The sequence below is a fragment of the Aeromonas sp. PI_26 genome, assembly GCF_027854445.1.
Lineage (GTDB): Bacteria > Pseudomonadota > Gammaproteobacteria > Enterobacterales > Aeromonadaceae > Aeromonas > Aeromonas veronii.
The window spans coordinates 55727-111694 of record NZ_JAJNOE010000012.1 but is presented as its reverse complement, the minus strand read 5'-3'; the positions used below and the strand labels follow the sequence as shown (position 1 = coordinate 111694).

The 55968-nt window shown below is 59.3% G+C and carries 55 protein-coding genes and 1 pseudogene (2 of these 56 only partly in view); 21 read left to right on the top strand and 35 right to left on the bottom strand.

All coding sequences use genetic code 11. From position 1 onward, the window contains the following. Nucleotides 1–193, top strand: the final stretch of a protein-coding gene (locus LRL22_RS13930) for an SLC13 family permease (protein WP_204385062.1). 1532 nt of this gene lie to the left of the window's left edge; 193 of the gene's 1725 nt are visible here — the last part of the coding sequence; the start codon falls outside the window, past its left edge; it ends in the stop codon at nt 191–193. Nucleotides 194–323: 130 nt separating this feature from the next. Continuing rightward, entirely contained in the window at nt 324–914 is a 591-nt protein-coding gene (gene cysC / locus LRL22_RS13925; protein WP_270905618.1) for an adenylyl-sulfate kinase, read from the top strand. Nucleotides 915–1167: 253 nt separating this feature from the next. Here the strand turns inward: cysC and LRL22_RS13920 are convergent, their stop codons facing one another. From LRL22_RS13920 to LRL22_RS13865, 12 genes are all read right to left on the bottom strand, one after another. Next, nucleotides 1168–2091 (bottom strand): hypothetical protein, encoded by a 924-nt coding sequence (locus LRL22_RS13920; protein ID WP_270905617.1) that lies wholly within the window; start codon nt 2089–2091, stop codon nt 1168–1170. A 109-nt stretch (nt 2092–2200) separates the two neighbouring features. Then, the gene (locus LRL22_RS13915) at nt 2201–2689 is read right to left on the bottom strand and encodes a hypothetical protein (protein WP_270905616.1); all 489 of its coding nucleotides are present in this window, start codon (nt 2687–2689) and stop codon (nt 2201–2203) included. 84 nt (nt 2690–2773) lie between these two features. Beyond that, nucleotides 2774–3511 carry a hypothetical protein gene (locus LRL22_RS13910; RefSeq protein WP_270905615.1) on the bottom strand — a complete coding sequence of 246 codons (738 nt, stop codon included), beginning with the start codon at nt 3509–3511 and terminating at the stop codon, nt 2774–2776. A 596-nt stretch (nt 3512–4107) separates the two neighbouring features. Continuing rightward, nucleotides 4108–5745 (bottom strand): methyl-accepting chemotaxis protein, encoded by a 1638-nt coding sequence (locus tag LRL22_RS13905; protein ID WP_270905614.1) that lies wholly within the window; start codon nt 5743–5745, stop codon nt 4108–4110. Nucleotides 5746–6021: 276 nt separating this feature from the next. Next, nucleotides 6022–6882 carry a TIGR03899 family protein gene (locus LRL22_RS13900; protein WP_270905613.1) on the bottom strand — a complete coding sequence of 287 codons (861 nt, stop codon included), beginning with the start codon at nt 6880–6882 and terminating at the stop codon, nt 6022–6024. A 104-nt stretch (nt 6883–6986) separates the two neighbouring features. Then, entirely contained in the window at nt 6987–7460 is a 474-nt protein-coding gene (locus LRL22_RS13895; RefSeq protein ID WP_026034852.1) for a DUF3299 domain-containing protein, read from the bottom strand. A 30-nt stretch (nt 7461–7490) separates the two neighbouring features. Continuing rightward, complete coding sequence (locus LRL22_RS13890; protein ID WP_043821722.1) at nt 7491–8738, bottom strand: ABC transporter permease; 1248 nt, start codon at nt 8736–8738, stop codon at nt 7491–7493. After that, nucleotides 8732–9421 carry an ABC transporter ATP-binding protein gene (locus LRL22_RS13885; protein ID WP_270905612.1) on the bottom strand — a complete coding sequence of 230 codons (690 nt, stop codon included), beginning with the start codon at nt 9419–9421 and terminating at the stop codon, nt 8732–8734. Before LRL22_RS13885 ends, LRL22_RS13890 begins: the two co-directional genes overlap by 7 nt. Before the next feature lie 4 nt (nt 9422–9425). After that, on the bottom strand, nt 9426–10022 hold the full coding sequence (locus LRL22_RS13880) for a DUF2796 domain-containing protein (protein WP_270905611.1): 597 nt from the start codon (nt 10020–10022) through the stop codon (nt 9426–9428). A gap of 32 nt (nt 10023–10054) precedes the next feature. After that, the gene (locus tag LRL22_RS13875; protein WP_204478166.1) at nt 10055–10354 is read right to left on the bottom strand and encodes a DUF2607 family protein; all 300 of its coding nucleotides are present in this window, start codon (nt 10352–10354) and stop codon (nt 10055–10057) included. A gap of 44 nt (nt 10355–10398) precedes the next feature. After that, nucleotides 10399–10941, bottom strand: a complete 543-nt coding sequence (locus LRL22_RS13870) for a YtfJ family protein (protein ID WP_270905610.1) — start codon at nt 10939–10941, stop codon at nt 10399–10401. Between the two features lie 220 nt (nt 10942–11161). Beyond that, entirely contained in the window at nt 11162–12052 is an 891-nt protein-coding gene (locus LRL22_RS13865) for a hypothetical protein (protein WP_270905609.1), read from the bottom strand. Nucleotides 12053–12191: 139 nt separating this feature from the next. Here LRL22_RS13865 and LRL22_RS13860 point away from each other — a divergent pair, with 139 nt between their 5' ends. Further along, nucleotides 12192–12539, top strand: coding sequence for a hypothetical protein (locus tag LRL22_RS13860; protein WP_270905608.1), 348 nt, complete (start codon nt 12192–12194; stop codon nt 12537–12539). A 26-nt stretch (nt 12540–12565) separates the two neighbouring features. Here LRL22_RS13860 and ppa read toward each other — a convergent pair whose 3' ends face one another. From ppa to LRL22_RS13845, 3 genes are all read right to left on the bottom strand, one after another. Further along, nucleotides 12566–13096 carry an inorganic diphosphatase gene (ppa, locus tag LRL22_RS13855; RefSeq protein ID WP_270905607.1) on the bottom strand — a complete coding sequence of 177 codons (531 nt, stop codon included), beginning with the start codon at nt 13094–13096 and terminating at the stop codon, nt 12566–12568. A gap of 216 nt (nt 13097–13312) precedes the next feature. Further along, nucleotides 13313–14893, bottom strand: coding sequence for a DUF3369 domain-containing protein (locus tag LRL22_RS13850; protein ID WP_270905606.1), 1581 nt, complete (start codon nt 14891–14893; stop codon nt 13313–13315). Nucleotides 14894–15002: 109 nt separating this feature from the next. Beyond that, complete coding sequence (locus LRL22_RS13845; protein ID WP_064335475.1) at nt 15003–15884, bottom strand: LysR family transcriptional regulator; 882 nt, start codon at nt 15882–15884, stop codon at nt 15003–15005. Nucleotides 15885–16042: 158 nt separating this feature from the next. Here LRL22_RS13845 and LRL22_RS13840 point away from each other — a divergent pair, with 158 nt between their 5' ends. Together LRL22_RS13840 and LRL22_RS13835 are read left to right on the top strand one after the other, a co-directional pair. Next, on the top strand, nt 16043–16429 hold the full coding sequence (locus LRL22_RS13840) for a DMT family transporter (RefSeq protein WP_005335660.1): 387 nt from the start codon (nt 16043–16045) through the stop codon (nt 16427–16429). Continuing rightward, entirely contained in the window at nt 16426–16746 is a 321-nt protein-coding gene (locus LRL22_RS13835; protein WP_005335659.1) for an SMR family transporter, read from the top strand. The genes LRL22_RS13840 and LRL22_RS13835 overlap by 4 nt, the downstream gene beginning before the upstream one ends. A 78-nt stretch (nt 16747–16824) precedes the next feature. Here LRL22_RS13835 and gloA2 read toward each other — a convergent pair whose 3' ends face one another. The 3 genes from gloA2 to hrpB all read right to left on the bottom strand — a co-directional run bounded on the left by gloA2 (nt 16825) and on the right by hrpB (nt 22124). Continuing rightward, a complete protein-coding gene (gene gloA2, locus LRL22_RS13830) occupies nt 16825–17226 on the bottom strand; it encodes an SMU1112c/YaeR family gloxylase I-like metalloprotein (protein WP_270905605.1) in 402 nt (133 codons plus the stop codon). Between the two features lie 58 nt (nt 17227–17284). Next, complete coding sequence (gene mrcB / locus LRL22_RS13825) at nt 17285–19603, bottom strand: penicillin-binding protein 1B (RefSeq protein ID WP_270905604.1); 2319 nt, start codon at nt 19601–19603, stop codon at nt 17285–17287. A 73-nt stretch (nt 19604–19676) separates the two neighbouring features. Continuing rightward, complete coding sequence (gene hrpB / locus LRL22_RS13820; protein ID WP_270905603.1) at nt 19677–22124, bottom strand: ATP-dependent helicase HrpB; 2448 nt, start codon at nt 22122–22124, stop codon at nt 19677–19679. Between the two features lie 178 nt (nt 22125–22302). Here hrpB and thpR point away from each other — a divergent pair, with 178 nt between their 5' ends. From thpR to LRL22_RS13770, 10 genes are all read left to right on the top strand, one after another. Then, entirely contained in the window at nt 22303–22845 is a 543-nt protein-coding gene (gene thpR, locus LRL22_RS13815) for an RNA 2',3'-cyclic phosphodiesterase (RefSeq protein ID WP_270905602.1), read from the top strand. Further along, nucleotides 22842–23585, top strand: coding sequence for a DNA/RNA nuclease SfsA (gene sfsA, locus LRL22_RS13810; protein WP_139406696.1), 744 nt, complete (start codon nt 22842–22844; stop codon nt 23583–23585). The genes thpR and sfsA overlap by 4 nt, the downstream gene beginning before the upstream one ends. Before the next feature lie 119 nt (nt 23586–23704). Then, nucleotides 23705–24154, top strand: a complete 450-nt coding sequence (gene dksA / locus LRL22_RS13805; protein ID WP_005335644.1) for an RNA polymerase-binding protein DksA — start codon at nt 23705–23707, stop codon at nt 24152–24154. Between the two features lie 111 nt (nt 24155–24265). Then, nucleotides 24266–25174, top strand: a complete 909-nt coding sequence (gluQRS, locus tag LRL22_RS13800; protein ID WP_270905601.1) for a tRNA glutamyl-Q(34) synthetase GluQRS — start codon at nt 24266–24268, stop codon at nt 25172–25174. A gap of 344 nt (nt 25175–25518) precedes the next feature. Then, the gene (pcnB, locus tag LRL22_RS13795) at nt 25519–26985 is read left to right on the top strand and encodes a polynucleotide adenylyltransferase PcnB (protein ID WP_069554926.1); all 1467 of its coding nucleotides are present in this window, start codon (nt 25519–25521) and stop codon (nt 26983–26985) included. An 11-nt stretch (nt 26986–26996) separates the two neighbouring features. After that, nucleotides 26997–27506: a 2-amino-4-hydroxy-6-hydroxymethyldihydropteridine diphosphokinase gene (gene folK, locus LRL22_RS13790; RefSeq protein ID WP_270905632.1), complete on the top strand. Its 510-nt coding sequence runs from the start codon at nt 26997–26999 to the stop codon at nt 27504–27506. Further along, nucleotides 27503–28297: a 3-methyl-2-oxobutanoate hydroxymethyltransferase gene (gene panB / locus LRL22_RS13785; protein WP_042063124.1), complete on the top strand. Its 795-nt coding sequence runs from the start codon at nt 27503–27505 to the stop codon at nt 28295–28297. The genes folK and panB overlap by 4 nt, the downstream gene beginning before the upstream one ends. A 201-nt stretch (nt 28298–28498) precedes the next feature. Further along, nucleotides 28499–29356: a pantoate--beta-alanine ligase gene (panC, locus tag LRL22_RS13780; RefSeq protein WP_149152218.1), complete on the top strand. Its 858-nt coding sequence runs from the start codon at nt 28499–28501 to the stop codon at nt 29354–29356. Nucleotides 29357–29380: 24 nt separating this feature from the next. Continuing rightward, a complete protein-coding gene (locus tag LRL22_RS13775; protein WP_041210222.1) occupies nt 29381–29731 on the top strand; it encodes a putative quinol monooxygenase in 351 nt (116 codons plus the stop codon). A gap of 149 nt (nt 29732–29880) precedes the next feature. Further along, entirely contained in the window at nt 29881–31248 is a 1368-nt protein-coding gene (locus LRL22_RS13770) for a cation:dicarboxylate symporter family transporter (protein ID WP_270905600.1), read from the top strand. Between the two features lie 78 nt (nt 31249–31326). Here the strand turns inward: LRL22_RS13770 and LRL22_RS13765 are convergent. From LRL22_RS13765 to hpt, 8 genes and pseudogenes are all read right to left on the bottom strand, one after another. Then, a pseudogene (locus LRL22_RS13765) lies at nt 31327–31853 on the bottom strand (rhodanese-like domain-containing protein). Nucleotides 31854–31857: 4 nt separating this feature from the next. Continuing rightward, nucleotides 31858–32310, bottom strand: a complete 453-nt coding sequence (locus LRL22_RS13760) for a MauE/DoxX family redox-associated membrane protein (RefSeq protein WP_270905599.1) — start codon at nt 32308–32310, stop codon at nt 31858–31860. Further along, nucleotides 32307–32615 (bottom strand): DUF3343 domain-containing protein, encoded by a 309-nt coding sequence (locus LRL22_RS13755; RefSeq protein ID WP_204385075.1) that lies wholly within the window; start codon nt 32613–32615, stop codon nt 32307–32309. The genes LRL22_RS13760 and LRL22_RS13755 overlap by 4 nt, the downstream gene beginning before the upstream one ends. Then, the gene (locus tag LRL22_RS13750; protein ID WP_270905598.1) at nt 32612–33394 is read right to left on the bottom strand and encodes an acyl-CoA dehydratase activase; all 783 of its coding nucleotides are present in this window, start codon (nt 33392–33394) and stop codon (nt 32612–32614) included. Before LRL22_RS13750 ends, LRL22_RS13755 begins: the two co-directional genes overlap by 4 nt. Before the next feature lie 9 nt (nt 33395–33403). Then, the gene (locus LRL22_RS13745; protein ID WP_236373793.1) at nt 33404–34555 is read right to left on the bottom strand and encodes a double-cubane-cluster-containing anaerobic reductase; all 1152 of its coding nucleotides are present in this window, start codon (nt 34553–34555) and stop codon (nt 33404–33406) included. A 226-nt stretch (nt 34556–34781) separates the two neighbouring features. Continuing rightward, on the bottom strand, nt 34782–35555 hold the full coding sequence (locus tag LRL22_RS13740; protein WP_005362866.1) for an ABC transporter permease: 774 nt from the start codon (nt 35553–35555) through the stop codon (nt 34782–34784). Then, the gene (locus LRL22_RS13735; protein ID WP_100652864.1) at nt 35552–36469 is read right to left on the bottom strand and encodes an ABC transporter ATP-binding protein; all 918 of its coding nucleotides are present in this window, start codon (nt 36467–36469) and stop codon (nt 35552–35554) included. Before LRL22_RS13735 ends, LRL22_RS13740 begins: the two co-directional genes overlap by 4 nt. Before the next feature lie 111 nt (nt 36470–36580). Continuing rightward, nucleotides 36581–37111 (bottom strand): hypoxanthine phosphoribosyltransferase, encoded by a 531-nt coding sequence (gene hpt / locus LRL22_RS13730; protein ID WP_005335618.1) that lies wholly within the window; start codon nt 37109–37111, stop codon nt 36581–36583. Nucleotides 37112–37312: 201 nt separating this feature from the next. Here hpt and LRL22_RS13725 point away from each other — a divergent pair, with 201 nt between their 5' ends. Next, entirely contained in the window at nt 37313–37927 is a 615-nt protein-coding gene (locus LRL22_RS13725) for a TetR/AcrR family transcriptional regulator (RefSeq protein ID WP_005362858.1), read from the top strand. A 72-nt stretch (nt 37928–37999) separates the two neighbouring features. On the opposite strand, the gene LRL22_RS13720 is transcribed toward LRL22_RS13725, so the two are convergent. Continuing rightward, nucleotides 38000–38611, bottom strand: coding sequence for a flavin prenyltransferase UbiX (locus LRL22_RS13720; protein ID WP_270905597.1), 612 nt, complete (start codon nt 38609–38611; stop codon nt 38000–38002). Next, nucleotides 38608–39978 (bottom strand): UDP-N-acetylmuramate:L-alanyl-gamma-D-glutamyl-meso-diaminopimelate ligase, encoded by a 1371-nt coding sequence (gene mpl / locus LRL22_RS13715; RefSeq protein WP_042063094.1) that lies wholly within the window; start codon nt 39976–39978, stop codon nt 38608–38610. Before mpl ends, LRL22_RS13720 begins: the two co-directional genes overlap by 4 nt. Before the next feature lie 258 nt (nt 39979–40236). Here mpl and LRL22_RS13710 point away from each other — a divergent pair, with 258 nt between their 5' ends. Then, on the top strand, nt 40237–40938 hold the full coding sequence (locus LRL22_RS13710) for a phosphatase PAP2 family protein (RefSeq protein ID WP_270905596.1): 702 nt from the start codon (nt 40237–40239) through the stop codon (nt 40936–40938). Between the two features lie 69 nt (nt 40939–41007). Here LRL22_RS13710 and galE read toward each other — a convergent pair whose 3' ends face one another. From galE to barA, 7 genes are all read right to left on the bottom strand, one after another. Continuing rightward, complete coding sequence (galE, locus tag LRL22_RS13705) at nt 41008–42021, bottom strand: UDP-glucose 4-epimerase GalE (protein WP_005335608.1); 1014 nt, start codon at nt 42019–42021, stop codon at nt 41008–41010. A 94-nt stretch (nt 42022–42115) separates the two neighbouring features. After that, on the bottom strand, nt 42116–43105 hold the full coding sequence (locus LRL22_RS13700; RefSeq protein WP_270905595.1) for a hybrid-cluster NAD(P)-dependent oxidoreductase: 990 nt from the start codon (nt 43103–43105) through the stop codon (nt 42116–42118). 111 nt (nt 43106–43216) lie between these two features. Next, on the bottom strand, nt 43217–44866 hold the full coding sequence (gene hcp, locus LRL22_RS13695; RefSeq protein WP_270905631.1) for a hydroxylamine reductase: 1650 nt from the start codon (nt 44864–44866) through the stop codon (nt 43217–43219). 289 nt (nt 44867–45155) lie between these two features. After that, nucleotides 45156–45623 (bottom strand): Dps family protein, encoded by a 468-nt coding sequence (locus tag LRL22_RS13690; RefSeq protein ID WP_021229540.1) that lies wholly within the window; start codon nt 45621–45623, stop codon nt 45156–45158. A 155-nt stretch (nt 45624–45778) separates the two neighbouring features. Next, complete coding sequence (locus tag LRL22_RS13685; RefSeq protein ID WP_270905594.1) at nt 45779–46666, bottom strand: N-acetylmuramoyl-L-alanine amidase; 888 nt, start codon at nt 46664–46666, stop codon at nt 45779–45781. A gap of 34 nt (nt 46667–46700) precedes the next feature. Beyond that, entirely contained in the window at nt 46701–47180 is a 480-nt protein-coding gene (locus LRL22_RS13680) for a DUF1456 family protein (RefSeq protein ID WP_270905593.1), read from the bottom strand. A gap of 89 nt (nt 47181–47269) precedes the next feature. Further along, on the bottom strand, nt 47270–49987 hold the full coding sequence (barA, locus tag LRL22_RS13675) for a two-component sensor histidine kinase BarA (protein ID WP_270905592.1): 2718 nt from the start codon (nt 49985–49987) through the stop codon (nt 47270–47272). A 153-nt stretch (nt 49988–50140) separates the two neighbouring features. Here barA and rlmD point away from each other — a divergent pair, with 153 nt between their 5' ends. The 4 genes from rlmD to pyrG all read left to right on the top strand — a co-directional run. Then, the gene (gene rlmD / locus LRL22_RS13670) at nt 50141–51463 is read left to right on the top strand and encodes a 23S rRNA (uracil(1939)-C(5))-methyltransferase RlmD (RefSeq protein WP_270905591.1); all 1323 of its coding nucleotides are present in this window, start codon (nt 50141–50143) and stop codon (nt 51461–51463) included. Nucleotides 51464–51854: 391 nt separating this feature from the next. Further along, nucleotides 51855–54068, top strand: coding sequence for a GTP diphosphokinase (relA, locus tag LRL22_RS13665; protein ID WP_005335588.1), 2214 nt, complete (start codon nt 51855–51857; stop codon nt 54066–54068). Between the two features lie 73 nt (nt 54069–54141). After that, the gene (gene mazG, locus LRL22_RS13660) at nt 54142–54939 is read left to right on the top strand and encodes a nucleoside triphosphate pyrophosphohydrolase (protein ID WP_270905590.1); all 798 of its coding nucleotides are present in this window, start codon (nt 54142–54144) and stop codon (nt 54937–54939) included. A gap of 141 nt (nt 54940–55080) precedes the next feature. Beyond that, nucleotides 55081–55968 carry the 5' portion of a glutamine hydrolyzing CTP synthase gene (gene pyrG, locus LRL22_RS13655; RefSeq protein ID WP_005335584.1) on the top strand. Its footprint extends 750 nt past the window's final position, so the window shows 888 of its 1638 coding nt (coding positions 1–888); it begins with the start codon at nt 55081–55083; its stop codon lies beyond the right edge, outside the window.

Genomic DNA, 55968 nt, shown 5'->3' with positions numbered 1-55968 from the left:
CATGCCGTTTATTCTGGCGGTGCTGTTCGGGGCGAGCTCCAGCTTTATCCTGCCCTATGGCTACCAGACCAACCTGATGGTCTATGCCGCGGGCAACTACAGGATGCCGGACTACCTCAAGCTGGCCCTGCCGGTCTCGCTGGCCTATAGCCTCGGGGTGATTGTGATGGTGCCCCTGCTGTTTCCGTTTTAAGGCGTATCAAGGAGTGCAGGATAAGCAATGCCATGGCACCAGCACGTTGTCGGCTGATAGTCCGAGGCGGCTCCCCGTGGTGCCGGACAGTTTAAGTTTTGAGGCGTGAGCGCCAATCAAGGAGTGTGGGATGAGCAATATCGTGTGGCACAAGCATGCCGTGGACAAACAGAGCCGGGCTGAATTGAAAGGGCAAAAGCCGCTGGTGATCTGGTTTACCGGGCTGTCGGGGGCGGGTAAATCGACCCTGGCGGGGGCGCTGGAGCAGGCGCTGGCGGCACAAGGCAAGCACACCTATCTGCTGGATGGGGACAATGTGCGCCACGGCCTCTGTGGCGATCTCGGTTTCGATGATGCCGCGCGGCAGGAGAATATCCGCCGGGTCGGCGAGGTGGCAAAACTGATGGTGGATGCGGGCCTGATCGTGCTTACTGCCTTTATCTCGCCATTTCGTGCCGAGCGCGAGCTGGTGCGCAGCCTCTTGGGGGAAGGGGAGTTTGTCGAGGTCTTTGTCGATGCGCCGCTTAGCGTGTGCGAAGAGCGCGACCCGAAAGGGCTCTACAAGAAGGCGCGGGCGGGGGAAATTCGCAACTTTACCGGTATCGACTCCGCCTACGAGGCACCGGAGCAGCCGGAGATCCATCTGCTTAACGCCGGGAAACCGGTCGCCGCGCTGGTAGATGAGCTGCTGACCGCCCTGCGGCAGGGGAACTACCTGTAATTGGTTCGGAAGAACCTATAACAAGCGCCCGGTAGCCGGCCAGTTGGCCATCACAGGCGCTGCTGGGCTGGCGGTAGCCACTATAAGCAAAGGTTGGGTCATAATCGGAAAACCCATAAATCCAGCTTATAGTGGCACCGGCGAACCTTGAGCCACTCCAACGTGGTTGATAGCAACCCCGCAAGAGGATCTTCCGATCCTTGCTTATATCGCGGCGGGGTTATTCGAGATTGTCTGAATACGCTGCGTTATTCTAACCCTCGGGCTTATATTTGACTACTTCAGATGTTGATGGGAACAATGAACCGCTTATTTCCATGGTGCCAACAAAATTTCCAGAGCCTGTATCTATTACTATATGAGCGGCTTCGCCATTTTTGCCGTCGTAAAAGCCTCCAGCAACCAATTCTTTCCCATCATATGATATCTCACCGATATTAAGGTCTCTATATTTTGAACGATAGCCAAAGACAGCGATTAACTCTTGAGGGTGTATAGTCCGACCAGCGGTATCTTTGAATGCAACTTTATTATCAAGATTGAATCCAACTTTTAACCAAGGATTATTACTATTCTCTTCATTTTCTTTTAGTTCTTTAAATGCAAGTTCACTAACATTGCTTAATTTAAAGAGCATTCCTGCATATTCAGCAACAGGGATCCAATCATCCTCAAGTCTTACTAATACAGATGTACTCATTTGGAAGTTTGGATCTGTTTTATTAGTGTCTGCATTTAGTGAGATAGAGCGTAGGAAATATGTCCGACCATACATTGAGAGCCCTTTTAGTCGCTCGTATATAGACGTCCATTGTTCTTTTCTTGCTGCGTCAAATGTTAATAGTTTTATGTTGTTCTTGGCTGCATATTTTTTTGCAGTACCAGTGAAGCCATTTTTCGATACAACTATTGTTTGTTGAATTCCTATTTTTCGATGTTTTTCCTTAAGTCCCTCAATGATTTTTATGTCTGCTGGACGAACTATTTCAGTGCATTCAATCCCGATCTTTATTGGGCAATTTAGGTATTCAACTTCAACAAGAATATCGACTTCTCTATTCGTTTCTGCTTCTAAATCATACAGCATAGCTGATTCAGTAATTTTTGCCCCAGAGGGGGAAAGATGCATGTTTATTATTTTAACAAGCTTCTGAAAATCATTTGTTCGTTTAGGCATAAAACACCAATATATACTCACAGGGTATACGATAATTTATTTTTAGGCTAATGCCACATTAAGGTATTAGCGACACATAGTAAAAATCACACGTGTTATGCATCACTTTTTAAACTGTTTGTGAGCCGTTTACACGCTCGAAGCTGAGTTCTTCATGACGGACGGTTTCTTGACGGCTTCTATAAGCCCAAGAACCTGTTAACTTTTTGCCACGTTCTTCAATTTTAAATAGTCCTGATACAAACGATAAAGATGCATTAGATGTACTTCTCATTTTTATAATCAAGAACCCTTCCCAAGTTTCGCCATCAATGGTTAAGTGTTGAATATAATCGTTATCGCTATGTTCCACTCGCATAGAGCCCAAACCATAAATTCTATGAGCACTCTGGTTTAGGTCTAGCTGACATGAATATGTGACTCCATTATAATATTGGATATTATATTTCCACGTTCCTTTTAAATCTATGCCTTTGTAAATACGCTCTTGATACCAAGGGATAAATGCCTTTTTTACCATTAAGCTAAATAGCCATAAAATGACAGTTGTTAGGATGCCAGAGATAGCACCCCAAAATACTGTTTCAATAACACTCATAACTATACGATGCTCTCTTATTTATCTGACGGCTAATGTTTGCAGCAGGAGCACGATGCTAGAAGCGTTCCTTGTCCGCACTTGTTAAGAGTTTCCACTTTCGTGAGCAATTATTATTTCGCTGTAGAATTTATCAGCAGTAAAGGCGGAGTCATTGACCATGCTTAAAGCCTCGCCGATTGGTACACTATGAGTCTCATAATTTGTAACCCAAGATCCTATAAGAATCATATTCGTGTACTCATCTGGCTTTTCTTCATCAGCAGCGTAATCAATGTGTGCAATACTTGTTCGACTCAATGCTTGGATTAGCGTTTTAATTTGCTCATCAGAGAAACCACGACCAAGGGATGCTGTAAGGCCTGGAGTCTTAAAGCCAGAGGGTCCACCAAGGTATGAGGTTATCGGAATACCATGAGATTTTAGAATATCCTCAATATTTTTTGCTCCTTTGATACCTTGGTTAAGCATAATGCTATAGCCATCCCAGATACCGCCCTCTTCCTTAGGTGTGCTTTCGGCTTCTTCGTGAGGCCGCCTTTTGTCTCGTCCATCTTTTGCAATCAAGTACTCGTGATAATACGAGTCCTCTTGCATTTCTGGTCGGAACCTTGTCTGAAGAAGGAAGATACAAATTAGAAAAACTGGCACGTTGGCTATAGCAGCAATGACGAGCGTGCTTTTCAACCAAATTGGTGTATCGATTGTTATAGCCGCACCTAAGAAGCTTCCGTTTACGATGATCAGCCCGACAAGCCACGCCCCCAATAGTTGTATTGGTTTGGTGATTCGATGAGGTTCGATCTTTGGTTGCTGAGGCATAATTATTTCCGCTTAATGCTCAAAGCTGGTGTACACCTTTTGGCGTCGCCCTGCCTTTACTTGTTAAATTTTGACCATCTCGTATGTTGGGCTAAAAATCGTAAGTTGGTGCTAAATGAAGTGAAGCCCAACGTTTACCGCGAAACGTATCTGCAAATTTGTTTTACCGATCGGCCCGCTCCATGTTTATCCCGCTCTGGTTGAGGTGAGCATGCTCGTCTATCAGGCTTCGCTACGCTCTGCACCAACTTACAAAAACCACGCTACCGCCCCTGAATTACAGCCTCCAGTCTGCTGCTTTTTACCTGCGTTTTGGCACTGACTTGGCTCATGGCTGACTCCTGCGAGAGGTTGCCAAGCGGCTATGTTACCGAACGGGACTTGGGTGAAAAGCGCAAGCGGGCCGTTTCCTGAGCAAGATCAATAAATTAATCATTAATGGGTTTAAATGTGGTCACTCAACCGCTTGGGCCCATTAGCGCAGAGGGAAATCGGACAGTGAAGCGGGAGTGTCGCCCTCTTGCTGGCGGGCATTAAAAAACCCTATGGGCCTGCTGGCCCATAGGGTTTTTCTGCGGTGATTGTTTGTGTAGTGGTTATCTCGCTTGGCGAACCGGCACGGCGCGGGTGGTGGCAACTTCGTAGCGGCTTTGGCTTGTCGGAGCCCCTTTCTGGAACTGGCGTACCAGCCGGTCGAGATCGCTCAACTGGTTTACCAGCTGGGTGATGCCGTGTACGGCGTGCTGGCTGCCAACGCTGGAGTCATCGGCCAGGGTCTTGATGCTGAGCACGTTGCGGTTGATCTCGGCGGTGACGTGGGACTGCTCTTGCACCGCCTGGGCAATCTGGCTACTGCCGGAGGCGACCTGCTGCAGCATATTGTTGATTTGCTGGAGTATGGTGCCGGTCGCGGTGGCCTTCTGCTGGCAACTGTCGGCAAGTTGGCAGCCCTTCTCCATCGCTTGCTCAGCCTCGCCAGAGCTGTTTTGCAGCTCGGTGATCATCTTCTGGATCTCGCTGGTCGAGGATTGGGTCTTGATGGCGAGGGTGCGGATCTCGTCGGCCACTACCGAGAAGCCGCGACCCGCTTCGCCAGCCCGGGCCGCTTCGATGGCGGCGTTGAGGGCCAGCAGGTTGGTCTGGTTGGCGATGTTGTTGATCACATCGAGGATGCCGTCGATATCGCGGCAGTGGCCGACCAGCGCACTGATCACGCTCTTGGAGGTGATAAGTTCACTGTTCATGCCCGCCACGGCAGCCACGGTTTCGGCCACGCTACTGTTGCCGCTCTTGAACAGCACGGCCGTTTCATCCAGCAGGCTGGAGGAGTCAGTCGAGCTTTGTGACACCTCGCGAATGGACTCCGACATTTCGGTCACGGCGGTCGCTACCTGATTGGTTTCGGCCTGCTGCTGTTGCAGGTTGTCGGTGATGGATTCGGCGTTGCGCAGATCCCCCTCGGCGGCTTGCAGGATCTTGCTGCAGGTCTGCTGGGTGCGGGCCAGCACGGCGTTGAACTCGGCCTGATTCATCACCATCGAGAGTTCGATGGCGGCGATATTGTCCACCTTGTTGGTGTAGAGCAGCTGCATCAGCGGATTGTCAAAGCTGCTGCGGGCCATCTTGTTGAGCTTGCCGAGGCGGCGGGAGAGGGCATTCAGGGTGATGGCCGCTATCGCCAGCGGCAGGGCGGCCAGCGCCAGTTGCCAGTTCATGTCGTGGCTGTAGCCCAGGGCAAACATGGCGAGCAGGCTCAGCAGCAGACAGAGGTTGATGGCCAGAGTATGGGAGAAGGTGGGCAACTTGAGCGCCAGCGGCAGCTTGTTGTTGCGAAGGTCGGCATAGACCTTCTCGGCCCGCTGTTTGATCTCCTCGCTCGGGGCGGTGCGCACCGACTGATACTCCACCACCCGGCCGCTGGCATCCTTGATGGGGGTGACAAAGGCGCTGACCCAGTAGTGATCGCCATTCTTGCAGCGATTTTTCACCGGCCCCATCCAGCTCTTGCCATCCCTGATGTGACCCCACAGATCGGCAAAGGCCTGTTTCGGCATGTCAGGATGACGCACCAGATTGTGGTGCTCCCCCTTCAGCTCGTCGAGCGAGAAGCCTGCAATATCGCAGAACTCATCGTTGGCGTAGGTGATGCGGCTCTCCAGATCCGTGGTGGAGATCAGGCTCTGGTGGTCTGGATAGAGACGTTCTCTTTGGGTAACCGGTTGATTGATTCTCATGGCCTTGCTCCCGAGCTGTGGTGGTTAAATTTTGTTCTTCATCAAGACATGTGCAAAGGGCGGGCCAGCTGGCAAAAACTAATGATTGATGTGTTATTAGCGAGGTTTGGAGAGGAAAAACGCGTGGTTGTTTGCAATATGCAACGGGTCTGACGGGGTGTGCCTCTGCGGCATCTGCAATTTGCAACCTATTCTGGTCAAGCCCATAAGCTTGGAGTCAGCAGCTGGATGCGAAGGAGCCACGAACCGACGGGGCATCCGCTGCCCCGCCAGAGATCAGGGGAGAGGGTCGGGAGCGGGTGAGGAGGGGGCGCTGACGAGCTGCATCACTTCAATCTGGATCCCCTGCACCAGCACGGTTTTCAGATCCTGTAGGTACTCCTCCAGCGGCGACTCTTGCAGCAGCTGGGCAAGCTCGTTGCCCACCGGGGTGAGGCGGTAGTAGAGCAGGGTGATGTTGTTCTGCTTGCACTGCAGCCGCCAGCGCTGGTTGCCGAACTCCAGCTCGACCCCATCGGCGGGCAGCGGGCCGGACTCCAGCTCGGCGCGATGCAGCAGCCCCAGCTCAAACAGTTGCAGCAGGGCGTTGTAGGGCAGTCGGTATTTGCCAAGGCCAAGGCGCGTCGCTTTGGCGCGACTCAGCAGGGTGGCCCCCTTGTGCAGCCCCAGCAGCAGCCGCTGCTCGTCGCTGCCGGTGTAGTGGCAGGTCAGTGAACAGACGCGCTGAAACAGCTGGGCCTCGCGCTGGGTCATCTCTTTGAGGGTGGCGAGCGCCCGAATGGAGAAGCGGCCCGGCGTGGCGACTTCCAGTGCGAAGATCCGCCCCCACAGCTGTTGCATCGGCACCATGCTGATATCTTCCGCCAGTTGCAGGAAGCGGGTCAGCCAGTCGCTGTCCATCTCGCCACCGGCCGCGGTCTCTTCGCAGTGGCGGGAGGCCATCACCATGATGGCTTCCAGATTGCGCTGGCGAGCGGCCTGATCCGCCAGATGGCGAAAGGTGGCGCGCTGTTCGAAGGTGCTGTCGCTGTTGCGGGTGAGCATGCCGTCGATACCGCGACTGCGTGCCAGACGCAGGGTCTGCTCCTGGCTGCTCAGGATCGAACTCTCTTTTTTCGGGGGGGGGAGGTCTGCCATGCTGACTCCATTCGCACAGGTTCTGGAGCTGAATGTTACTCCAACCGGGATGCCAAGATAACAAAGCGGCCTCCGTGGAGGCCGCTTTTTTTGCAACGGGAGAATTACTCCTCGTAGACGCTCACCTCGACCGCTTCCATCGAATAGGAGGCGGTGGCCATCTCGTGGCTGGAGCTGACAGTGCGCATCTTGCCCTTCACCCAGATGGCATCCCACAGATCATCCACCGGCGCACCCTTGGGGTAGCTCACATAGATCACCTGATTGGTGGGGGGCGGCGGCACATGGATGCAGGCGCCGAAGTAGGGCACCAGCAGGAAGGCGGTGATCTTCTTGGCATCCCCTTCCAGCGGCACCACAAAGCCCGGAATGCGCACATCCTGGTTGTCCAGCTTCTTGTTCACCCCGCCCACCGGTTGCGGCACCGACATGGGATCTTCGTGATTGACCTGGGGCGGTGGCAGCAGTTTCTCCCCTTCCGGGATGAGCACATCCCAGTCGATGGTCTTGTAATCGGCGGCCAGGGCGGGCAACACCAGCAGGCTGGCGAGCAGCGCCACAATTTTCCACTTCATCATCTGTCCTTCTTTTCTATTTTGGGCGTCTCGCTAGACGCGAATGCTCATGCCATCGCTCAGGCTGTAGCGGTAAGCGCGTGCAGCAGGGAGCAGGCCGATCACCATGCCTGCCAGCCACACGACCCCCAGCAGCTGCCACTCGTAGGTGCTCGGCAGCCCCAGACTCAGTTGCAGGCCATAGTGGCTGAGCAGCCAGGGCGAGGCAAGCCCCTGCCCCAGATAGAGCACTGCGACCCCGAGAGCGATGCCGACCGTGGTCAGCGCCATCGCTTCCAGCGCCAGCAGCAGGAACAGATGGGCAGGGCCCGCACCGAGGGATCGCAATATGGCGAGCTCCCGGCGTCGCTCGTTAAGCCCCGCCAGCAGGGTAGTCAGCATGCCGATAAGGCCCGCTACCACCACAAACCCGGCGATGACCGAGAGGGCCGTTTCCGCCACGCTCATCAGGCTCCACAGCTCCTGCAGGGCGGCCCCCGGCAGGATCGCCATCAGCGGCTCTTTGGGATAGGTGTTGACGCTGCGTTGCAGTTGGAACGCCAGGATCCGGTTGCTCAGTCCCACCATAAAGGCGGTGATGGTTTTCGGGGTGAGATCCTGCGCCAGCGCCTGCTCCGGCGTCACGTTCTTGCTGTGGCGGCCGGTATCCCAGCCCAGATGGATCGCCTCTATCCCCGCCAGCGGCACATGGATGGTGCGATCAATGGGCGTGCCGGTCGGCGCCAGAATACCCACCACCTTGAACGGCAGATTGTCGTGCTGGCTGAACGAGGTGTTGCCAGCACCGTGGGCGATGACGATGGATTGGTCGAGGTGATAGCCGAGCTTCTCGGCCACCTGGGCACCGAGTACCGCTTCAAACGGCGTGTCGAATGGCCTCCCTTCCCGCAATTGCAGCGACTGTTGCTGACCGTACTTCAGGTGGGTGAAGTAGTCGCCATTGGTGCCGAGCACCCGAAATCCCTTGTGGGAGTCACCAAGGGAAAGCGGGATGGTCCAGGCGACGCCCGGTTTCTGTTTGATGGCCTGATAGGAGTCCCACCCCACATTGTTGGTGGGGTTGCCGATGCGAAACACCGAGTAGAGCAGCAGGTTCACCTGGCCGGAGCGGGCACCGACGATGAGATCGGTTCCCGAGACGGTGTTGGAGAAGCTTTCGCGGGCCTGAGTACGCACCCGCTCCACACCGAGCAGCAGGGTGACGCTGATGGCGACGGCCAGCAGGGTGAGCCCGGCGGTAAGGCGGCGGGCCCAGAGACTTTGCAGGGCGAGCTTTAGCATGATGCCCTCCGGTTGAGCTGTCGCAGGTTTTCTACCCGCGGGAACAGGGGTTCGAGATAAGGGTCGTGACTGACGAAGATCAGAGTCGAGCCCTGCTTGTCGCACTCCTCGAACAACAGCTTGATAAAGGCCGCCCGGTTGTCGGTATCGAGGGCCGAGGTGGGCTCGTCGGCGATCACCAGTGGCGGCGAGCCAATCAGCGCCCGTGCGGCAGCAACCCGCTGCTGCTGGCCGATGCTGAGAGCGTGCACTGGGCGATGCAGTGCGTCATCCGGCAGTTGCAGCTCCGCCAGCAGACGGCGCGCCTCCTGCTCCGGACTCCCTTGCAGGCGGGCCCGTTTGGCGGGCGAAAAGGTGAGGGCAGCAGTCACGTTGTCCTGCACCGAGAGAAAGGGCAGCAGATTGAACTGCTGGAAGATATAACCCAGATTGGCCGCCCGGAAGTGGTCACGTGCACGGCCAGAGAGCCGGGCCAATGGTTGGCCCAGCACCTCCAGGGTGCCGTGGTTGGCGGTCTGGATCCCGGCCAGCAACCCGAGCAGGGTCGATTTGCCGGAGCCCGACGGGCCCTTGATAAAGACCCGCTCACCCTTGCGGATGGTGAGGGCGGGCAGATCGAGTACAGCGTCGCCACCTGGCCAGGCAAAGGCCAGATCGCGGATCTCAACCACGGCTTTTTTCATGGCGTTACCAGCTCAGCTTGTTGGCGGACGGGGTCAGCTCGCCAGCGGTCTGGCCAGTGGGCAGGATCCCCTGCACGCTCAGCTTCTCAAGGCTCGGATAGACGCTGAACAGGGTCGCCTCGAGGCCGGTCAGTTTGGTCGGCGTGGCGCAGGTGTAGGTGTACATGGCGCCCAGATCGGCGTGCCCCGTTTCGTCATGATCATGGTGGTCTTCATGTTTGTCGCTGGCAGCCTTGTCATGGTCATGGTCATGGTCATGGTCATGGTCGTGATCATGCTCTTCTTTGGCGGCCTGCAGCTCCTGCTGGGTCAGTTTGCAGCCAGCCGCCGGGTCGAAGCGGAACAGGGCATCAGGCTGCTGGAGGCGGGCGATGGCTTTGGCGTATTGCGCCTTCTCTTCATCGCTCTTGGCGGCGTGCTCGAAGCCCACCAGATCGGCTGCGGGTGCCTGCAGCTCGATCATCAATTGGTCGCCATCGACCACCAGATTGAGGTGGCCGTGGCCATGCTCGTGGGCGCCGTGGCTGTGGCTCTCGTGTTCGTCGTGATTTGCGTGTGCGCCAAAGGCCGCTGCGGCCAGCAACAGAGTAACTGCTTTCATCTTTAATCCTTTTTTCAAAACAAATAGTGAACTTAAACAAAGGGATAGATAAAAACAGAGGCGGGCGGCGCACGGATGGCATAGCTGTGAAGCGTGGTTGTATCCGCCGAGCGTTGCATGGTTGCAACAGCGGGCAGGACAGAGGTCGAACCGGGGAAACAATAGGGGGTAGCGGTGATGACCTGTTTGCCATCAAGATGGAGGGCGCAGACCAGGCAGTGATGGTCGTCGTGGCCGGGCAGGGCAGATTCAAACTGGTGCCGGGCAAGGGCAGGTTGCAGCCATAACCAGCCCAGCAGCAAGATCCAGATTTTCAGCTTGATACGACCCATAGACCCTTATGGAAAGGGCGCCATCAGCGCCCTTTCTCTCTGACTTAGAGATGGGACTTGATGAGCCCCATCACGGTAGCAATGTTGTTGGCATCGAGCTGGCCATCTTTGGCAAACAGCACTTTGCCCTCTTTATTCAGCAGGATGATCGCCGAGCTTTCCGGCGTCAGATCCCAGGCGTTGCGCGCCATACCCTTGGCATCCAGCACCATGGCGGACCAGGGGAACTCTTTCTTGCTGTCCTCGGCACTGCTCTTCACGAAGCCGGAGGTGCCCCAGATGGCGTCATTGCTGTTGATGACGGTAACGGTCTGGTACTTGTCTTGCGGCAGTTTGGCGGCCTTGATCGCCTCGATCATCGGGGCATTCAGCTCCTTGGCACTGGAGCGACCGGCAATATGCTGGATCAGAAACACCTTGCCGGTGAGCGAGGTGCTCTGCCACGGCTGGTAACCGATATCCTTGCCATTCAGTACCAGCTCACCCTTGTCGCTGACATTGACCAGCGGCACCGGGTTGCCATCCTTGAAGTTGTGAGCAAAGACCAGAGATGGCAGCAGCGCCAAAGTAAGTACGAGATGTTTCATCCTGATGACACTCCATTTGTTATGTTATAACGAGTTTCGGATTGAGGGAATGGGCGAGCTTCATCCTAAACTGATCGGATCTGTTTAAAAAGTGTTAAATAAGATCGCAATTCAGAAGCGTCGGCGCCCCGCCAGCCAGGTGGTTGGCTGGCAAGGGCGGCTAGGATGGCATGACATCGATAAAAATCAATGAATTGGCTGCTGGTCTGAGCTGTCTGCGTCAGTAGAGCGACTCACTGATGAGGGGGATCTTGGCCATGGTCATCTGCTGGGCCAGCAGGGACGAGCCGGTCAGCAGCACATGGCGCTGATTGTTGATCACCACAACATCACCGGGTACGCCACTGTCTGCCGTAATGGCCAGCCAGGCAGGGGAGACGCTGCCGATGCTGATATCCGGATAGATGATGCTGAGCACATATTGCGGCGCCAGCTCCGCAAGCAGACTGGCCATCAGCAGCGCCTTCTCATCGCTGTCGGCCTTGTTATCCTGCAACGCCTGCAGCGGCGGCGCGAAGTGATCCAGCTGCTCCGGCTGGGTGGGGATGGCGTTTAGCCACTCCTGCATCAAGCTGACGCTGGTAGCGAGATCCTTGGCCGCAAACTGCTGTGCCAGCGGCTTGAGCTGACCCTTGAAGTGGTAGAAGAGCTGGGAGTAATCGGGGCGTACACAAGGCAGTTTGCGATTGGCCGGATGGACGCAGGGTACCACTCTCATCTGGTAGAAGGCATCCTCCTGATACTGCTGGTAGGCTTGCCAGAACAGCATCGACTCCATGCTGTCGTCCCGCAGGGTGAAGGCCTGCTCCAGATTGCGAAACTTGGTAGCGGTTTCTGGGCTGCTCTGATTGATCAGGTTGATGCTGTTGTAGAGCCGTGGGCTGATGTAGGCGTAGAGGGTCTCCAGCGGATTGGTGAGGGAAGCCTTTAGCAGGCTCATCTCGTGGCGACTGGCGGCCATCACCTGATCGTCGGTGGTCAGCTGGAAGTGCTTGCGCTGGCCATCGGTGGATTGCCACTGCCAGCTCATGTTGATTTCGCTGGCGTTGCTTGTAGCACCAAGAGTGGTGCAGAGAGTGAGGCTGAGCAACAGCGCGGGGGTCAGCTTCATGGTGGTACTTCCTGCCGTGGACGATAATTAACAACTAGGTGAGCCGGCACCACTTTGGTGATGTTTCGTTTTGTGATCTGGATAACAGATTGATGTGACTTTTAATTTAATTGTGAAATTAAGTCACTCTGGAGGGGTTATGAAGCCTTGGATCATAGTGCTGTTTGGGCTGCTCAGCCTGCCAGCCATGGCGGGTCAGGTGATCGTCAACAAGGGGATGTCCATTGCGGATACCTTTGCCCTACGCGATCAGTTGGCGCGCGAACACGAATGGCAGGAGTGGCTGCGCTACCAGCAGGCCATCAAGTGGCTGGAGGTGTTGCCGGTCAACTGTGAACTGATGAGCCAGCCGGGCGGTGGCTATCGCTGTGGCGATGATTACTATCGTCCCTACCAGAAAGATGGTCGTGAAATATACATTCAGGGCAATCCTAGCGGAGATGCGGCCGGTAAGCTGCCGCAAACACCGACAAAAAAGGCGCCATAAGGCGCCTTTCTCATTCCGGGGGACGCTTACTTGGCAGCGTAACGCTCGGCAGAGGTCTTGATCTCGGCTTCGGCAGCAGCCTTGTCGCCCCAGCCTTCCACCTTGACCCATTTGCCCGCTTCCAGCTCTTTGTAGCGCTCGAAGAAGTGCTGGATCTGGGCTTTCAGCAGTTCCGGCAGATCGTGCACATCCTGGATGTGGTCGTACTGCTTGGTCAGCTTGGAGTGCGGTACAGCAACGATCTTGGCATCTTCGCCAGATTCGTCGGTCATCTTCAGCACGCCAACCGGACGGCAGCGAATGACGGAACCGGCCAGCAGCGGGTAGGGGGTCGGAACCAGTACGTCGACGGGGTCACCATCCAGAGAGAGGGTCGCGTTCACGTAGCCGTAGTTGCACGGATAGAACATCGGGGTAGACATGAAGCGATCGACGAAAATAGCGCCGCTGTCTTTGTCGACTTCGTATTTGATCGGGTCGGCATTCTGCGGGATTTCGATGATGACATAGATATCGTCGGGCAGGCTCTTGCCGGCCGGTACCAGGTTCAGGCTCATGATATTTCCTTCGTTGTTAGTATCAGGATTGCAGGCCGATATTATAGCGATGTGATGTTAAATGACCATATTTCAGCGGATATCGCAGCCAAAGAAGGGTGATGTTTCCGGTTTGCGGCGCGTTGATGCGTGCAGGATGCAACAAAACAGCTGTTTTGATGCCTTGCCGGTGACCTTGGTCATCGGCAAGGGATGTTGAGTTGCAAGTGCAGAGAGTCAGAGCGAGTAGGGGAGTCTCGACTCGTTGACCAGTCGCGACAGTGCTGTTACGACATGAGGATCAAACTGGGTGCCGGAGCGGGACTGGATATACTCCATGGTCTGCGCCAGCGTCCAGGGCTCCTTGTAGGGGCGTTTGCTGAGCAGGGCATCGAATACATCGACCACCGCCACTATCCTCGCCGACAGCGGGATCTGCTGGCCAGTCAGCTGCAGCGGGTAGCCCTTGCCATCGAAGTGCTCGTGGTGGCCCCGAGCGATTTCGGCGCCGAGAGAGAGGTAGCTGGTGCCCTCCACCATCTCGCCCGCCTTGTGCAAGATATTGGCGCCGATTCCTGCGTGCTGCTCCATGATGGCCCGCTCTTCCGGGTCGAAACGGCCGGGCTTGTGCAGGATATGATCCGGGGTGCCCACTTTGCCCACATCGTGCAGGATGGAGGCCATGCCGATCATCTCGACAAACTCCGGGGTCAGCTGTTCGGGATAGGCTGTCATCTGCTTCAATTCGGCCACGATGGCATCCGAGAGTTTCTGCACCCGCAAGACATGCTCGCCGGTGTCGGAGTCGCGAAACTCCGCCAGCGCCGCCAGCGCCACCACGGTGGCCTCCTGGGCGCGCAGCAACTGGTTGTAGAGATAGAGATTGTCATAGGCCGCCGAGATGCGCTGACAGAAGACATCCAGCAGATCGCATTCGAGGGGATCGAGGGGCTGGGTCGGGGTAAAACTCAGCACGAACTCGCGACCATTCTGGGCGGCGATATAGAGGGAGTCCTGTGGGTGTTCAAAGCGGTTGCAGCGCGCCTCCAGTGCCTTCATTACCGAGTCATTGAGGGGGGGAAAGTCGGTGATCTTGCCATCATCCAGCAGAGTCTCGTAGTCGCCGGTGGCGGCGAGGATCTCCAGCCCCTGTTCGCCGGGACGGCGCTCGGCGCAGATAGCCCCTTCGGTGCCCACATCGAGAATGGCGCTGATCTGTTTCAGCACGCCGGAGGCAAACTCCTTGAGTGAATGAAGATGGTAGAGATCGCCTGCCCCTTCGAGAATTTTGCCGAGCCCCTGACGGCTCTTGTCGATGGCACTGAGGGTTTCGTATGAACGCAAGGATGCGATGACGGTGGTATAGAGCTTTTGTACCGTCAGCTCGGTCTTGGTCTTGTAGTCATTGATGTCGTAATCGAGGATCACCCGCTGCTCTGGGGCCTGACCGGGCTGGCCGGTACGCAGCACGATCCGCACCAGCGAGTTGTGCATTTCGTTGCGAATCCGGTGCACCAGCCGCAGACCTGCATCTTCGGTCTCCATCACAACATCGAGCAGGATCAGGGCAATCCTGGGATTGGCCTCCAGCATGCGGCTAGCTTCGGCGCCGCTGTAGGCATTGAGCAGCTCCAGCGGGCGGGATTTGTAGTGAATGTTGGAGAGGGCCAGGCGGGTGGCATGATGGATATCCGGCTCATCATCCACGATCAGCACTTGCCATGGGTTGAGTGCCTTGGTGACCACGACCTCCTCATCATCGAGTTCGATGATGTCGTCGTCCAGCAAGATATCGTCCTTGTCTTGGGCACTGCTCATATCGGTTACGCCTCCGGCGCTCAATGAGTATGTGAACAGTATGCACGATCACATCCGCTCGGATCATCAGGATAAGCAGATATCGTGAGCTGGCTCCGCCTCTTTATCGCTACTCGAAAGGTTCCAGATATCCCTGGATCGACTTCTTCAACCAGGCCAACACCTTGCCGTGATAGGCGTTTTCCGCCAGATAGACCCCGTAATCCCGCCACTGCAGGCTGAACTTGTGTTTCAGGGTCAGCAGGGAGCCTTGTCGCAGCTGGCTCTGGATCAGTGGCGAGGGGAGCACCGCCCAGCCCAGTCCGTCCAGCACCGCATTGCGCATCAACTCGAAGCTGGAGAGGCCGATATGCTGGCCTCCCACAGGTAGCAGGCTTTTTACTGAAAATTCATCTACATACGAGAGGGTAACCTGGGTGTGATCGGTCAGATCCTGCTGTTTGACCCGCTTCAGTCCGGCCAGCGGATGGCTGGGGGCCACCACCATCAGGGTGCGGATCGGGTTGAGCACGTCGATATTGAGGCCGCTGCGCTCCTGATCTTCGGTAATAAGGCCAAAAGCGGCATCGACGAATCCCTCTTCCACCAGCGCTGGCAGTTCGGGTGGGGAGGCGAGCACCAGCGAGATACTGGTGCCGGGAAACTGGCTGTGCAAGGCGGTCAGCATCTCGCGCCATACCGGTTCGGGAATCGCGTCATCGCGGGCGACCCGTAGCGCTACTTCGGCCCCCGAGGCGTAATGTTTACACTTCTGCTGCAGGCTGTTGGCTGCCTGCAGCAGGCGAGTGCAATCATCAAGCACCAGCTCGCCTATTTCGGTCAGCCGACTCTGATTGGCACCTCGTTCAAAAAGTTCGACGCCAAGCTCAACTTCCAGCGCCGCGATGGCGGTGCTGACGGCGCTGCGGCTTTTGCCGAGGCGACGGGCGGTGTTGGCAATAGAGCCGCTATTGGCTGACTCTACAAAGAGTTCTATCTGATATAGCTTCATCTTTTACAGGCCATGGCAGAGTTTTTCACCATCACCTTAGCGTGCCAAACCAAGGCAAGGCAAACCTATGGCGTCGGAATAATCGACGCTGAGCGATTGTCGCGAGTTGCTTCTCCCTGTTTACCATCTCTCCCGTCGAAGCAACAAAGGCACCTTATATGTTATTAAGTCGTATGTTTCTGGCCCGGCTGTTTTTGACCGGCGCCATCGTGACCGAGGTCGCCGGTACCTCCAGCATGGCCATGATCCCCGAGCAGGGAGCTGGCTGGATGAATTACATCCCTATGTGGCTGTTGATCGGTTTCTCGTACTGGTTGCTGGCGAAAGCCGCCAAAACAATCTCCATTGGTATTGCGTTTGCGCTCTGGGAGGGGCTCGGGATCACCTTGATCACCATAGTGTCGGTCATGTTCCTTGGTTACGATGTGACCGTTCAGGAGCTGATTGGCCTGGCTCTCGCGATAGTGGGGATTGTTATGGTGACCATGGGGGAGACCCATGATGAGCCCGCAGACAAGTCAGTAGAAGCGGAGGCCACAGCATGAGTCCGTTTGTGATTGTACTGGGTGCCGCACTGATCGATATCGGCGCCAACATGGCCATCAACCGCTCCAAGGGTTTTCGTTACAAGGGGTGGGGATTCCTGGGGATCATGCTGGTACTCGGCGCCTTTACCCTGCTCTCGGAAGCGGTAAGTGGCGGCCAGATTGACCTGGCTGTTGCCTACGCCACCTGGGGGGCTATCGGCATCGTCGGTACGGCGCTGGGCGGTTTGCTCTTCTTCGGTGAGCGGCTCAAGCCCATCGGTTGGGCTGGCATGATGGTGATGGCGCTGGCTGTCGTTATGCTGACTACCGCTTGATGACCTGAAGCAATAAGAAAAGCCGCCCGGTAGCAACCGGGCGGCTTTTGTTTGGCTGATTGCTTGGTCGATGCAGGCTCAGCGCGGCGCTTCGTAGAGCTCCAGCGGCAGGCCGTCTGGGTCGGCGAAGAAGGTAAAGCGCTTGTCGGTCAGCTCGTCCACCCGCACCGGCTCTACCTCGACCCGATGGGCTCGCAGGTGGGCGATGACCCGGTCAAGGTCGCTGACCCGAAAGGCGAGATGGCGCAGGCCGCACGCCTCGGGGCGGGAGGGGCGCTCGGGAGGCGAGGGGAAGCTGAACAGCTCCAGCTGGCTGCCGTCCGGCAGGGCCAGATCCAGTTTCCACGACTGGCGTGCCTCGCGCAGGGTCTCGGCGATAATGGGTAGCCCCAGCACCTCGTGGTAGAAGTGGCGCGAGCGTGGGTAATCGCTGGCGATGATGGCCACATGGTGGATGGCGTCAAACAGCGGAAAGGTCATGGTGTTTCCTTCTCTGCAGCATAATGAACGGGCAGCCTGCGCTGCCCGTGTCGTTGATCTAGTTAAAGAAACCGCCGAACCAGTCATCCAGCGCACTGCGCGGCGATGCACTGCTGGCACAACCGGCTGGGGAGCCCATGGTGGAGGCTTTGGCCGGTACCTGCAGGCTGCCCGGGCAGTCGCTGGCGACGCGGGTGCCGCTGGCGCGGGAGAAGTTGGCCCAGGTGACCCCTTCCGGCATCTTCAGTCCCAGACTGTTGACGCCGCGCTGGCTCATGTAGCCGCTAAAGAGCTGCAGGGCACCGCTGGCACCGGTCAAGCCCGCCGGGGTGTTGTCGTCGCGACCGACCCAGATACTGACCAGCTCGTTGTTGTCCATCCCGGCAAACCAGGAGTCGCGCAGCTCGTTGGTGGTGCCTGTCTTGGCCGCCATGGTGGCGCCCGGGAACTTGGTACTGAGGGCGCGGGCCGTGCCCTGACTCACCGTCTTGGTCATGGCGAACAGGGTCAGCCAGCTTGCTTGCTGGTCGGTGACCCGCTTGGCGGTCTGATCATGCTGATAGAGCAGACTGCCATCTCCGTTCACCACGGCGCGAATGGCAGACAGCGGCTGGGTCAGTCCCTGATTGGCGATGGGCAGATACATCTGGTTCACCTCCATCGGCGAGAGCGCCACCGCCCCCAGCACCAGCGACGGATAGGGCTGGATCTCCTGCTGCACCCCCAGCTTGTGCAGGGTATCGACCACCTTCTCCAGCCCCACCTGCAGACCGAGATTGACGGTCGGCACGTTGAGGGAGCTGGCCAGCGCATCCATCAGCGGCACGCTCTGGCGGAACTTGCGATCGTAGTTCTGCGGCGTCCAGACCTGACCATCCTGACCGCGAATGCGGATCGGTTGATCTTTGAGCGGGGTCGCCAGGGTCAGGCCGTTGGAGAGGCCGGTCAGGTAGACCGCAGGTTTCACCAGCGAACCGATCTGGCGGCGGGCATCAAGCGCCCGGTTGAAACCGGCGTAGCGGGGATCGCGACCACCGACCAGCGCCACCACTTCGCCCTTGTGCCAGTCGGAGACCACCATGGCGGCCTCCAGCTTCTTCTTGCCGCGCAGTTTTTCGATGTCGGCGAGGCCAGAAGCGACCGCCTGCTCGGCGGCATGCTGGGCGATGGGGTCGAGGCTGGTGAAGATCTTGAGGCCGGACTGCTTGAGCAGATCCGGGCCGAAGCGGCTCTGGATCTCGCGCTTGAGCAGCCCCATGAAGGCCGGTGTGCGGCCGTAGCTCATCTGGCCGCGGGCGATGATGCCGAGCGGCTGCTTGCTGGCCAGATCATATTCGGCCTGGGTCAGGCTGCCGTGATCCATCAGCAGTTTCAGTACCAGATCGCGGCGTACCTTGGCTCGATCGGGGAAGCGCCAGGGATCGTAATAGGAGGGGCCTTTTACCAGACCGACCAGCAGGGCGACCTGATCGATGTCCAGCTCGTTGACCGGAATGCCGAAGTAGAAGTAGGAGGCGAGGCCGAAGCCATAGACCCCTTGCGAGAAGTTCTGCCCCAGATAGACCTCGTTGAGGTAGGACTCCAGGATCTCGTCCTTGCTGTAGCGATAGTCGATCAGCACCGCCATATAGGCTTCCTGCAGTTTTCGCCACAGACTGCGTTCACGGGTCAGGAAGAAGTTTTTGGCCAGCTGCTGGGTCAGGGTACTGCCCCCCTGCACGGTGCGACCCGCGATCAGGTTGGCGAACATGGCGCGCATGATGGCCACTGGCGAGACGCCGCCATGCTGGTAGAAGTCGCGATCTTCGGTGGTGAGCAGGGTCACCAGCAGGCTGTCGGGCACTTCGGCGATACGCACCAGCAGGCGATCTTCCCGATCTTCGGTATTGAGGCGATCGAGCAGTACCGGGTCCATCTGGGCGTAACCGAGCTGGCGCTGGTTCTCCAGCGACTGGATCCCCTCAAGGCGCGGGCCGTTGAAGGTGAGGCGCAGGCCGCGGGCTCCATCGGCGCCATCATAGAACTCGAACGGACGGCGAATCAGCTCGATGCGGTTGCCGTTGATGGTGTATTCACCCGGCGTGTGAGGCTGGCGCACCTGCTTGTAGCTCAGCATGTTGAGCTCGCGCAGCATCTGGTCCCGCGACAGGCGCTGGCTGGGGTAGAGCTCCAGCGGGCGGCTGTAGACCATCACCGGCAGCTGCCACTTCTCGCCATCGAAGCGCTCGCGCACCTTGGTATCGAGGTAGATGCCAAACACCACCATAAAGGCTGCCACCACCAGGGAGAGCTTGAAGCCAAGCCAGAACAGCTTGCGCCAGATGGTGCGTTTGGGCGCAGCCTTCTTGGGGGCACGCTTGCGTCGTTGGGTTGCCATAAATCCTCTTTGCTTTCCTTTCTACTTGTTATGTCGCATTCGCGAACGTTCGAGCGGGATTAACCCATCGAACCTAGATGCCCATCTTCTTTTTGGTGACTTTGGTCGGCATCGCTTCCAGCGGATTATCCGGCCAGTAGTGGCGGGGATAGCGCCCCTTCATCTCTTTTTTCACCTGCTCGTAGGATCCAGCCCAGAAGGCAGCCAGATCGGCGGTGATCTGCAGCGGTCGCTGGGCGGGGGAGAGCAGCTCCACTACCAGCGGCACCCGGCCATCGGCCACGCAGGGGGTCGAACCTTGCCCGAACATCTCCTGAATGCGCACCGGGATCACCGGTGCCTGCCCCGGCTGATAGCGGATCCGCACCCGGCTGCCGGTGGGCGCTGCAAAGTAACTCGGCAGCGCCTCGTCCAGCCGTTTGGGCAGCGGCCAGGGCAGGGATTGGCGCAGGATGTCGCCGAGGTTGAGCTTTTTCAACTGCTCCAACCGGGTCATGCCGCTCACCGCTGGCAGCAGCCACTGTTCTAGGTCGGCCAGCAGGCTGTCGTCATCCATGGCTGGCCACCCCTCATCGGGCAGCCACTCACGGGCGCAGCGCAGACGGGCCAGCAGCCCTTCGCTGCTCTCGTCCCAAGGCAGCACGTGCAGCCCCTTGCGGCGAATGCCTTGCAGCAGGCAGCGCCCTTTCTGCTCGTCAGAGAGTTCGGTCAGCGGTCGTTGGCTCAGCACCAGCTCGCCGATCACCTGCTGGCGTTCGGCGCGCACCCGCTCTTCCCGTTCATCCCAGTCGAACCACTGGCGTTCGCTCACCAGTTCCGGCAGCAGGCGTACCAGCTCGTCCAGATCGACCGGTTCGGCGATAAAGATGCGGCTGCCGCGATCATTCTGCCCCATCTCGATGGCGATGAGGGCCCCTTGTCCCTGACAGGGATGACCTTCTACCAGATCGCAGCTCACCCCACCACTGAGTTGATAGCGACTGCCGCTACGCAGTTTGCCAATGCGATCCGGCCAGGCGAGGGCACAGAGCAGCCCCAGCCACTGGCCCTGTGCATTGGCAGGGCGGGCGCCAAGCCGTTCAAACCAGCGGGCAGCGTTCTGGCGCAGGGCGTTTTGACGGCGGTGGAACAGCACAGAGAGGCGCTCCGATCCTCGCAGATCTTCTTCCTGCAACGCCACCAGATAAGCGGCATCGGCGACAATCCCTGTCAGACCCTCTGACTCCAGCTCGCGGGCGCGCAGCAGCATGCGGGCGAGACGAGGGTGGGTACCGAAGGCCGCCATGGCACGACCAGCGGGAGTGAGTTGTTGCTCACCCTCCGGCTTCATGGCGCCAAGAGCCACCAGCAGCCGCTGGGCGCTGGCCACCGCAGCGGCGGGAGGCATATCGAGAAGCGGCAGATCTTCCACCTTTGCCCCCCACTGGGCGGCGTCCAGCAACAGGCTGGTCAACTCCTGAGTGAGAATGTCTGGCGGGCTCTGCTCGGCGAGCCGCTCCTGCACTTCGTTGCTCCAGAGCCGGTAGCAGACACCGGGGCCGAGACGGCCAGCGCGGCCTGCCCGCTGGGTGGCGGAGGATTTGGCTATCTGGCGGGTCTCCAGTCGGGTGACACCGCTTTTCAGATCATAGGAGGCCCGTCGTTCCAGCCCGCTATCGATCACCACCGAAATCCCCTCAATAGTGAGGGAGGTCTCCGCCACATTGGTGGTGAGCACCAGCTTACGGCGGCCGGCAGGCGCTGGTTCGATGGCTGCCTGCTGCGCCGCCATGTCGAGGCGGCCGTAGAGGGGGGCGAGGGTCACGTCGTCCGGCAGTTTGTCTGCCAACCATTGCGCCAGTCGCTCGATCTCACCCTGTCCCGGCAGAAAGACCAGCAGGCTGCCATCTTGCTCGGCCAGCGCTTCGAGTACCACGGCGCCGACCTGCGGCTCCAGCCATTGCTGGCGATTGGCGGGGCGGTAGTGGTAATCGATAGGGAAACCACGCCCCTCGGAGCGAACCACAGGGGCATCCGGCAACAAGGTCTCGAGTGCCATGCCATCCAGGGTTGCGGACATCACCAGCAGCTTGAGGTCATCGCGCAATCCCTGCTGGCTCTCGATGGCGAAGGCCAGCGCGGTATCGGCGTGCAGACTGCGTTCGTGGAACTCATCGAAGATCACCAGCGAGACGCCATTCAGCTCAGGGTCTTGCTGCAACATCCGGGTCAGCACCCCTTCGGTGACGATCTCGAGCCGGGTCGAGGAGCTAGTGCGGCTCTCGCCGCGCACTCGCAGGCCGATGCGCTCGCCCACCTTCTCCCCGAGCTGGCGCGCCAGAAAGCTGGCGATATTGCGCGCAGCCAGGCGCCTTGGTTCCAGCATGATGATGCGGCCGGGTAGCCGGTTCTGACGCACCAGCTCCAGCGGCAGCAGGGTCGATTTGCCCGCGCCGGGTGGCGCCTGCAGGATCACGCTGGTGTGGCTGTCGAGGGCGGCAAAGAGTTCGGGCAATACCGAAACGATGGGGAGCTGGGACAAAGCGATGAGCACCTTCTGTGGCAACCGGTAAAACGGCGCCTATTCTGCCACAGCCACCCGTGTCACCGTGAGTGGATGTGCGCAGATGGTCACTCGGGCGGGAGGGTGGCGAGACATGGCCGGATGGCTGCCATAGAATGGGCCCATCCAATGAGCGTGAAAAAGGCATTATCACCACATGGCCAAACTCTTCTTTGCCCTGCCCGTCAAGGAGCTCGCCCCCGAGCTCATGGCCTGGCGCGATCAGCAGCCCTGGCCCGGTCAGCCGGTGCCGCAAGCCAACCTCCACCTGACCCTGGCCTTTCTGGGTGAGGCTGACGAGTTGACCACCCGCCGCCTGATCGCCGCAGTGGAGCGTCAGCACTGTCCGCCGCTCACCATCAGGCTGGATGAGACCGGCTGGTTCAGCCGGGCCAAGGCAGCCTGGATTGGCCCGAAGGAGTGGCCCAACGAGCTGAACGTGCTGGCGAAGGCGCTGCGCCGCCACGGCGAGAAGCTGCGCCTTGGCAATGGCGAGCAGGGTTATCGCCCCCACGTCACCCTGTCGCGCAAGGCGGGTGAGGCTCCGGCCATCCTGCCGGCCCCAAATTTTCTGCTGCAGGCCGATGAGTTCTGCCTCTATCAATCCATCTCGACCCCGGACGGGGTGCGCTACGAGCCGCTTGCCTGCTGGCCGCTGCGCGCCCGGGTAAAAGAAGACGCGCGGAGGACTAACCCGTGATCTTTGATCCCCCCCTGCAATCGGGCCAGCTGGTGGCCCGCTACAAGCGCTTTCTGACCGATGTGCAACTCGATAACGGCGAGGTCATTACCATCCATTGCGCCAATACCGGTGCCATGACCGGTTGTGCCGATCCGGGCACCCGGGTCTGGTACTCCACCTCCGATAACCCCAAGCGCAAGCTGCCCAACAGCTGGGAGATCGCCGAGAGCCCGGCGGGCCACTTTATCTGCGTCAACACGGCGCGCGCCAACCAGATCGCCCGGGAGTTGATCGAGCAGGAGGCTATCGCTCCGCTGGCGGGTTACAGCCGATTGCGCACCGAGGTGAAGTATGGCGAAGAGAACAGTCGCATCGATCTGTTGCTGGAAGATGACGAGAAGGGCAATTGTTACATCGAGGTAAAATCGGTCACCCTGCTCGACGAACGTGAAGATCCGGGTATGGGCTACTTCCCCGATGCGGTCACCGCCCGTGGTGCCAAGCATTTGCGCGAGTTGATGGCGATGAAAGCGGCGGGCCACAGGGCAGTGCTGCTCTTTATGGTGTTGCACTCCGGAATAAGCCGGATGCGCCCTGCAACCCATATAGATCCGCACTATAGTCTGCTAATTGAGCAGGCAATCGCGGCGGGGGTTGAAATTTTATGCTATCGGCCCCATGTTGGGGTGCAAGGCATGGTGGCTCAAGGGTTTATCCCGTTTGAATCTGGTCACCTGTTACCCGAGGGGAGTGCATAAATATTGGAGTGGGTAACATTATTGGTACGGCTCGTTTGCTTACCCGTTACCCTTCTGCTATAGATGTCGCCCTCAATTTATGGATGGCACGGGTAGCGTGCTGAATTAGGAGACAGGGCATGCCAACAGGCGAAAACAGGAAATCTCTGGGCCCCCTGGCCATTGCGGGTGTCGCGCCTTACCAGGAAAAGCCGGGTGAGGAGTACATGAATGACCAACAAAAGGCGCATTTTCGCAAGATCCTGGGTGCCTGGCGCAACCAACTGATGCAGGAAGTTGATCGTACCGTCGACCATATGAAAGACGAGGCTGCCAACTTCCCGGATCCCGTGGATCGTGCCGCGCAAGAAGAAGAGTTCGCTCTTGAACTGCGTACCCGCGACCGTGAACGCAAGCTGATCAAGAAGATCGAGAAGACCTTGCAGCTGCTTGAAGACGATGATTTCGGTTACTGCGAACACTGCGGTATCGAGATCGGTATCCGTCGTCTGGAAGCCCGTCCGACTGCCGACCTCTGTGTCGATTGCAAGACGCTGGCCGAGATCAAGGAAAAACAGATGGCCGGTTGATCCCGACCCTCTGGTATATGAAAAAGGGAGCTCGCGGGCTCCCTTTTTTATTGAGCTTTTGGACGGGTCGTCCCAGAATGCAGCCTCAATGAATCGCTTACCCGAATAGTCATGCCAGTGAATTCCCCATCCTCACCCCTTGTGCGTCCCTATGTCGGCCGCTTTGCCCCTTCACCGTCAGGCCCGCTCCACTTCGGTTCGCTGATCGCCGCCCTCGGCAGCTTTTTGCAGGCCAGAGCGCAGCAGGGACGTTGGTTGGTACGCATCGAGGATATCGATCCGCCGCGGGAGATGGCGGGGGCTGCGACCCTGATCCTCAAGACCCTTGAGGCATATGGTCTCGAGTGGGATGGGGAGGTGATGTTCCAGAGCGCGCGCCACGGCCGCTATGACGAGATCATCGACCAGCTCTATCGGGCGGGGGATCTCTACTGGTGCCGCTGCACCCGGCGCGAAATAATGGCCGCGGGCGGTCTCTACAGCGGCCACTGCCGCACGCTGGGGCTTGCGGCCGAAGGTTGCGCCGCCCGGCTGCGCCAGCACCATCCGGTCTACCACTTCGACGATCGCTTGCAGGGCCATATCGCGGTACCGGCGGCGCTCGCCGAGGAGGATTTCATTATCCGTCGCCGTGACGGGCTCTACGCCTACAACCTGGCAGTAGTGGTGGATGATATGGACAGCGGCATCACCGAGATAGTGCGCGGCGCCGATCTGCTCGAACCCACGGTGCGCCAGATTGCCCTCTACCAGACCCTGGGGGCGCCGGTGCCCGACTGGGTGCACCTGCCGCTGGCGGTGCTGGCAGATGGCAACAAGCTCTCCAAGCAGAACCATGCGCCGGCACTGGCGCTTGATGAGGTGCGACCGGCCCTGTGGCAGGCGCTGCACTTCCTCGGCCAGTGCCCGCCGCCCGAGCTGATGGCAAGCCGGATCGACGAGATCATCGAATGGGGCATCGCCAACTGGCAGCTAGAGCGGGTGCCAGCCAGCGAGAAAATCCCGCTGGACCTTGAGTAAAAAGAGCCGATTTTCGTGTAACAGTACGTGAGCTATGTGCAGATAGACCGCTATTTTCGCTGACAGACGGTTTCATGCGGGATCAATTGTCAGCACGGTTTTTCATTTGGTCAGGTGTGAGCTATGTGCAGATTGACCGCTATTTTCGCTGGCGGACGGTTTCATGCGGGATCAATTGTCAGCACGGTTTTTCATTTGGTCAGGTGTGAGCTATGCGCAGGTAGACCGCTATTTTTTGGCCCGGTTTGATTCAAATGAGCTGAAGTTGCCACATGGTTTTTCATTTGGGCAGGCGTGAGCTATGATAGGCCGCTATTTTTTGGCCTCCCGTCAATTTAGAAGTCATGAAGAGGTGTACCATTTTTTCCCAGATCGCAAACTTTTGCCGCAAGGTGCTCGGCAAGGAAGACGGCGAGCAGTCGGTGGAATCCCCCATTCCAGCCCGTGTCGCCGGTCAACGTCGTACCTTAAGCCGTGATCAGCACCCTATTTCGCGCAAAGAGATCAGCGAGAATGCACTCAAGGTGCTCTATCGCCTGAACAAAGGGGGCTATGAGGCCTACCTGGTCGGCGGCGGAGTCCGGGATCTGCTGCTCGGGAAGACGCCCAAGGATTTCGACATCGCAACCGATGCGACGCCGGAGCAGATCAAGGCGCTGTTCAGCAACTGCCGCCTGATTGGCCGTCGTTTCCGCCTGGCCCACATTGTCTTTGGTCGTGACGTGATCGAAGTGGCCACCTTCCGGGGTCACCACCATCAGGTCAATACCAGCAAACATGTGTCGGCCCAGTCTGATGAAGGCATGCTGCTGCGCGACAACGTCTACGGCACCATCGAAGAGGATGCCGAGCGCCGCGACTTTACCGTCAACGCCCTCTACTACAGCGCCAAAGATTTCACCCTGCACGATTTCGAAGGGGGTCTGGAAGATCTGGCCGAGCGCAAGCTTGAGCTGATCGGCGATCCCGAGACCCGTTATCGTGAAGATCCGGTGCGGATGCTGCGCGCCGTGCGCTTTGCCGCCAAGCTGGATATGACCATCAGCCCGCGTACTGCCGCTCCCATCAAGGAGCTGGCGCCACTGCTGCAAGACATCCCTGCGGCCCGCCTGTTTGAGGAGACCCTCAAGCTGTTCCTGGCTGGCGACGGTCTGGCGACCTACAAACTGCTGCGCGAGTATGGCCTGTTCCAACAGCTCTTCCCGCAAGTGGCTGCGCTGTTTACCCCGCACGGCAACTCGCCCTACGAGCAGTTTATCGAGCAGGCGCTGATCGATACCGACACCCGCGTTCGTGAAGATAAGCGCGTCACCCCCGCCTTCCTCTACGCCACCCTGCTGTGGGGCTGCGTCGAGGCCCGTGGTCGGGTGCTGGAGAACGAGAGCGGCCTGCCCTGGTATGACGCCTTCATGCTGGCGATCAACGAGGTGCTGGACAATCAGGTGCGGATCATCGCCGTTCCCCGCCGTTTCACCACAGATGTCCGCGATATCTGGGCACTGCAACAGCGGTTGACCCGTCGTCAGGGCAAGCACCCCGAGCGCGCCATGGAGCATCCCAAGTTCCGCGCGGCGTTTGACTTCCTGTTGCTGCGCAACCGGGTCGAGCGCGGTCTCGGCGAGCTGGCCAGCTGGTGGGAGCGCTATGTTGCCTCCAATCCGGATGTGCGCCCGCAACTGCAGCGTGAAGCGACCCGTCGCCCGGCCAGCGGTGAGCGCGGTGAGCCCCGTAGCCACGATGGCGAGAAGCGCAGCAGCAACAGCCGCAACCGTCGTCGCCCCCGTCGCCGCAAACCGAAAGTGGCCGAGTGACAACAGACGTGATGACCGAGGTCTTCATCGCCATTGGTTCCAACCTGTCTGACCCGCTGGGTCAGGCTCGTTGCGCCGTTGCCGCGTTGGCAAGGTTGCCGGAATCTGTGCTGGTGGAGGCCTCGTCGTTTTACAGCAGCCGCCCCATGGGGCCTGCTGACCAGCCGGACTACGTCAATGCCGTGGCCCGGCTCAATACCCGGCTCGCGCCCCTTGCGCTGCTGGATCAATTACAAAAAATCGAGCTGGAACAGGGACGTGTGCGCAAAGATGAGCGGTGGGGGCCGAGAACTCTGGATCTCGATCTGCTGCTCTATGGGGATCAGGTGATCAACCATGAGCGCCTGATCGTACCCCACTACGGTATGAAGGAGCGGGAGTTCGTGCTGCTGCCCCTTGCCGAAATTGCGCCTGCTCTGGTGCTGCCCTGCGGCACCCCGCTCGCCCGACTGGTTGCCCGCTGCCCGCACAATGATTTGGCCATCATTGCCCCGCGTGCAGACGTACAGGAGCCTCTATGAGCAAGATCACCACCGCCAGCCTGCTGAAGATGAAGCAGGACGGTCAAAAGTTCACCGCCATCACCGCCTATGATGCCACCTTTGCCAAGCTGTTCGACGACGAGGGGGCCCACGTGCTGCTCATTGGCGATTCGCTGGGCATGGTGCTGCAAGGGGGTCAGGATACCCTGGCGGTCAACATGGATGAGATGGTCTATCACACCCGCTGTGTGGCGCGCGGTGCCAGCAAGGCACTGGTGGTCGCCGACATGCCGTTCATGAGCTATGCCACTCCCGAGCAGACTTACCAGAACGCTGCCCGCCTGATGGCGGCCGGTGCCCGCATGGTGAAGATGGAAGGGGGCGACTGGCTCTGTGACTCCATCCGCCACCTTACCCGCAACGGGGTGCCGGTGTGCGGTCACCTCGGCCTCACTCCGCAATCCGTTCATGTCTTTGGTGGCTTCAAGGTGCAGGGGCGCGATGAGTTTCAGGCGCAGGAGATCTACCGTCAGGCCCTCGAACTGCAAGCGGCCGGTATCCAGCTGCTGGTGCTCGAGTGTGTGCCCACTGCGCTGGCCGAGCGCATCACCAAGGCGCTTCGCATCCCGGTGATCGGCATTGGTGCCGGCCCCGCGACCGATGGTCAGATTTTGGTGATGCACGATGCTTTTGGCGTCACCTCCGGCTATGTGCCCAAGTTCACCAAGAACTTCCTGGCCGAGACCGGCGATGTGCGTGCCGCCATCCGCCTCTATGTGCAGCAGGTGAGCGAGGGGAGCTTCCCCGGCCCGGAGCACTGCTTCAACTGATCCTGGCTGTTGCATGATGGGGGCTGCGGCCCCCGTCTCTGCTTGTCAGCCTCGCACAGTTAATCCGTATAGCTAATCCGTATCTTATTGATTCATCTAAAGGTGAACTGCTGATAGCCATGTTCGTGCCCCATTCCGCCCGAGTGCTACCGGTAGATGCAACCCGTCTCTCTTTTTGATTTATCGGAAGGTGAACTGCTGATGTTGGTCGTAAATAATCCCGTCGTTCTGCGTGAGCAGATAAGCCAATGGCGCCGTGAAGGGCGTGCCATCGCATTTGTGCCCACCATGGGTAACCTGCATCAGGGCCACCTGACGCTGGTGAAAGAGGCGCACAGCCACGCCGAGAAAGTGGTGGTCAGCATCTTCGTCAACCCGATGCAGTTCGACAAGGCCGAGGATCTTGCCAACTACCCGCGCACTCTGGAGCAGGATTGCGCTGCGCTGGAAGCGGCCGGGGTCGATATGGTGTTCACCCCGACCCCGGAGATCATGTATCCGCAGGGGCTGGCGAGCCAGACCTTCGTCGAGGTGCCGGGTCTCTCCAATCTGCTGGAGGGGGCGCTGCGTCCGGGTCACTTCCGTGGGGTCAGCACCGTCGTTACCAAGCTGTTCAATCTGGTACAGCCGGATGTGGCCTGCTTTGGCCAGAAGGATTACCAGCAGTTGGCGCTTATTCGCAAGATGGTGGCCGACATGGCGATGCCCATCGAGATCGTCGGCGTGCCGACCGTACGGGCCGAAGACGGGCTGGCGCTCTCTTCGCGCAACGGCTATCTGACGGCCGCCGAGCGTGCCATTGCCCCCGAGCTGGCGCGCACCATGAACTGGATCGCCGAGCAGATTGAAGCGGGTGATCACCACCTGCCGTCGCTGGTGGCGCAGGCCAGCCAGCGTCTCGACAACGCCGGTTTTCGTACCGATGCCATCGACATCGTCGATGCCGCCACCCTCGAATCCGCCACAGACGAGAGCGCGCAGCTGGTGATCCTGATGGCTGCTTATCTCGGCAAGGCCCGTCTTATCGACAACCGGGTGGTCACGCTACAGCAAGCCTGAGCGAGTCGCCCACAGGAGGATCTCATGTCCAAGAAGGTTTATTGCATCGCCCAATTCCTGCCGAAAGCCGGTCAGGAGCAGGCCCTGTTTCAGGTGTTGCAGGCACTGGAGCCCAACACTCTGCGTGAGGATGGCTGCCTGCAATATCGGGTAACCCGCCACATCGCCAGCCCGTTTGCCGAGGGGGAGAGCTTCCCCATCGTGTTCAACGAGATTTGGCAAGACATGGCCTCTTTCGAGGCGCACTGCCAGCGCGCCGAGATCAAGGCTTTCTTCGAGCGTTACTGTCTGGCCGACGATGGCCTGGCTGCCAAGTGGAACGTCTGCGTCTATAGCGACGAACCCGAACAGTACGACGCCCCCGTAAAGAAGTAATTCCCCCGATTGTCAGCGGACGCCTTCCCGGGCGTCCGCTGCTTTTTCACGCCTGCACTCTCCTGCATCCCGGCGTTTTGTTCTGCGGCCCTGCCCGCATCCCCCTTTGTTTCAATCCACTCTCGGCCTGATGGCCGCTACAGGTATTCATGATGTTTGTCCTGATTACATCGCTTGTTTTCTGTCTGCTCTGTTTTGCCCTGACCCGGATTCCCTCTACTGTGCCGCTCTCGCGCAAGGTACTTGCGGGTCTGCTGCTTGGCGCCCTGTTCGGGCTGGCGCTGCAACTGGGCTGGGGCGCCGATGATGCCGGCGTTCAGCAGACCCTGGAGTGGGTCAATATCATCGGCGGCGGCTATGTCAGCCTGCTCAAGGTGGTGATGATGCCGCTGGTGTTCACCTCCATCCTCTCCGCCATCAACAAGCTGGAGCAGGCCCAGTCTCTCGGCAAGATCAGCGCCGTACTGATCGGCTCCATGCTGACCCTGGTGATGATCGCCGGTGTGGTGGGGATGATGGTGACCCATCTGAGTGGTCTCACTGCCGAGGGGCTGTTGAGCCACGGCAGCGACACGGCAGCGCTGCAACAGAGCATGAGCACCATCGACAGTGCCCAGACCCTGCCGGCCCTGCTGCTCTCGCTGGTGCCAACCAACTTTGCCGCCGATATGGCGGGTAGCCGCGGTCTCTCGGTGATCGGCGTGGTGATCTTCACCGTGCTGGCGGGGGTTGCCCTGCTGCAGTTGAAGGTGGAGCATCCGCAGGCGGGGGCTCGCGCCGCCGTGGCCATCGATACCCTGCAACTGTGGGTGATGAAGATGGTGCGGGTGGTGATTGCGCTCACCCCCTATGGCGTGATGGCGCTGATCGCCCGGGTGGTGGCCCACTATCCCCTGAGCGAGATCCTCAGCCTGCTCGGCTTTATTCTGGTCTGCTACGTCGCCATTCTGGCGATGTTTGCGGTACACATGGTGATCCTGCTGCTGATCGGTCAGAACCCGCAGCACTATTTGCGGGAAGTGTGGGGCGTGCTCACTTTCGCTTTTGTCTCCCGCAGCAGCGCGGCTTCCATGCCGCTCAGTATCGAGACCCAGCAGCGTCTTGGGGTGCCCGCCAGCATCGCCAACTTTGCCGCCTCGTTCGGTGCCAACCTCGGCCAGAACGGTTGCGCCGGCATCTATCCGGCCATGATGGTGGCGATGATTGCTCCCATGCTCGGTATCAACCCGTTTGATCCCCTGTTCCTGCTGACTCTGCTGCCGGTCATTGCGCTGGGCTCCATCGGGGTGGCCGGCGTCGGCGGTGGCGGCACCTTCGCCGCGCTGATCGTGCTCTCCACCCTCAACTTCCCTATCGCGCTGGTGGGGGTGATGATCGCCATCGAGCCGCTGGTGGACATGGGCCGTACTGCTCTCAACGTCAATGGCTCCATCATGGCGGCGATGATCACCAAGCGCCTGCTGGGCAAACAGCAGCTGGCCGAGACGCAGGTGCTGGAGCAGCAGGCCGCCAGCTAACCCCAGCGTTCCCCAATATGAAAGAAGCCCGCAGTTGCGGGCTTCTTTATGTCGACTGTGTTACCTTGTGAGCAGGTATTACTCGGCAGAGACGGGGTAACCGGCTCCTTTCCAGGCGAAGATGCCGCCCGGCACCCGATAGACCTGTTGATAGCCCTGATTGACCGCCCAGGCGGCTGCGTTGTGGCTGCGGCCGCACTTGACGAAGCCGCAGTAGATCACCGCGGGGCGGGCTTTGTCTTCACCCAGCAGCGCCTGGAACTGCTCCGGTGTACCGCTTCCCTCGACGATCTCGCTCCAGTTGTCGCCAGCTTTGGCCTCTTTCACAAAGACAAAGTTTTTGGCCCCCGGAATGTGCTCTTTCTTGTAGGAGTCCTCATAGGGCATGGTGTCGATGATCACCAGCTCCTCGCCCTTGTCCATCCGGGTCTTCAGCTCGGCCACGGTCAGCAGCTGATAGCCCCCTGCTGCGCCTCCTGTGCCAGCTGCACAGCCGACTGCTCCAGCTTCACCTCCTGCTCGAACTGGTTGTCGCCACAGCCCGCGAGGGCAAAGCTGGCGGCGATCAGCGAGGCTACCAGAGTGCGGGATCGCAATGTCATCATGTCACTACTCCTTTAGTACGGGAAAAACGGGAACGGGAAAAACGGGGCGGGAAGTTCGCAGCAGGGCGCACGCAAGCGTCAGTAGCAGCAGATCCCGCACAATGGCCTCCTGCAGCGAGCTGAGATCAGCCCTGCCCAGACAGCCGCAAGAGATGTCGAGCCCGATGGCAACGCCATAGCCCAACACCGGAATAAACAGGGCGAGCAGCCCGATCACCAGCCACAATCCCCAGCGCCGGTTGGCGATGACCGCGAGCCCGGCACAGAGCTCCAGCGCGATCAGCCCCCAGGCCACCGGCGGGATCAGCTGCGGCCAGATCAGCCCAAAGGCGCCGATCTGCTCGATGAACAGGGCGGGGGAGGCCAGCTTGAACCCGGCGGAAGCGAGGAAGAATCCCCCCAGCGCCAGATTGGCCAGCATGCGCAGATAAACGGCCATGGGATAGATCTTTATCATCCATGACTCCGACTGCCAGCCACAGGCGTTTGCTTCGCGATGTCCGGGCTATCGGCCGGATAGCGGGCCAGCTCCTGATAGTCGCCGTCCGCTTCGCAGCGAAAGACGGCAGCGGTTTCACCGCGCTGGCACCACTGCTGCCACTCGTCTGGCGGGCAGTGGAGGCGAATGGCGAGGCCGCAGCCGGCGCTGAGCAGGCGCGGCACGTCGCAGACCCGAAACGACTGGTCGTGCTGCTCCAGCCGCTTGCGCAGTCTGACCGTGCCGAGGGTAGAGTGGAACAGGTAGAGAAACTCCTGATTCATGATTTGCCTCCCGTGCTGGCGCGCGCGCCGAACAGGGCGGCACCCAGCGCACCGGCAAACTGGGCATCCGGGTGGGTGGCCACTTCGCAGCCCAACCCTTCGGCCAGATAGTGGCGGAAGGTGGCGCAGTGGCTGACGCCGCCGGTAAAGAGCACCGTGGGTCTGGCGCCGAGGCGGCCGATGAAGTTGGCACTGCGCCGGGCCATGGCGCGGACGATGCCGGCCAGAATCGACTCGGCCGGAATGCCCGCCGAGCGCAGGCTGATCGCCTCCGATTCGGCAAACACGGTGCACATGCTGCTGATATCGTGGGGCTCGGCCCCTTGCAGCAGTTCGTCAAGCTGCTCGACCCGGGCCCCCAGAGTGCGGGTGATCACCTCGAGAAAGCGACCGGTACCGGCGGCGCACTTGTCGTTCATCAGAAAGTCGGTGAGGTTGCCCTCGCCATCGAGCTGGATCACCTTGCTATCCTGCCCGCCGATATCGATGACGGTGTGTACCGACGGGCAAAGCAGGCGAGCCCCCAGCCCATGGCAGGAGATCTCGGTAACCCGCCGATCGGCGAACGACGCCAGATCCCGGCCATAGCCGGTCAGGGTCAGGTGGGGGCGCTCTGGCAAATCGGCCGAGAGCTCCTCCCAGCCTTGCTCGATGGCAGCCAGCGGACGAAAGGGGGTCGGCACCAGAAAACGGCGGACGATGCGCCCGCCATCCCGGCTGTCGAACAGGAGCCCCTTGGTCGCGGTGGAGCCCGAGTCAATCCCGATGGAGAGTGACACGGCGTCTCCTTACAGCATCTCGATAAAGGCGGCCAGCCGGGTGGCCAGTTGTCCCTTGTCGGCGCTGGAGTAGTCGGTCTCGACTGCCATGTAGGGGATACCGTGGCGTTCGCGCACATGGCGCTTGATGGCGAGCGACTCCACCGCATAGGTGTGGCAAGCCTGCAGGATCACATCGATCACTCCGTCCGCCTGATACTCCTCCACCATCTGGCTCAGCAGATTCATGCGCTGGTGGTTGGGGGAGATGCAGGAGCAGCCGATGGCCAGATACTTGTCGGTCAGCGCATCGAACGGGTCGCCCTCTTCGCTGACGCACTGCTCGGTTGCCTTGGCGCCGGTGCAGTTCTCGTAACCCACCACCCAGCCGCCGTGCTCCTCGATGAGGCGGACCACCTTGTCGGCCGCGCCGCCGATGGGGCAGCCGGTGATGAGGATGCGCGGGCGGGCATCGAGCCGCTTGCCCTCGGCATACTCTACCTTGATGCGGCGGGTCATCTCCTGCAGCTCGCTGATGAGCTGCTCCTTGTCGAAGCGGAAGGTGGCACCATAGACCACCTTGAGCAGGTCGGTACCGCTGAGTGCCGGCGGATTGAGCTGGCCCAGCCGGTAGAAATCGGCCAGCGCGCGGCGCTCGCGGTTTTTCAGCACGATGGCGTCTCGCAATGCCTGCTCGCTGATGGGGTGGCCAAACTGCTGCTCCAGCAGCTCCTTGAAGCGGACGATTTCGCTGCGCCATAGGGTGCGGGAGGCCTCGTCATCGGCGCGGTTGGGCAACTGCATCACATGCACCGGTTTGAACTCTGTCATGTACTCGTACATCTTCTTCTTGCCGTCGCAGGTGGTTTCCCCCACCACCAGATCGGAGAAGTAGAAGTAGGGGCACTTGTCGGTCTTGCCGAACCCGTAGCTGCTCTTGATGAGCGGGCAGAGGTTGCGGGGCAGATCCTTTTCGGCCTCCTCGATGGTCTCGTCGCTGGTGGAGCAGAGCGATACCACCACGGCGCCGGCGGCTATCGCCACCTCCTGCGGCATAAAGGTACAGTAGGTGCCGACTAGGGGGATCTGTCGCTCCTTGAGTGCCATTACAGCCAGAAAGCCCTGACGACGGGCATCTGAAAAACTATCGAATATGGCTGGCAACTCGGTGATAAGTGACATAGGCGATCCTGCCCTGATGAGAGAAATAAAGAGACGGACGAGCCATCCGTGACGGCACATCCAACCGCGAGAATTATACCTTTGGGGGTAATTCGAAAATTGCGGTGGATCACAAGGTGTCAGGTAAATCCTTAATGACAGGCAGGTTATTGAGAAGGGGGCTAGCAGGTTGAAGGGGCTACAGGGGGAATAAAAAACGGGCACCGCGAGGTGCCCGTTTTGGCAATCAGTGGCGCAGGCCGGTGCCGCGGGAGATAAGCCACCAGGCGATACCGTAGAGGGCCACGATAAAGCCGATGATGATGAGGTAGGCGGTGCCGAGCGGTACGTCGGAGATACCGAGGAAACCGTAACGGAACGCGTTCACCATGTAGATGATGGGGTTCACCTGGGAGACACCCTGCCAGAAGGGGGGCAGCAGGCTGATGGAGTAGAACACTCCGCCCAGATAGGTGAGCGGCGTCAGCACGAAGGTGGGGATGATGCTGATGTCGTCGAAGGTCTTGGCAAACACCGCGTTGATAAGGCCACCCAGCGAGAAGAGGATCGCGGTGAGCAGCACGGTCACGCAGACGCTGAACAGATGGTGGATCTGCAGCGGCACGAAGAACAGCGATACCAGGGTGACGATGAGGCCGACACAGAGGCCGCGGGCCACGCCACCGCCCACGTAACCGGCGATGATGACGTAGTTGGGCACCGGCGCGACCAGCATCTCTTCGATATTGCGCTGGAACTTGGCGCTGAAGAAGGAGGAGGCGACGTTGGAGTAGGAGTTGGTGATCACCGACATCATGATGAGGCCGGGCACGATGAACTCCATGTAGGTGAAGCCGCCCATGTCACCGATGCGTGAACCGATCAGGTTGCCGAAGATGACGAAGTAGAGGCTCATGGTGATGGCCGGTGGCACCAGGGTCTGGATCCAGATCCGGGTAAAGCGGCTCACCTCCTTGGCCAGAATGCTCTTGAAGGCGATGTAATAGATGGCCAGATTCATGCTTTTCTCCCCTCTTCGACCAGATTGACGAACAGCTCTTCCAGCCGGTTGGCTTTGTTTCGCATGCTCACGACCTGCACCTGCTGGTTTGACAGCTGTTCGAACAGGCTGTTGAGTGACTGGCTCTTGTCGAGATCCACTTCCAGGGTGCGTTCATCCTGCATGCGGCCGTTGAACTCTGGCACCTCAGGTACGGCAGAACCTGGCGCAAGGTCGAGCAGGAAGGTCTCGCGACCCAGCTTGCCCAGCAGATTCTTCATGCTGGTGTTCTCGATCAGACGACCCTTGTCGATGATGCCGATGTTGCGGCAGAGCATCTCGGCCTCTTCCAGATAGTGGGTGGTGAGGATGATGGTGACGCCCTGCTCGTTGAGATCCTTGAGGAAGGTCCACATGGAGCGGCGGATCTCGATATCGACCCCGGCGGTCGGTTCATCGAGGATCAGCAGCTTGGGCTCGTGCATCAGGGCGCGGGCGATCATCAGGCGACGCTTCATGCCGCCGGAGAGGGTGCGGGCAGGCATGTCGCGCTTCTCCCACAGATCGAGCTGGCGCAGGTACTTCTCGGCACGGATCTTGGCTTCCGCCTTGGGCACGCCGTAGAAACCGGCCTGATGGGTGACAATCTGGATCACCTTCTCGAACTGGCTGAAGTTGAACTCCTGCGGCACCAGTCCGAGCTGGGCCTTGGCCTGTTCGAGATCGCTGTCGATGTCGTAGCCAAACACCTTCACCTTGCCGGCACTCTTGTTCACCAGCGAGCTGATGACGCCGATGGTGGTGGACTTGCCCGCGCCGTTCGGGCCGAGCAGGGCGAAGAAATCCCCCTGCCTGACGGTAAGATCGATGCCTTTAAGGGCTTCAACGCCCCCCTGATAGGTCTTTTTCAGGCCGCTGATTTCCAGTGCGTTCATTGCAACCTCTGTGATGGTTGAATCCGGCTCGATACAGAAAAGGCGGCCAAGGCCGCCTGCACAGAGTAAAGGGCGCAAGGCCGCTTCACCCGTGATATTCCTGAACCTGGCTTACTCCTGGGGTACCACTTTGCCGATAAACGGCAGGTTGCGGTACTTCTGGGCGTAGTCGATGCCACAGCCGACCACGAATTCGTCCGGAATGGCGAAGCCAATCCAGTCGACCGGCACCTGCACTTCGCGGCGGGAGGGTTTGTCCAGCAGGGTGCAGATGGCCAGGGATTTCGGCTCGCGCAGGGAGAGGATCTCGCGCACCTTGTTGAGGGTGTAACCGGTGTCGATGATGTCTTCCACGATCACCACATCCTTGCCCTTGATGTCATCGTCCAGGTCTTTGAGGATGCGGACGTCACGGGTGCTGTGCATGCCGGAGCCGTAGCTGGAGGCGGTCATGAAGTCCAGGGTGATGGGCAGCTGGCACTGGCGGCAGAGGTCGGCCAGGAAGATGCAGGAACCGCGCAGCAGCGCAATCATCACGACTTCGTCAGAACCCTGATAGCGGGCGGTGATCTCTTCACCCAATTTGGCGATCCGGGCGGCTACTTCAGCCTCGGAGATCATCACCTCGACGGTGTGTTTCATCACTTACTCCCATAAGGCCAAAGGGGATTTGGCCGTTCATGAATATCAAAACCGATGATTCTACCACTCATGTTGAAGGGTGCTAGAGATACGTGGTGCTTTTATCGGCTTATTTTAATTGATAGAGTTAGCAGGCACTCAGGCATGATTAGTTAAAATACTATAAACACCATAATCAATAACTATTAGATGATAAAAACTATGGAACCACGCGCAGAAATAAGACGTCGTACCCGGCTGTCGCCGGAAGCTCGTCGCTCCCAATTGATGGAATGTGCCATCGAGGTGTTCTCCCGTCGCGGCATTGGCCGTGCAGGTCACGCCGAGATAGCCGAACAGGCCAAGGTCTCTGTGGCTACCGTCTTCAACTATTTCAACACCCGCGAGGAGTTGGTAGATGAGGTGCTGGCCGAGATCGAACGCTTTGTGAACCAAATGCTGTCGCAGGCATACGGTGACCAAGGCTCCATTTTCGACAAGATCCAGCGTCATGTACGCCTCTCTGTCGATGCCGCCTACGATCAACCGGATTATGCCGGTATCTGGCTGGAGTGGAGCTCATCGGTTCGGGAAGAGGTATGGCCCCGCTATACCCGGCTGCTCGATCAGTGCCTTGAGCTGATCGCCAGCGAGCTGCAAACCGCCATGGATGCAGGGGAGATCACCAGCGTGCTGTCAGCACAGGATCTGGCCCGCTCTCTGACCGGTTTTGGCTATGTGATGATGCAGATGATCAATCAACCTCAGCGCCCGGCGCGCCAAGAGGTGACTGATTTCCTGTTCAAGTACGTGACGGCGCCAATTCAGGCTCGCTAACACGGCTTAACGAAAAAACGGCGTCACTCATTGAGTGGCGCCGTTTTTTTATGGCCCGATGTGGTGGTCACTTCACTGGTGGCCATAGCCCCAGCGGTGGGTCAGCTCATGCTCGACACCGAGATGATCGAGGATGCGGGCGACCATAAAGTCCACCAGATCCTCGATGCTTTTCGGCTCATGATAGAAACCGGGCGCAGCGGGCATGATGGTCACCCCGAGCCGTGCCAGTTTCAGCATGTTCTCCAGATGGATCGCCGAGAAGGGGGTTTCGCGGGGCACCAGGATCAGCTGGCCGCGCTCCTTGATCACCACATCCGCTGCCCGCTCCAGCAGGTTGTCGGAGGTGCCGTTGGCAATGGCCGAGACGGTGCCCATTGAGCAGGGGCAGACCACCATCTGTTTGGGGGCGGCCGAACCGGAGGCCACCGGCGAGAACCACTCCTCCTTGCCGCAGGCGACAATCTGCCCCTCCTTGGCGCCATATTGGCGACAAAGATAGGCAGAGAGCTCTTTCGGCGAGCCCGGCCAATCCTGCTGCTGCTCGGTTTTAAGCACCACACGAGCTGCCGAGGAGGCGAGCAGATAGACCCGATAGTCCGCCTGCACCAGACACTGGAGCAGGCGCAGGGCGTAGGGGGCGCCGGAGGCACCGGTCAGCGCCAGGGTGATCGTTTTGTTCATAGTTCGCCGTGGTAATCCTTGAGGCGGGCGATCAGCTTGTCATGAATGCCGCCAAAGCCGCCGTTGCTCATGATCAGAATATGGTCGCCATCGCGGCTCTCGGCCACCAGCCGATTGATCAGGGTCTCCAGATCGTTGAATACCTTGGCCGGACGGGTCATATGGGCCGTCACCTCGCCGAGATCCCAGCCGATGTTGGGGGGTTGGAAGAAGAACACCTCGTCGGCGCCATCGAAGCAGCCAGCCAGCTCCTCCTTGTGAACCCCCAGCTTCATGGTGTTGGAGCGTGGCTCCAGCACCGCCAGAATACGTGAGCCGCCTACCTTGGCGCGCAGGCCGCCGAGGGTGGTCTCGATGGCGGTGGGGTGGTGGGCAAAGTCGTCATAGACACTGATGCCAGCTACCTCGCCCTTGAGCTCCATCCGTCGCTTGGGGGATTTGAACTGGCAGAGCGCCGCGATGCCATGCTCCACCATCACGCCAGCATGACGTGCGGCAGCGATGGCCATCAGACCATTGTTGACGTTGTGCTCGCCGATACACTCCCAGTGCACCTCGCCCTGTTTTTCGCCATCCAGCCACACCTCGAAGGCGGAGCCGTCATCGGCCAGCTTGACCGCTTTCCACTTGGCGTCATCCTGACCCACCAGCTCCACTTCGCTCCAGCAGCCCATCTTGCGCACGGCGGTGAGGTTGTCATCGGCTTGCGGGAACAGCACCCGGCCGTTGCTCGGCACGGTGCGCATCAGGTGGTGGAACTGGCGCTGGATCGCGGCGAGATCCGGGAAGATGTCCGCGTGGTCAAACTCCAGATTGTTCATCACCAGGGTGCGCGGATGGTAGTGGACGAACTTGGAGCGCTTGTCGAAGAAGGCGCAGTCATACTCGTCCGCTTCGATGACGAAGAAGGGGGCAGAGCCGAGACGGGCGGAGACCGGGAAGTTGCCCGGCACGCCGCCGATCAGGAAACCGGGCTCCAGCTTGGCGTACTCCAGCACCCAGGCCAGCATGCTGGCGGTGGTGGTCTTGCCATGGGTGCCGGCGACGGCAAGCACCCAGCGATCCTGCAGCACGTGCTCCAGCAACCACTGGGGGCCGGAGATGTAGGGCAGATTGCGGTCCAGCACATATTCAACACAGGGGTTGCCGCGGCTCATGGCGTTGCCAATCACCACCAGATCCGGCGCCGGATCGAGTTGGGAGGGGTCATAGCCTTCGGTCAGTTCGATGCCTTGCTGCTCGAGCTGGGTGCTCATGGGGGGATAGACATTGGCGTCCGAGCCGGTCACCCGGTAACCAAGCTGTTTTGCCAACACCGCCAGACCACCCATAAAGGTGCCGCAGATCCCGAGAATGTGAATATGCATACCGCTTCCTTTCGCAGTAAAGGGAAGTGCGCATTCTAGGGGGTGTTGCGGTGGTGGCACAAGCCGCACTCATGATGAGCGGCCCACAGATGCAGCACTGGAGGCAGAAATCTTGGCGCTGTTGGGATATGCGAGATTGGAATGGGCTGGCAGGCTTTATTTGAGACTTGATATTGTGTCGCACTTTCTTACAATTCTTCGGTTTTGTGACGCACTCTACAGTTTTACGATATCGCCCTTTTCCAAAGGAGAGTCCCCATGGGCAAGTTCCTGCTTTGCTATCTGGTCGGTGGTCTGGTGGCCATCAGTTGGGCTGCGCTGCCCGCTCATGGTCCCTGGGATCAGTGGGACCTCACGATTTTTCACACCGTTAACGGCTGGCTCGGCCAGTCGGCTCTGTGGGCCGATCTGGTGGCTATCACCAATAACCGGCTGTTCGATCTGGCGGTGCTGGCCTGTATGGGGCTGATCCTGGCCCGCTGTTTCTTTGCACGGGATCTGGCGGGTCGTCGCCAGCTGGTGGCGATGGGCATAGTGATGCTGCTAAGTGCACTGGTGATCAACCAGCTTGGTCACCGATTGCCGGTGGAGCGACCCAGCCCGACCCTGATGGTGGCCGATGCGCTGCGGGTGACCCAGATCAGCGGTATTCCGACCAAGGACTCTTCCGGTGACAGCTTCCCCGGCGATCACGCTCTGTTCCTGATGATCTTCGCCGGTTTTGCCCTGCGCTATCTGCCGCGCTGGGCGGGAGTCACCGCATTGCTGATGGTGCCGATCTTTTCCGCGCCGCGCATTCTGGCTGGCGCCCACTGGTTTACCGATGTCTACGTCGGCGCGCTGGGGCTGGCGACCCTCTGCCTGCCCTGGTTGCTGCTGACTCCGCTAGCGGATCGGCTGATAGAGCGCATCGCCCCCCGATTGGCCAGATTGCCACTGCTGCGCAGTCAGACCCACTGATTGAGCGTCGCAAAATAAAACGCCCCGACATGAAAATGTCGGGGCGTTTTGTTATCAACCCGCGAGAGATCAGCCTTGATAGCCGTTCGGGTTGTTGCTTTGCCAGCGCCAGGTATCGACCATCATCTGCTCCAGACCGCGCTCTGCCTGCCAACCCAGCTCGGCCCGGGCCAGCGTCGGCTCTGCCCAGCACTCGGCGATGTCGCCCGGGCGACGGGGTTTGATCTGGTAGGGAATGGGTCGGCCGCTTGCCGCTTCAAACGCCTTGACCATCTCCAGTACCGAGTAGCCCTGACCTGTGCCCAGGTTGTAGGTGAAGACGCCGGTGTCGCTCTTGATGCGTGCCAGTGCTTTCAGGTGACCGATGGCGAGATCCACCACATGGATGTAGTCGCGCACGCCGGTGCCATCCGGGGTCGGGTAGTCGTTGCCAAACACCCCCAGCTCCTTGAGCTTGCCGACACCCACCTGGCTGATATAGGGCAACAGGTTGTTGGGGATGCCGTTGGGATCTTCACCAATCAGGCCGCTCTCGTGGGCGCCGACCGGGTTGAAGTAACGCAGCAGTACGATAGCCCAGCGGGGATCGGATTTGGCGAGATCACGGAGGATCTCCTCCACCATCAGCTTGGAGCGGCCATAGGGGTTGGTGGCGCTGGTGGGGAAATCTTCCCGCAGCGGCACCGAGGCGGGATCGCCATAGACGGTAGCCGAGGAGCTGAATACCAGCCGGAAAACCCCGGCCTTGGCCATCTCTTCGCACAGCACCAGAGTGCCACTGATGTTGTTCTGGTAGTAGGTGAGCGGGATCTGGCTCGACTCCCCGACCGCCTTGAGGCCGGCGAAGTGGATGACCGATTCGATCTGGTGGTTGGCGAACAGCTGCTGCAGGCAGGCTCTGTCCAGCACATCCCCTTCGACGAAGGTGACCGGTTTGCCGGTGATCTGCTCGACCCGCTTGAGTGACTCCGGTGAGGAGTTGGAGAGGTTGTCGAGTACCACGACCTGCTGCCCCGCGCCGAGCAGCTCAACCAGGGTATGGGAGCCGATATAGCCGGCGCCCCCTGTGACCAGTATTGTCATTTTTTATCCCGTGTTCTGGTGAAACTGGGGCAGAGTCTACCCGTCCTGCCCGCTCGGGAAAAGGTTGAGATACCAATGAAGCCCTTTGTGTATCTCAATAATCGAGACTGATATCCCCTTTCGCTGTGCAGGAGCAGGCCAGAGCCACGCCGCTCTCCAGATCCTGAGCACTTAGGGTCATCACGCTCTGGCGCTCGATGTCACCTGTGGTGGTGCAACGACAGCTGCCACATACTCCGGCGCGACAAGCGGCCATTATGGTTTCGCCCGCCGCTTCCAGCGCCGCCAGCAGGGTCTGACCCGGCAGGATCTTCACCTTTTTGCCGCTCTTTTTCAGGGTCAGCCAGAAGTGGTCGCTGGTGGTGGTGGCAGGCTCTGCTGGAGGAAGGCCAAAAGACTCCTGATGCAGCTGCTCCGGCGGCAGTCCCAGCTCTGTCAGCATGGTTTTGACCGCCGCCATATAGGGGGCTGGGCCGCAGAGATAGACATGGCGTTCGCGCAGATCCGGGGCCAGCTCGGCCAGCATGGCGGGGGTGAGTCGGCCCACCCAGGGATGAGCCGTTGGCGCCTCTTCCAGTATCAGGGCATGCCGTACACCGGGATGAGCTTCGGCCAATGCAGCCAAGTCATCTGCGAAGATCACATCTGCTGGCGAGCGGGCGCTATGGATAAAGCGGATATCGGCATCCGGCCGTTTGACTAGCTCGTCCCGCAACATGGCCCACATGGGGGTGATGCCGGAACCAGCGCTCAAGAGCAGTGGCCGTTTGCAAGGGAGGTTGGTCAGGTTGAAATCGCCGAACGGGCCATCAGCCCGGATCTTGTCTCCCACTTGCAAGGTCTGGTGCAGATGGTGGGAGACTAGCCCCACATCCTTGATGGTGACCTGCCAGCACGCATCCTGCGGGCTGGAGGAGAGGGTATAGGCGCGGCACTCCGGCTGGCCGTCTATCTCGGTGTGCAGGGTGATGCACTGGCCAGCTAGTACCGGTGGGAGGCTGCCAGAAAGCGGCACCAGCTGCCAGCTCACGACGTCGTGGGTGTTCTGCTGGCGACCAATGCAGGTGAGCGTGAGAGAGGTCATCACAAGGCTCCTTAGGTTTGAAACGGGTTGAAAAACGTCTGGTGAAAAAGCCGGATCCAGAAAAAAGGCGAGCCGGGCGGCTCGCCAAACGCTTACAACATGAAGTGCCGATCAGGCCGCCAGGATCTCGGCCAAGTCAGCCTCGGCCGTGGTGGTCCCTTTCAGGCCAAACTGCTCTTCCAGCACCTTGAGCAGGGCCGGGGTGAGGAAGGCGGGGGCGGTCGGGCCGGTACGAATGTCCTTCACCCCGAGGGAGAGCAGGGTGAGCAGAATGACGATGGCTTTTTGCTCGAACCAGGAGAGCACCAGCGTCAGCGGCAGATCGTTGACCCCGCACTCGAACGCCTCGGAGAGTGCCAGCGCCAGCTGGATGGCGGAGTAGGCATCATTGCACTGACCCACGTCCAGCAGACGGGGAATGCCGCCGATGTCGCCAAAGTCGAGCTTGTTGAACTTGTATTTGCCGCAGCCCAGGGTGAGCAGCAGGCTGTCGCGCGGCGCCGCCTTGGCAAACTCGGTGAAGTAGGCGCGCTCGGCCTTGTCGCCATCACAGCCACCCACCAGGAAGAAGTGGCTGATCTCTCCGGCTTTGACCTTCTCGATCACCGCGGGTGCGGCCTGCATCAGGGCGTTGCGGGCAAAGCCGATGGTGATGAAGTGCTCGAGCTCGGTGTGCTTGAAGCCTTCCAGCGCTTGGGCCTTGGCGATCACGGCGGAGAAATCATCCCCCTCCAGATGAGTGACGCCCGGCCAGCCGACGATGGAGCGGGTGAAGATACGATCCGAGTAGTTGCCCACATTCGGGTCGATGATGCAGTTGGAGGTCATCACCACGGCGCCAGGGAAGTTGGCAAACTCCTTCTGCTGGTTCTGCCAGGCGGAGCCGTAGTTGCCCACCAGATGGGGGTACTGCTTGAAGAAGGGGTATGCCAGCGCGGGCAGCATCTCGCCGTGGGTGTAGACATGAATGCCGGTTCCTTTGGTCTGCTCCAGAATGAGTTTGAGATCCACCATGTCGTGGCCGGAGACCAGAATGCACTTGCCGGGGATGGGGGTGACTCTGACCCGGGTCGGTTCCGGGTGGCCGAAAGCACTGGTTTCACCGAGATCCAGCATCTCCATGATTTTGAAGTTGAGCTGACCGATTTCCATGGCACAGCTGAACAGCCGACCCATTTCGCTCGGATCTGTGCTGAGCCAGCTCATGATGCGGTGGAATTCGGCGGCCACCTCGTCACTCTGCTGATCCAGCACCCGGGCGTGCTCCATATAGGCGGCGGCGCCCTTGAGGCCGTAGAGACAGAGCAGACGCAGCCCCATGATGTCCTCGTTCACCTCGCTCTTGCCCCGATTGGGGGCGGCTGGCGCGGCATGGGCAAGTTGTTCCAGCAGTTCGGCACCGGGTTCGAAGTAAGCGGAGTGTGGCAAGTCGTTGACCTGCACCGCCATGGCGGTCAGACGATTGGCTAACTGCTGGCGATAGGCGAGGGCCTGATTGACGTAGGCCACGATGCGATTCGAGTCGAAGTTGACGTTGGTGAGGGTGGCGAAGAAGGCTTTGGGCACGAAAGCATCGATCTCGCGGTCGATGATGCCCTGCTCGCGGGCGGCCAGCGCCCAGGCGCTGAGCCCCTGCAGGGTGTAGATCAGCACATCCTGCAGATCCGAGGTTTCAGCCGTCTTGCCGCACATACCTTGTGCGTAGGCACAGCCGTTGCCAGCCGGGGTACGAATTGTCTGTTCACATTGCACACAAAACATCATGCCTCTCCTAATTGGACATTTCAGTTGTCTGTTTTGTAGCGATTCTATTCCTCTCGCGAAAAACTTAATAGGCATTCAATTTGCCAATTAAGATTCCCTTGATGCAGATCAAAAACAAAAAAAGCCGCCCAAACAGGGCGGCAAGCGGGTGGATAAAAGGAGAGACAACTCAGGTTTGCAACAGAACATAACAATCAGATGGATTGGGCCGTGGTCTGGTCAGGAGCTTTCGGCCCGGTACTTACTCAACCCAGCATACGTACGCTGTAGTCGGCTTGGTTCACTATCAGGCCAGATAAGCGCGCAGCATCCAGACCAGTTTTTCCTGCTGCTGCACATAGTCGGAGAGGATGGAGGCAGTGCCTTCATCACCGGCTTCGGCGGCCTGACCCAGAATACGGCGCTGGGCGACCAGCAGTTCGCGGAAGCTCTCCAGCAGGGATTCGACACAGGCGCGGCCATCGTGCAGCCCTTTTTGCTCCGGGATGGCAGAGACTTTCAGATAGTCGCTGAAGCTGTGCATTGGCACGCCATCCAGAGTCAGGATCCGCTCGGCCAGTGCATCGACTTTCAACAGCAGGTCGTTGTAAATCTCTTCAAATTTCAGGTGCAGTTCGAAGAACTGGTTGCCACGGATATTCCAGTGGAAGCCGCGCACGTTCATGTAGAGGATCTGGTAGCTGGCCAGCAATTTGTTCAACTCGGCTGCCAGGGCTTGTGATTGAGCAGTATCAAGACCAATCGGGCTTTTCATCATTCACCTCCAGATTTGGAAATCGGTTTGAAATTCTCTTTCGGAACGCAGTCAGAGTAACGCCTTGCAAAATGCAGGGACAATTGCTTGTGCCTAACTGTTTGATAGCTAAAGGCTATCAAACAGTGCGCAGCAACAGGGGCAATGGATGAGTATTAGGGGAAGTATTTTTCGAGCAGCGCCATCAGGATGGCCTGACACTCGCGGTCCGGTTTGCTATCGACCCTGCTGGCGCGAAAGTGGAGCTGAAAGGCGCCCATGACGGCGCGGCTCTGCTCATCCCACTGGCCAGTCTGGGGCAGGCCATAGCCATAGCGGGCCAGTTGCTGTTGCCACATGGCTGCATCCCAATCGGGCAAGGGGCTGGCCAGTAACTCGGCCACCCGACCTTCATCTGGCCAGGCGCCGACTCCGTACGTCAGATAGAGCTGGCGCCAGGGGAAGTGAGGGCCGGGATCCTGCTTGCGCTCGGGAGCGACATCGCTGTGGCCCAGCACCTGGGTCGGTGGAATCTGGTAGCGGGCGGCCAGCTCCCGGCTGAGGGCGCCGACGGCGGCAATCTGCTGCGGGGTATAGGGTTGCCAGCGGCGGGCATCGGGGGCCAGCGGCTCATCTTCTGCTGGATAGCCGAGGTTGACGATCTCGATGCCAAGGGAGCTGGCATTGAGCCCGGCATATTGGTGCCAACGGCTGCGTCCGGCATGCCAGGCGCGCGCGCTGTCCGGCACCAGCTGATAGACCGGTAGCGGGGTCTCGTGGCTGTTGCGGGGGATCAGGTAGTGGGCGCTCACCTTGTGCTCCGGCTTGGTCAGCAGGCGCAAGGAGTTGGCATCATCTTCGTCGGTGTAGTGGAGGATCAGAAAGGCGATCCGCTCGTTCTGGTTGGCGCTCTGATAGCGGGTCGAGAGCTGGTACTCGGACGGGGTACAACCACCCAGCAGCAGAACCAGTGGCAGAAAGAAGAGGGGAAGAAGACAGCGCCAGCGCCATCCCCCTGCCGCAGCTAGGCTGCTGAACGTGGGAGGTGTGAGTCGCTGGCACATGTCGAAGGCCCAGTCTGGTCAGTCGCGCGGCTGGTCAGCCGCGGTATTTGGCCGTGAGGCCGATCAGGAAGTTGCGCAGGATCTGATCCCCGCAATCCTGATAGTGCTTGTGATCCTTGGAGCGGAACAGGGCACTGAGCTCGGACTTGGAGAGGTTGAAGTCGGCGAGCTTGAGGGCGCCGAGCATGTCCTCTTCCTTGAAGTTGAGACCGATGCGCAGCTTGCGCAGGATCATGTTGTTGTTGATCCGGTTCGGGATCACCTGGGCCGGTGCATCTTCCCGCACACCGCGGCGGGCGATGATGAAACCGTCGAGGAACTGGCTCAGGGCCGAGTCGGGACAGGCGACATAGCCTGCCTCTTGCTCTTCACCTTCCGCTGCCTCTTTCATCAACCAGCTGTGCAGCTGGGCGTGAGTGACCGTCAGGTTGCCCTTGGCAAACATCTCGACCATCTGGTCGTTGCTGATGGTGAGGGCGTAGCGCAGACGGCGCAGAATATCGTTGTTGGTCATGCTGACTCCTGTGTAAACGGCGCAACTTTACCATCTGGCGGCCCTCGCGTCAGAAAAAGCGGGGGCCGATACAGTTCAGGTCAAGCTCATCAAGCCTTGCCGAGATAGCGGGGCGCCTCCTGGCGCACCAGTTCCAGCGCATCTTGCAGCTCCAGCAGCTCGGGTTCCAGCTCGCTGACCGGCACGCCGTCACGCAGCTGTTGCTCCAGCTGGGAGAGCAGCCGTTGCAGCCCCGGCACCCCGGAATAGGCACAGCCGCCGTTGAGGCGATGGAGCTGGGCCAGCACCTCGCTATCTTCAATTTCGCCCGCCAACGCGCTATCCAGCACAGGTTCCACCTCCTCGAAACTGGCCAGCAGCATGGTCAGCATCTCTCTGGCGAGATGCTCTTTCCCCGCCGCCTGCCGCACCGCAAGTGCCCAGTCGATCTGTTGGGCACCATTATTCTGGTGACGGCGATGGGCAAAGTCGGTGATGAGCTGGGCCAGCATGCTCTCGTCGATGGGCTTGGCCAGATAGTCGTCCATCCCCTGCCGGATCAGCCGTTCCCGTTCTCCGGGGATGGCGTGGGCGGTCACCGCCACGATCGGGGTGGTGGTGTTGAGGGACTGGTTGCGGATCGCCTGGGTGGCGCTGATGCCATCCATGATCGGCATCTGGATATCCATGAAGATGATGTCGAACGGCTGGCTCTGTGCCTGTTTGACCGCCTCCTTGCCGTTTTTGCACACCACCACCTGACTCACCATCTCCTTGAGCATGGCGGCGATCAACTTGAGGTTGGCGGCGTTGTCATCCACCGCCAGCACCTTGATTGGCTGCAACTGGCGCGGCGCAGGTTGCGCAGGCAGCTTCTGGCGGCTCGATTCCGGCGAGAGCAGGGCGTGCAGCAGCTTGCGGTGGTTGACCGGTTTGGAGAGACAGTGCTGGGCACCATGGGCCAGCATAGCTTCATAGAGCGCCGGCTCGTGGCTGCTGAGCAGCACTATGGTGTTCTGCTGCTGGCCGTTCAGTTTGTCGAGACGGCCGAGCACTTGCTGCGGCGTATGCAGGGTGCTGCTGCCGATGATCACCATCTCCTGCTCGCTCATCTCGGGCCAGGGATCATCGCTGGTCAGTGGGTGCACATCGAGGCGCCACTCCGCCAGCAGGGCGAGCAGAGAGGCTTGCGCGAAGGGATCCGGTTCCAGCAGCCAGAGCCGTTTGCCACGGATCCGATCCAGCGGCAATTGATCGGTCTGGGGCAGGGGGGAGACCTCTACATCCAGACTGAAGGAGAAGATGGAGCCCTTGCCAAGCTCCGATTCAAAGCGGATCTGGCCGCCCATCTGCTGCACCAGCTTCTGGGTAATGACAAGGCCTAAACCCGTGCCGCCATAACGGCGGGAGATGGAGGAGTCGGCCTGATTGAAGGCCTGGAACAGCTGATGTTGCTGCTCCTGGGAGATACCGATGCCGGTATCGCGGATCTGGACGTTGAGCCTCACCTTGTGGTTGCCACTGCCGGTCTGCTCGATATGGACATCCACGTTGCCCTGCTCGGTGAACTTGATGGCGTTGCCGGTGAGGTTGGTCAGCACCTGTTGCAGACGCATGGGGTCGCCGGTGAGGTAGTCCGGCACATCGGCATCCACCCGCAAGGAGAGCTCCAGCTGCTTGTCGTGGGCGCTGGGGCCGAGCAGGTGCATGGTCTCGTTGAGGGTGTCGCGTAGGCTGAACGGGATATGCTCCAGCTGCAGCTTGCCCGCTTCCAGCTTCGAGAAGTCGAGGATGTCGTTGATGATGCCAAGCAGGTTGCGCGCCGACTTCTCGATGGTCTGCATGTAGTCGGTCTGGCTCGGGGTCAGGCTGGTTTTCAGCAACTGGCGGGTAAAACCGATGACCCCGTTGAGCGGGGTACGCAATTCGTGGGACATGTTGGCCAGAAACTCCGACTTGACCCGCGCGGCCTCTTGCGCCCGCTTCTTGGCCATGTCGAGTTCGACGTTCTGGATCTCGATCTGCTCCAGGGTTTCGCGCAGGTCAGAGGTTGCCTGATCGATATTCTGCTGCATCTCTTCGTGATATTCGGAGAGCGCCTTGGCCATGGCGTTGATGCCGTTTTTCAGCATATCCAGCTCGCCGGTGAGCTGGCCGCTGACCCGGGTATCGAGCCGCCCCTCCCGGATCTTGTGCACCGCCTGCACCATGTTGGTGATGGGCTGGGTCACGCTCTTGACCAGCCGGAAACCAAACAGGGTACTGAATGCGACCCCGATGAGCACCATGATCACCGCAAAGAAGGTATCGCGGTACTGCAGCAGCATGGCCCGATCGGTCGCCATCTGCATCGAGATGTAGCCGATCATCGGCGGCTCTACATCGCTGGGCAGCGGGAAGCCATCCAGACTGGTTTCAGCCTGGATCGGGGTGCGCAAAATGATGTCGTCCCCCTGAAACGTCACGCTGGTCAGATCCGGAATGGGCTCGCCATCGGGCAGCCTGAGTCGGGTGAAATCCCGGTGATAGTTCGAGGTAACGAACAGCTGGTTGTCCTGGGTGAAGACAGCGATGGACTTGATGAAGGGGGAGTTCTTGCGATGGGTCAGGCCAATCAGCCGCTTGAGGGATTCTCGGCTGTGCTGGGTCATCCCGTATTCACTGGCGATCGCCAGCGGTTCGATAATGTTGATCCCCTGATCAATGAGATTGTTTTCCAGCTGCTGGTAGCGGTGGAAGGTGAAGTAACCGGCCATCAGGCCACCGATGATCAGGGTTGGCAGGATGGTGAAGGCGAGAACGCGTGCTCTCAGGCCATATTTGGTCATACGAACAGGCCACCAGTGAACAGGGTTGGCGATAGGGTTGATGGCAATACACGGGCTCTGTGGCCGTATTTGGTCATACTATTATTCTTGTGGGACAATACCCGGCAGCAGATTCCACAATCATGACATAGCCACCTATAGGCACCAAGTTTTATGGCCCAGTTTTTCAAGCCCCAAAAGAAGTCCACCCAGCTCCAACGCATTGAATTTACGATAGACACCCTCGATCACCACTGCGTCGGTATCGGTCGCCATCAGGGCAAGGCGATCTTCGTCGAAGGGGCTCTGCCCGGCGAGACCGTCAAGGCACGCATCACCGAAGAGAAAAAGCAGTATGGTCACGCCGCCTTGCAGCAGGTGGTGACCCCGGCGGCCAACCGTATCGCCCCCTTCTGCAGCCACTATCGCGAGTGCGGCGGTTGCAGTGCCCAGCACATGTCGGTTGCCGATCAGCAAGCCGCCAAGGCGGCGGGACTGGTCAGCCTGTTCGAGCGGTTGGGCAACATCAAGGCGCCGGCGCTGGAGCCGGTACTGACCGGTGAAGATCGCGCCTACCGCCGGGTCTGTCGTCTGGCCATCAAATTTGACAAGAATGGTCGCTGCACCCGGGTCGGTTTCCGCCGCCGCAACAGCAACGATCTGGTGGAGATCGACAGTTGCCCTGTGCTGGCCGAACCGCTCTCTGCGCTGATTGCCCCGCTGCGTGAATGCCTCAATCGCCTCAAGAGCCAGCGCGAGCTGGGCCATGCGGAGCTTATCCAGGCCGAGCAGGGGATCATGATGCTGCTGCGCCACATCGGCCGCCCCAATGAGGCGGATCGCGCCCTGCTGGTGGCGTTTGCAAAAGCGCAGGGGATCGACCTCTATCTGCAAGCGGCCGATGATCGCATCGAAGCGCTGCAGCAACAATTTTCCCCATCCTATTCGCTGGATGGCCTGTCTCTTGCATTTGCTCCGGGTGACTTCATTCAGGTCAACGGCCCCATCAACCAGAGCATGGTTGAGCAGGCGCTGACATGGCTCGGGGCGAGCAAGGATGACAAGGTGCTCGATCTCTTCTGCGGTATCGGCAACTTCACCCTGCCGCTGGCCCGTCAGGCTCGCGAAGTGGTGGGTGTGGAAGGTGAACTGGCCATGGTGCAGCGGGCCGAAGAGAACGCCCGTCGCAACGGCATCAGCAATGCCCGTTTCTACAAAGCCGACCTGAGCGATGACATCGTCGGCATGTCCTGGGCGCGGGAAGGGTTTGATCTGGTGCTGCTGGATCCGGCTCGCCCCGGCGCGTTGGAAGTGATGGGACACGTCGTGAAACTTTCACCCAAGCGGGTGGTCTACGTCTCCTGTAACCCGGTCACCCTGGCACGGGACAGTCAGGTGCTGGTGAAAGGGGGTTACCGTCTGGTGCGCCTCGGCATGCTCGACATGTTCCCTCACACCGGTCATCTGGAGTCCATGGCGCTGTTTGAACGGGAGTAAATGACTCATCAGTTCGGCGATGCCGGATAGGTCATCCGGCATGTTCGTTACTCTTTGAGCAGGTGTGTATATGAAGTAATCCTGCTCATCAGTTCGGCGATGCGGATGTGTAATCTGGCGTGTCTGCGGCTGTTTGAGCTGGTGTGGTATATGAAGTAATCCTGCTCATCAGTACGGCGATGCGGATATGTAATCTGGCATGTCTGCGTCTGTTTGAGCTGATGTGATTGGGGTAATCTAGACCCTCGTCGTTCGGCAGGGCCTGTTGGTGCGCTCTATTGTCTTTCTGGACAATATGCCTTGAAAAGTGCGCTGGATATCCCCATTTGAGGCAATCTCATGAGGGGGGAAAGTGACAGCTTTCGGCCCGATAATTTAAAGGATTGATACCATGGTTGCGGTTCGCGATATTCATTTGAAAGACAACTTCACCCTGGAAGAGTGGGTCAGCTCGCTCTCCTTGAGTGACAGTGAAAAGGATCAGCTGCGAACCGTCTACCAGTATTGTCTGACGCTCGGTGACGAGGCGCTGACCAGCAAGTTGCTGGTGCGCGGCATCGAAATGGTGGGCATCCTGCAGATGCTCAGCATGGATATCGGCACCCTCAAAGCCGCCATCATCTACCCCTTCGTCGAAGCCGGTCTCATCAGCCAGGAGCGGATGGACGAGGATTTCGGCTCCAAGATCGCCAAGCTGGTGGAAGGGGTGCTGGAGATGGAGGCCATCCGCTCCCTGCAGACCCTCCATCGCAGCGAAACCTCGCCGGAGCAGGTCGACAACGTGCGTCGCATGTTGCTTGCCATGGTCGAGGATGTGCGCGCCGTGGTGATCAAGCTGGCGGAGCGGATCGCCTGCCTGCGGGAAGCGAAGACGGCAGATGAAGAGACCCGGGTGCTGATGGCCCAGGAGATCACCAACATCTATGCGCCGCTCGCCAACCGTCTGGGCATCGGCCAGCTCAAGTGGGAGCTGGAAGATCTCGCCTTCCGTTACCTGCACCCGGATACCTACAAGCAGATCGCCAAGCAGCTCGACGAGAAGCGGCTCGACCGCGAGCGCTACATCCGCGAGTTTGTGCAATCCCTGCGTAATGGGTTGAAAGAGGCAGGAGTTGATGCCGAGGTTTACGGCCGGCCGAAACATATCTACAGCATCTGGCGCAAGATGCAGAAGAAGCACCTCGAATTCAACGAGTTGTTCGATGTGCGCGCGGTGCGGGTAGTGACCAAGCGGCTGCAGGATTGCTATGCGGCGCTCGGTATCGTGCATACCCAGTTCCACCACATTCCCCGCGAGTTTGACGACTATGTCGCCAACCCCAAACCCAACGGCTATCAGTCAATCCACACCGTAGTGGTGGGGCCTGAGGGCAAGACGGTCGAGATTCAGATCCGTACCGACCAGATGCATCAGGATGCCGAGCTCGGCGTCGCGGCGCACTGGCGCTACAAGGAAGGGGCTCAGGCTGGCGGCAAGGCCAACACCTTCGAAGACAAGATCGAGTGGCTGCGCAAGCTGCTCGCCTGGCAGGAGGATCTCTCCGAGAGCGGCTCCCTGCTGGAAGATCTGCGCAGTCAGGTGTTCGAGGACAGAGTCTACGTCTTCACCCCGAAAGGGGATGTCATCGACCTGCCGGCTGGCGCTACCCCGCTTGATTTTGCCTATCACGTCCACAGCATGATCGGCCACCGCTGCATCGGCGCCAAGATTGACGGCCGCATCGTGCCGTTCACCTACGCGCTGCAGACCGGCGATCAGGTGGAGGTGATCACCCAGAAAGAGCCGAACCCGAGCCGCGACTGGATGAACCCCAACGCCGGCTTCCTGCGCTCCAGCCGAGCGCGGGCCAAGGTGGCGACCTGGTTCAGAAAACTGGATCGGGACAAGAATATCGTGGCCGGTCGCGAGCTGTTCGAGAAGGAGCTGGATCGCCACAACCTCAGCATGTCCAAGATCGACAAGGGCAACATGCTGCGCCGCTTCAATCTGGAGAGCACCGACGATCTGCTGGCTGGTATCGGCAGCGGCGATATCCGCATCAACCAGGTGCTCAACTATCTCGACACCTGCTACAACAAGCCGACGGCGGAAGAGGAAGATCGCCGCCTGCTGGAGAAGCTGGAGCAGAAGGCCAATGCGCCGATGCGCCACAAGCCCAAAGACCACATAGTGGTGGAAGGGGTCGGCAACCTGATGACCCATATCGCCCGCTGCTGCCAGCCTATTCCGGGGGACTCCATTCAGGGCTTTATCACCATGGGGCGTGGCGTTTCGATCCACCGGGAAGATTGCGAGCAGCTCAAGGAGTTGTCACGGCGCAACCCCGAGCGGCTGATCGATGCGGTGTGGGGGGAGAACTACTCCGGCGGCTACGGCCTCACCATTCGGATCATCTCCAACGATCGTTCCGGCCTGCTGCGCGATATCACTACCGTGCTGGCCAACGAGAAGATCAATGTGATGGGGGTGCGCTCGCGCTCCAATGTGCGCGAGCAGACCGCGGAGATCGACATGGAGCTGGAGATTTACAACATCAACGCCTTCAACCGGGCGTTGGCCAAGCTCAGTCAGCTTAACGACGTGATCAGCGCCAAGCGGCTTTGATATCCAACCGACCGGCCCCAGTGGCCGGTCTGTATTTATGACCCTTTTTGAACGAATTGAAAGCGAATATCTCATGTCTCAACGTTACGATCTGCCCCAACTGCTCGATATCATGGCTCGTTTGCGTGACCCGCAAAATGGCTGCCCCTGGGATCTGAAACAGAGCTTCCAGAGCATAGTGCCGCACACCCTGGAAGAGGCCTACGAGGTGGCCGATGCCATCGAGACCGAGGATTGGCAGGGGCTGAAAGGGGAGTTGGGTGACCTGCTGTTTCAGGTGGTGTTTTACGCCCAGCTGGGTAAAGAGCGGGGCTTGTTCGACTTCGCCGATATCGTCGATACGGTGAGTGAAAAGCTCATTCGCCGTCATCCCCACGTTTTTTCCGATGCAGACCTTGCCAACGAGCAGGCGGTAAAAGCGAACTGGGAGGCGGAAAAAGCCAAAGAGCGTGCTGCCCTCGACAAAGAGAGCGTGTTGGACGATATCCCGCAGGCGCTGCCTGCCTTGACTCGCGCCGCCAAAATTCAGAAACGCTGCGCTACCGTCGGATTCGACTGGAAGACGTTGGGGCCTGTGGTGGACAAGATCCACGAAGAGATCGACGAGGTGATGGAAGAGGCATTGATGGCCGATGTGGACGAGGCGCGGGTGAGCGACGAGCTCGGCGACCTGTTGTTTGCCACCGTCAATCTGGTGCGTCATCTGGGCAAGGATCCGGAGCAGGTACTGCGAGGTGCCAACGCCAAGTTCGAACGTCGTTTTCGTCAGGTTGAGCAGATAATCGCCGCAGAAGGCTTGAAAATGACCGATTGCACCCTCGAAAAGCTCGATGCCGCCTGGGATAAGGCGAAGGAAACCGAGCAAAGTTGATTTGGCGCAAGATGGGGGGGCGGTGAGCCTGATAGATTTTTGCTCATTGTTTGGGAGAGGGGTTTTTGGTATACTGTTTCCCCGTCCTGCTTCATCCCCGAAGCACCCCTTAAAATTCCCTAAACTTCTTTCAGGTTCAGCATGACGACCAAATATATTTTTGTTACTGGTGGCGTTGTTTCATCCCTCGGCAAAGGCATTGCCGCAGCTTCTCTGGCAGCCATTCTGGAAGCCCGTGGTCTGGATGTGACCATCATGAAACTGGACCCGTACATCAACGTGGATCCGGGCACCATGAGCCCGACCCAGCATGGTGAAGTGTTCGTAACCGAGGACGGGGCCGAAACCGATCTGGATTTGGGCCACTACGAGCGTTTCATCCGCACCAAGATGACCCGTCGCAACAACTTTACCACCGGCCGTATCTACGCCGACGTACTGCGTAAAGAGCGCCGTGGTGACTATCTGGGCGCCACCATTCAGGTTATCCCGCACATCACCAACGCCATCAAAGAGCGGGTGATTGCCGGTGCCGAAGGCCATCAGGTTGCCATCGTCGAAGTGGGCGGTACCGTAGGTGACATCGAGTCCCTGCCGTTCCTCGAAGCCATTCGTCAGCTGGCTGCCGAAGTGGGCCGCAACAACGCCATGTTCATGCACCTGACGCTGGTTCCTTACCTGGCGGCTGCCGGTGAAGTGAAGACCAAGCCGACCCAGCACTCCGTTAAAGAGCTGCTCTCCATCGGTATCCAGCCGGATGTGCTGATCTGCCGCTCCGACCGTGCCATTCCGGCCAACGAGCGCGCCAAGATCGCCCTGTTCTGCAACGTGCCCGAGCGCGCCGTCATCTCCATGAAAGACGTCGACTCCATCTACAAGATCCCGGCACTGCTCAAGTCCCAGAATCTGGACTCCTACTTCACCGAGCGTTTCGGTCTGGAGTGCAAAGAAGCCGATTTGTCCGAGTGGGAACAGGTTATTTACGAAGAGGCCAACCCGACTGGTGAAGTGACCATCGGTATGGTCGGC

What these genes read in the sequence shown, in the direction of transcription:
- cysC (WP_270905618.1), top strand. Translation starts at nt 324, where the DNA reads ATGAGCAATATCGTGTGGCACAAGCATGCCGTGGACAAACAGAGCCGG.
- LRL22_RS13920 (WP_270905617.1), bottom strand. Translation starts at nt 2,091, where the DNA reads ATGCCTAAACGAACAAATGATTTTCAGAAGCTTGTTAAAATAATAAAC.
- LRL22_RS13915 (WP_270905616.1), bottom strand. Translation starts at nt 2,689, where the DNA reads ATGAGTGTTATTGAAACAGTATTTTGGGGTGCTATCTCTGGCATCCTA.
- LRL22_RS13910 (WP_270905615.1), bottom strand. Translation starts at nt 3,511, where the DNA reads ATGCCTCAGCAACCAAAGATCGAACCTCATCGAATCACCAAACCAATA.
- LRL22_RS13905 (WP_270905614.1), bottom strand. Translation starts at nt 5,745, where the DNA reads ATGAGAATCAATCAACCGGTTACCCAAAGAGAACGTCTCTATCCAGAC.
- LRL22_RS13900 (WP_270905613.1), bottom strand. Translation starts at nt 6,882, where the DNA reads ATGGCAGACCTCCCCCCCCCGAAAAAAGAGAGTTCGATCCTGAGCAGC.
- LRL22_RS13895 (WP_026034852.1), bottom strand. Translation starts at nt 7,460, where the DNA reads ATGATGAAGTGGAAAATTGTGGCGCTGCTCGCCAGCCTGCTGGTGTTG.
- LRL22_RS13890 (WP_043821722.1), bottom strand. Translation starts at nt 8,738, where the DNA reads ATGCTAAAGCTCGCCCTGCAAAGTCTCTGGGCCCGCCGCCTTACCGCC.
- LRL22_RS13885 (WP_270905612.1), bottom strand. Translation starts at nt 9,421, where the DNA reads ATGAAAAAAGCCGTGGTTGAGATCCGCGATCTGGCCTTTGCCTGGCCA.
- LRL22_RS13880 (WP_270905611.1), bottom strand. Translation starts at nt 10,022, where the DNA reads ATGAAAGCAGTTACTCTGTTGCTGGCCGCAGCGGCCTTTGGCGCACAC.
- LRL22_RS13875 (WP_204478166.1), bottom strand. Translation starts at nt 10,354, where the DNA reads ATGGGTCGTATCAAGCTGAAAATCTGGATCTTGCTGCTGGGCTGGTTA.
- LRL22_RS13870 (WP_270905610.1), bottom strand. Translation starts at nt 10,941, where the DNA reads ATGAAACATCTCGTACTTACTTTGGCGCTGCTGCCATCTCTGGTCTTT.
- LRL22_RS13865 (WP_270905609.1), bottom strand. Translation starts at nt 12,052, where the DNA reads ATGAAGCTGACCCCCGCGCTGTTGCTCAGCCTCACTCTCTGCACCACT.
- LRL22_RS13860 (WP_270905608.1), top strand. Translation starts at nt 12,192, where the DNA reads ATGAAGCCTTGGATCATAGTGCTGTTTGGGCTGCTCAGCCTGCCAGCC.
- ppa (WP_270905607.1), bottom strand. Translation starts at nt 13,096, where the DNA reads ATGAGCCTGAACCTGGTACCGGCCGGCAAGAGCCTGCCCGACGATATC.
- LRL22_RS13850 (WP_270905606.1), bottom strand. Translation starts at nt 14,893, where the DNA reads ATGAGCAGTGCCCAAGACAAGGACGATATCTTGCTGGACGACGACATC.
- LRL22_RS13845 (WP_064335475.1), bottom strand. Translation starts at nt 15,884, where the DNA reads ATGAAGCTATATCAGATAGAACTCTTTGTAGAGTCAGCCAATAGCGGC.
- LRL22_RS13840 (WP_005335660.1), top strand. Translation starts at nt 16,043, where the DNA reads ATGTTATTAAGTCGTATGTTTCTGGCCCGGCTGTTTTTGACCGGCGCC.
- LRL22_RS13835 (WP_005335659.1), top strand. Translation starts at nt 16,426, where the DNA reads ATGAGTCCGTTTGTGATTGTACTGGGTGCCGCACTGATCGATATCGGC.
- gloA2 (WP_270905605.1), bottom strand. Translation starts at nt 17,226, where the DNA reads ATGACCTTTCCGCTGTTTGACGCCATCCACCATGTGGCCATCATCGCC.
- mrcB (WP_270905604.1), bottom strand. Translation starts at nt 19,603, where the DNA reads ATGGCAACCCAACGACGCAAGCGTGCCCCCAAGAAGGCTGCGCCCAAA.
- thpR (WP_270905602.1), top strand. Translation starts at nt 22,303, where the DNA reads ATGGCCAAACTCTTCTTTGCCCTGCCCGTCAAGGAGCTCGCCCCCGAG.
- dksA (WP_005335644.1), top strand. Translation starts at nt 23,705, where the DNA reads ATGCCAACAGGCGAAAACAGGAAATCTCTGGGCCCCCTGGCCATTGCG.
- gluQRS (WP_270905601.1), top strand. Translation starts at nt 24,266, where the DNA reads ATGCCAGTGAATTCCCCATCCTCACCCCTTGTGCGTCCCTATGTCGGC.
- pcnB (WP_069554926.1), top strand. Translation starts at nt 25,519, where the DNA reads ATGAAGAGGTGTACCATTTTTTCCCAGATCGCAAACTTTTGCCGCAAG.
- folK (WP_270905632.1), top strand. Translation starts at nt 26,997, where the DNA reads ATGACCGAGGTCTTCATCGCCATTGGTTCCAACCTGTCTGACCCGCTG.
- panB (WP_042063124.1), top strand. Translation starts at nt 27,503, where the DNA reads ATGAGCAAGATCACCACCGCCAGCCTGCTGAAGATGAAGCAGGACGGT.
- panC (WP_149152218.1), top strand. Translation starts at nt 28,499, where the DNA reads ATGTTGGTCGTAAATAATCCCGTCGTTCTGCGTGAGCAGATAAGCCAA.
- LRL22_RS13775 (WP_041210222.1), top strand. Translation starts at nt 29,381, where the DNA reads ATGTCCAAGAAGGTTTATTGCATCGCCCAATTCCTGCCGAAAGCCGGT.
- LRL22_RS13770 (WP_270905600.1), top strand. Translation starts at nt 29,881, where the DNA reads ATGATGTTTGTCCTGATTACATCGCTTGTTTTCTGTCTGCTCTGTTTT.
- LRL22_RS13760 (WP_270905599.1), bottom strand. Translation starts at nt 32,310, where the DNA reads ATGATAAAGATCTATCCCATGGCCGTTTATCTGCGCATGCTGGCCAAT.
- LRL22_RS13755 (WP_204385075.1), bottom strand. Translation starts at nt 32,615, where the DNA reads ATGAATCAGGAGTTTCTCTACCTGTTCCACTCTACCCTCGGCACGGTC.
- LRL22_RS13745 (WP_236373793.1), bottom strand. Translation starts at nt 34,555, where the DNA reads ATGTCACTTATCACCGAGTTGCCAGCCATATTCGATAGTTTTTCAGAT.
- LRL22_RS13740 (WP_005362866.1), bottom strand. Translation starts at nt 35,555, where the DNA reads ATGAATCTGGCCATCTATTACATCGCCTTCAAGAGCATTCTGGCCAAG.
- LRL22_RS13735 (WP_100652864.1), bottom strand. Translation starts at nt 36,469, where the DNA reads ATGAACGCACTGGAAATCAGCGGCCTGAAAAAGACCTATCAGGGGGGC.
- hpt (WP_005335618.1), bottom strand. Translation starts at nt 37,111, where the DNA reads ATGAAACACACCGTCGAGGTGATGATCTCCGAGGCTGAAGTAGCCGCC.
- LRL22_RS13725 (WP_005362858.1), top strand. Translation starts at nt 37,313, where the DNA reads ATGGAACCACGCGCAGAAATAAGACGTCGTACCCGGCTGTCGCCGGAA.
- LRL22_RS13720 (WP_270905597.1), bottom strand. Translation starts at nt 38,611, where the DNA reads ATGAACAAAACGATCACCCTGGCGCTGACCGGTGCCTCCGGCGCCCCC.
- mpl (WP_042063094.1), bottom strand. Translation starts at nt 39,978, where the DNA reads ATGCATATTCACATTCTCGGGATCTGCGGCACCTTTATGGGTGGTCTG.
- LRL22_RS13710 (WP_270905596.1), top strand. Translation starts at nt 40,237, where the DNA reads ATGGGCAAGTTCCTGCTTTGCTATCTGGTCGGTGGTCTGGTGGCCATC.
- galE (WP_005335608.1), bottom strand. Translation starts at nt 42,021, where the DNA reads ATGACAATACTGGTCACAGGGGGCGCCGGCTATATCGGCTCCCATACC.
- LRL22_RS13700 (WP_270905595.1), bottom strand. Translation starts at nt 43,105, where the DNA reads ATGACCTCTCTCACGCTCACCTGCATTGGTCGCCAGCAGAACACCCAC.
- hcp (WP_270905631.1), bottom strand. Translation starts at nt 44,866, where the DNA reads ATGTTTTGTGTGCAATGTGAACAGACAATTCGTACCCCGGCTGGCAAC.
- LRL22_RS13690 (WP_021229540.1), bottom strand. Translation starts at nt 45,623, where the DNA reads ATGAAAAGCCCGATTGGTCTTGATACTGCTCAATCACAAGCCCTGGCA.
- LRL22_RS13685 (WP_270905594.1), bottom strand. Translation starts at nt 46,666, where the DNA reads ATGTGCCAGCGACTCACACCTCCCACGTTCAGCAGCCTAGCTGCGGCA.
- LRL22_RS13680 (WP_270905593.1), bottom strand. Translation starts at nt 47,180, where the DNA reads ATGACCAACAACGATATTCTGCGCCGTCTGCGCTACGCCCTCACCATC.
- barA (WP_270905592.1), bottom strand. Translation starts at nt 49,987, where the DNA reads ATGACCAAATATGGCCTGAGAGCACGCGTTCTCGCCTTCACCATCCTG.
- rlmD (WP_270905591.1), top strand. Translation starts at nt 50,141, where the DNA reads ATGGCCCAGTTTTTCAAGCCCCAAAAGAAGTCCACCCAGCTCCAACGC.
- relA (WP_005335588.1), top strand. Translation starts at nt 51,855, where the DNA reads ATGGTTGCGGTTCGCGATATTCATTTGAAAGACAACTTCACCCTGGAA.
- mazG (WP_270905590.1), top strand. Translation starts at nt 54,142, where the DNA reads ATGTCTCAACGTTACGATCTGCCCCAACTGCTCGATATCATGGCTCGT.